The 55,443-nt window shown below is 69.5% G+C and carries 56 protein-coding genes and 1 rRNA gene (1 of these 57 only partly in view); 22 read left to right on the forward strand and 35 right to left on the reverse strand.

The annotated features are described in order from the left end of the window. A 5S ribosomal RNA gene (gene rrf, locus AB0I51_RS34770) occupies positions 1-92 on the forward strand; the annotation flags it as partial. Positions 93-163: 71 nt separating this feature from the next. Further along, positions 164-709, forward strand: a complete 546-nt coding sequence (locus AB0I51_RS34775) for a GNAT family N-acetyltransferase (protein ID WP_362982161.1) — start codon at positions 164-166, stop codon at positions 707-709. Positions 710-737: 28 nt separating this feature from the next. On the opposite strand, the gene AB0I51_RS34780 is transcribed toward AB0I51_RS34775, so the two are convergent. The 10 genes from AB0I51_RS34780 to AB0I51_RS34825 all read right to left on the reverse strand — a co-directional run bounded on the left by AB0I51_RS34780 (position 738) and on the right by AB0I51_RS34825 (position 13,425). After that, on the reverse strand, positions 738-1,508 hold the full coding sequence (locus AB0I51_RS34780) for an alpha/beta hydrolase (RefSeq protein ID WP_362982163.1): 771 nt from the start codon (positions 1,506-1,508) through the stop codon (positions 738-740). A gap of 84 nt (positions 1,509-1,592) precedes the next feature. Then, on the reverse strand, positions 1,593-3,029 hold the full coding sequence (locus AB0I51_RS34785) for a type IV secretory system conjugative DNA transfer family protein (protein WP_362982165.1): 1,437 nt from the start codon (positions 3,027-3,029) through the stop codon (positions 1,593-1,595). A 16-nt stretch (positions 3,030-3,045) separates the two neighbouring features. Further along, complete coding sequence (locus AB0I51_RS34790; RefSeq protein ID WP_362982167.1) at positions 3,046-4,479, reverse strand: ATP-binding protein; 1,434 nt, start codon at positions 4,477-4,479, stop codon at positions 3,046-3,048. 7 nt (positions 4,480-4,486) lie between these two features. Further along, the gene (locus AB0I51_RS34795) at positions 4,487-6,046 is read right to left on the reverse strand and encodes an SCO6880 family protein (protein WP_362982169.1); all 1,560 of its coding nucleotides are present in this window, start codon (positions 6,044-6,046) and stop codon (positions 4,487-4,489) included. Next, the gene (locus AB0I51_RS34800) at positions 6,043-7,362 is read right to left on the reverse strand and encodes a hypothetical protein (RefSeq protein WP_362982171.1); all 1,320 of its coding nucleotides are present in this window, start codon (positions 7,360-7,362) and stop codon (positions 6,043-6,045) included. Before AB0I51_RS34800 ends, AB0I51_RS34795 begins: the two co-directional genes overlap by 4 nt. Continuing rightward, the gene (locus AB0I51_RS34805) at positions 7,352-8,194 is read right to left on the reverse strand and encodes a hypothetical protein (RefSeq protein ID WP_362982173.1); all 843 of its coding nucleotides are present in this window, start codon (positions 8,192-8,194) and stop codon (positions 7,352-7,354) included. Before AB0I51_RS34805 ends, AB0I51_RS34800 begins: the two co-directional genes overlap by 11 nt. A 169-nt stretch (positions 8,195-8,363) precedes the next feature. After that, positions 8,364-8,672 carry a hypothetical protein gene (locus AB0I51_RS34810; RefSeq protein WP_014673544.1) on the reverse strand — a complete coding sequence of 103 codons (309 nt, stop codon included), beginning with the start codon at positions 8,670-8,672 and terminating at the stop codon, positions 8,364-8,366. A gap of 380 nt (positions 8,673-9,052) precedes the next feature. Continuing rightward, complete coding sequence (locus tag AB0I51_RS34815; RefSeq protein ID WP_362982175.1) at positions 9,053-10,366, reverse strand: S53 family peptidase; 1,314 nt, start codon at positions 10,364-10,366, stop codon at positions 9,053-9,055. 340 nt (positions 10,367-10,706) lie between these two features. Next, positions 10,707-12,065, reverse strand: a complete 1,359-nt coding sequence (locus tag AB0I51_RS34820; protein ID WP_362982177.1) for a S53 family peptidase — start codon at positions 12,063-12,065, stop codon at positions 10,707-10,709. 760 nt (positions 12,066-12,825) lie between these two features. Then, a complete protein-coding gene (locus tag AB0I51_RS34825; RefSeq protein WP_362982179.1) occupies positions 12,826-13,425 on the reverse strand; it encodes a TetR/AcrR family transcriptional regulator in 600 nt (199 codons plus the stop codon). A gap of 99 nt (positions 13,426-13,524) precedes the next feature. Here AB0I51_RS34825 and AB0I51_RS34830 point away from each other — a divergent pair, with 99 nt between their 5' ends. Continuing rightward, positions 13,525-14,463: an oxidoreductase gene (locus tag AB0I51_RS34830; RefSeq protein ID WP_362982181.1), complete on the forward strand. Its 939-nt coding sequence runs from the start codon at positions 13,525-13,527 to the stop codon at positions 14,461-14,463. Positions 14,464-14,487: 24 nt separating this feature from the next. Here the strand turns inward: AB0I51_RS34830 and AB0I51_RS34835 are convergent, their stop codons facing one another. After that, positions 14,488-14,871, reverse strand: coding sequence for a VOC family protein (locus tag AB0I51_RS34835; RefSeq protein ID WP_362982183.1), 384 nt, complete (start codon positions 14,869-14,871; stop codon positions 14,488-14,490). Further along, entirely contained in the window at positions 14,864-15,151 is a 288-nt protein-coding gene (locus AB0I51_RS34840) for a DUF397 domain-containing protein (protein ID WP_362982185.1), read from the reverse strand. Before AB0I51_RS34840 ends, AB0I51_RS34835 begins: the two co-directional genes overlap by 8 nt. A 189-nt stretch (positions 15,152-15,340) precedes the next feature. On the opposite strand from AB0I51_RS34840, the gene AB0I51_RS34845 reads away from it, so the two are divergent. The 3 genes from AB0I51_RS34845 to AB0I51_RS34855 all read left to right on the forward strand — a co-directional run bounded on the left by AB0I51_RS34845 (position 15,341) and on the right by AB0I51_RS34855 (position 18,128). After that, positions 15,341-16,129, forward strand: a complete 789-nt coding sequence (locus tag AB0I51_RS34845; protein WP_362982187.1) for a trypsin-like peptidase domain-containing protein — start codon at positions 15,341-15,343, stop codon at positions 16,127-16,129. Between the two features lie 180 nt (positions 16,130-16,309). Beyond that, positions 16,310-17,254 carry a bifunctional lytic transglycosylase/C40 family peptidase gene (locus AB0I51_RS34850; protein ID WP_362982374.1) on the forward strand — a complete coding sequence of 315 codons (945 nt, stop codon included), beginning with the start codon at positions 16,310-16,312 and terminating at the stop codon, positions 17,252-17,254. Between the two features lie 166 nt (positions 17,255-17,420). Next, a complete protein-coding gene (locus AB0I51_RS34855; protein WP_362982189.1) occupies positions 17,421-18,128 on the forward strand; it encodes a phosphatase PAP2 family protein in 708 nt (235 codons plus the stop codon). 96 nt (positions 18,129-18,224) lie between these two features. Here AB0I51_RS34855 and AB0I51_RS34860 read toward each other — a convergent pair whose 3' ends face one another. After that, positions 18,225-19,784: an FAD-binding oxidoreductase gene (locus AB0I51_RS34860; protein WP_362982191.1), complete on the reverse strand. Its 1,560-nt coding sequence runs from the start codon at positions 19,782-19,784 to the stop codon at positions 18,225-18,227. 66 nt (positions 19,785-19,850) lie between these two features. Then, complete coding sequence (locus tag AB0I51_RS34865) at positions 19,851-20,030, reverse strand: hypothetical protein (RefSeq protein ID WP_362982193.1); 180 nt, start codon at positions 20,028-20,030, stop codon at positions 19,851-19,853. 150 nt (positions 20,031-20,180) lie between these two features. Here AB0I51_RS34865 and AB0I51_RS34870 point away from each other — a divergent pair, with 150 nt between their 5' ends. Together AB0I51_RS34870 and AB0I51_RS34875 are read left to right on the forward strand one after the other, a co-directional pair. Next, positions 20,181-21,026: a hypothetical protein gene (locus tag AB0I51_RS34870; protein WP_362982195.1), complete on the forward strand. Its 846-nt coding sequence runs from the start codon at positions 20,181-20,183 to the stop codon at positions 21,024-21,026. 105 nt (positions 21,027-21,131) lie between these two features. After that, on the forward strand, positions 21,132-21,314 hold the full coding sequence (locus AB0I51_RS34875) for a hypothetical protein (protein ID WP_362982197.1): 183 nt from the start codon (positions 21,132-21,134) through the stop codon (positions 21,312-21,314). Here AB0I51_RS34875 and AB0I51_RS34880 read toward each other — a convergent pair. Continuing rightward, positions 21,311-21,664: a metal-sensitive transcriptional regulator gene (locus AB0I51_RS34880; protein ID WP_362982376.1), complete on the reverse strand. Its 354-nt coding sequence runs from the start codon at positions 21,662-21,664 to the stop codon at positions 21,311-21,313. The genes AB0I51_RS34875 and AB0I51_RS34880 overlap by 4 nt on opposite strands. Before the next feature lie 197 nt (positions 21,665-21,861). Between AB0I51_RS34880 and AB0I51_RS34885 the strand changes: the two genes are divergently transcribed. The 3 genes from AB0I51_RS34885 (at position 21,862) to AB0I51_RS34895 (ending at position 24,069) form a co-directional block, all read left to right on the forward strand. Then, a complete protein-coding gene (locus AB0I51_RS34885) occupies positions 21,862-22,482 on the forward strand; it encodes a DUF47 family protein (protein WP_026151758.1) in 621 nt (206 codons plus the stop codon). 7 nt (positions 22,483-22,489) lie between these two features. Beyond that, positions 22,490-23,488: an inorganic phosphate transporter gene (locus tag AB0I51_RS34890; protein WP_362982199.1), complete on the forward strand. Its 999-nt coding sequence runs from the start codon at positions 22,490-22,492 to the stop codon at positions 23,486-23,488. Between the two features lie 164 nt (positions 23,489-23,652). Further along, positions 23,653-24,069, forward strand: coding sequence for a hypothetical protein (locus AB0I51_RS34895; RefSeq protein ID WP_362982201.1), 417 nt, complete (start codon positions 23,653-23,655; stop codon positions 24,067-24,069). A 121-nt stretch (positions 24,070-24,190) separates the two neighbouring features. On the opposite strand, the gene pstB is transcribed toward AB0I51_RS34895, so the two are convergent. The 11 genes from pstB to AB0I51_RS34950 form a co-directional block, all read right to left on the reverse strand. Then, positions 24,191-24,967, reverse strand: coding sequence for a phosphate ABC transporter ATP-binding protein PstB (gene pstB, locus AB0I51_RS34900; RefSeq protein WP_362982203.1), 777 nt, complete (start codon positions 24,965-24,967; stop codon positions 24,191-24,193). 48 nt (positions 24,968-25,015) lie between these two features. Next, on the reverse strand, positions 25,016-26,077 hold the full coding sequence (gene pstA / locus AB0I51_RS34905) for a phosphate ABC transporter permease PstA (RefSeq protein WP_362982205.1): 1,062 nt from the start codon (positions 26,075-26,077) through the stop codon (positions 25,016-25,018). After that, on the reverse strand, positions 26,074-27,084 hold the full coding sequence (pstC, locus tag AB0I51_RS34910) for a phosphate ABC transporter permease subunit PstC (protein WP_362982207.1): 1,011 nt from the start codon (positions 27,082-27,084) through the stop codon (positions 26,074-26,076). The genes pstA and pstC overlap by 4 nt, the downstream gene beginning before the upstream one ends. 107 nt (positions 27,085-27,191) lie before the next feature. Beyond that, the gene (gene pstS / locus AB0I51_RS34915) at positions 27,192-28,322 is read right to left on the reverse strand and encodes a phosphate ABC transporter substrate-binding protein PstS (protein ID WP_362982209.1); all 1,131 of its coding nucleotides are present in this window, start codon (positions 28,320-28,322) and stop codon (positions 27,192-27,194) included. Positions 28,323-28,678: 356 nt separating this feature from the next. Then, entirely contained in the window at positions 28,679-29,119 is a 441-nt protein-coding gene (locus AB0I51_RS34920) for an NUDIX hydrolase (RefSeq protein ID WP_362982211.1), read from the reverse strand. Positions 29,120-29,160: 41 nt separating this feature from the next. Further along, the gene (locus AB0I51_RS34925; RefSeq protein WP_362982213.1) at positions 29,161-30,273 is read right to left on the reverse strand and encodes a CHAD domain-containing protein; all 1,113 of its coding nucleotides are present in this window, start codon (positions 30,271-30,273) and stop codon (positions 29,161-29,163) included. Continuing rightward, positions 30,254-32,614, reverse strand: coding sequence for an RNA degradosome polyphosphate kinase (locus tag AB0I51_RS34930; protein WP_362982215.1), 2,361 nt, complete (start codon positions 32,612-32,614; stop codon positions 30,254-30,256). The genes AB0I51_RS34925 and AB0I51_RS34930 overlap by 20 nt, the downstream gene beginning before the upstream one ends. A gap of 139 nt (positions 32,615-32,753) precedes the next feature. Next, the gene (locus AB0I51_RS34935; protein ID WP_362982217.1) at positions 32,754-33,698 is read right to left on the reverse strand and encodes a hypothetical protein; all 945 of its coding nucleotides are present in this window, start codon (positions 33,696-33,698) and stop codon (positions 32,754-32,756) included. After that, positions 33,695-34,717 (reverse strand): ABC transporter permease, encoded by a 1,023-nt coding sequence (locus AB0I51_RS34940; protein ID WP_362982219.1) that lies wholly within the window; start codon positions 34,715-34,717, stop codon positions 33,695-33,697. The genes AB0I51_RS34935 and AB0I51_RS34940 overlap by 4 nt, the downstream gene beginning before the upstream one ends. Then, positions 34,714-35,595 (reverse strand): ABC transporter ATP-binding protein, encoded by an 882-nt coding sequence (locus AB0I51_RS34945; RefSeq protein ID WP_362982221.1) that lies wholly within the window; start codon positions 35,593-35,595, stop codon positions 34,714-34,716. The genes AB0I51_RS34940 and AB0I51_RS34945 overlap by 4 nt, the downstream gene beginning before the upstream one ends. Next, on the reverse strand, positions 35,592-35,978 hold the full coding sequence (locus AB0I51_RS34950) for a GntR family transcriptional regulator (protein ID WP_362982223.1): 387 nt from the start codon (positions 35,976-35,978) through the stop codon (positions 35,592-35,594). The genes AB0I51_RS34945 and AB0I51_RS34950 overlap by 4 nt, the downstream gene beginning before the upstream one ends. 124 nt (positions 35,979-36,102) lie before the next feature. Here AB0I51_RS34950 and AB0I51_RS34955 point away from each other — a divergent pair, with 124 nt between their 5' ends. The 5 genes from AB0I51_RS34955 (at position 36,103) to AB0I51_RS34975 (ending at position 40,768) form a co-directional block, all read left to right on the forward strand. After that, positions 36,103-36,645, forward strand: a complete 543-nt coding sequence (locus AB0I51_RS34955; RefSeq protein ID WP_019064514.1) for an RNA polymerase sigma factor — start codon at positions 36,103-36,105, stop codon at positions 36,643-36,645. Next, a complete protein-coding gene (locus AB0I51_RS34960) occupies positions 36,642-37,478 on the forward strand; it encodes a zf-HC2 domain-containing protein (protein ID WP_362982225.1) in 837 nt (278 codons plus the stop codon). The genes AB0I51_RS34955 and AB0I51_RS34960 overlap by 4 nt, the downstream gene beginning before the upstream one ends. Before the next feature lie 232 nt (positions 37,479-37,710). Next, a complete protein-coding gene (locus AB0I51_RS34965) occupies positions 37,711-38,571 on the forward strand; it encodes an ABC transporter ATP-binding protein (RefSeq protein WP_362982227.1) in 861 nt (286 codons plus the stop codon). Further along, the gene (locus tag AB0I51_RS34970; protein ID WP_362982229.1) at positions 38,568-40,094 is read left to right on the forward strand and encodes an ABC transporter permease; all 1,527 of its coding nucleotides are present in this window, start codon (positions 38,568-38,570) and stop codon (positions 40,092-40,094) included. The genes AB0I51_RS34965 and AB0I51_RS34970 overlap by 4 nt, the downstream gene beginning before the upstream one ends. Continuing rightward, positions 40,085-40,768, forward strand: coding sequence for an ABC transporter (locus tag AB0I51_RS34975; RefSeq protein ID WP_362982230.1), 684 nt, complete (start codon positions 40,085-40,087; stop codon positions 40,766-40,768). Before AB0I51_RS34970 ends, AB0I51_RS34975 begins: the two co-directional genes overlap by 10 nt. 16 nt (positions 40,769-40,784) lie before the next feature. Here the strand turns inward: AB0I51_RS34975 and mshD are convergent, their stop codons facing one another. Next, positions 40,785-41,714, reverse strand: a complete 930-nt coding sequence (mshD, locus tag AB0I51_RS34980) for a mycothiol synthase (protein ID WP_362982232.1) — start codon at positions 41,712-41,714, stop codon at positions 40,785-40,787. A 144-nt stretch (positions 41,715-41,858) separates the two neighbouring features. Here mshD and AB0I51_RS34985 point away from each other — a divergent pair, with 144 nt between their 5' ends. Next, on the forward strand, positions 41,859-43,667 hold the full coding sequence (locus tag AB0I51_RS34985; protein WP_362982234.1) for a bifunctional metallophosphatase/5'-nucleotidase: 1,809 nt from the start codon (positions 41,859-41,861) through the stop codon (positions 43,665-43,667). A gap of 1,043 nt (positions 43,668-44,710) precedes the next feature. Then, a complete protein-coding gene (locus tag AB0I51_RS34990) occupies positions 44,711-46,558 on the forward strand; it encodes an ABC transporter ATP-binding protein (protein ID WP_362982236.1) in 1,848 nt (615 codons plus the stop codon). Here the strand turns inward: AB0I51_RS34990 and AB0I51_RS34995 are convergent. Genes AB0I51_RS34995 through AB0I51_RS35010 form a run of 4 tightly spaced genes read right to left on the reverse strand, consistent with a single transcriptional unit; the run spans position 46,551 to position 48,372 of the window. After that, on the reverse strand, positions 46,551-47,282 hold the full coding sequence (locus tag AB0I51_RS34995) for a response regulator transcription factor (RefSeq protein WP_362982238.1): 732 nt from the start codon (positions 47,280-47,282) through the stop codon (positions 46,551-46,553). The genes AB0I51_RS34990 and AB0I51_RS34995 overlap by 8 nt on opposite strands. 44 nt (positions 47,283-47,326) lie before the next feature. Next, entirely contained in the window at positions 47,327-47,848 is a 522-nt protein-coding gene (locus AB0I51_RS35000) for a PH domain-containing protein (protein WP_362982240.1), read from the reverse strand. Positions 47,849-47,902: 54 nt separating this feature from the next. Then, positions 47,903-48,226: a hypothetical protein gene (locus AB0I51_RS35005; protein ID WP_362982242.1), complete on the reverse strand. Its 324-nt coding sequence runs from the start codon at positions 48,224-48,226 to the stop codon at positions 47,903-47,905. Next, positions 48,223-48,372 (reverse strand): hypothetical protein, encoded by a 150-nt coding sequence (locus AB0I51_RS35010; RefSeq protein WP_362982244.1) that lies wholly within the window; start codon positions 48,370-48,372, stop codon positions 48,223-48,225. Before AB0I51_RS35010 ends, AB0I51_RS35005 begins: the two co-directional genes overlap by 4 nt. A 175-nt stretch (positions 48,373-48,547) precedes the next feature. On the opposite strand from AB0I51_RS35010, the gene AB0I51_RS35015 reads away from it, so the two are divergent. The 3 genes from AB0I51_RS35015 (at position 48,548) to AB0I51_RS35025 (ending at position 50,089) form a co-directional block, all read left to right on the forward strand. Next, positions 48,548-49,372 carry a helix-turn-helix transcriptional regulator gene (locus AB0I51_RS35015; protein ID WP_362982246.1) on the forward strand — a complete coding sequence of 275 codons (825 nt, stop codon included), beginning with the start codon at positions 48,548-48,550 and terminating at the stop codon, positions 49,370-49,372. Beyond that, positions 49,369-49,590, forward strand: coding sequence for a DUF397 domain-containing protein (locus AB0I51_RS35020; protein WP_362982248.1), 222 nt, complete (start codon positions 49,369-49,371; stop codon positions 49,588-49,590). The genes AB0I51_RS35015 and AB0I51_RS35020 overlap by 4 nt, the downstream gene beginning before the upstream one ends. Positions 49,591-49,738: 148 nt before the next feature. Further along, positions 49,739-50,089 carry a hypothetical protein gene (locus AB0I51_RS35025; RefSeq protein WP_362982250.1) on the forward strand — a complete coding sequence of 117 codons (351 nt, stop codon included), beginning with the start codon at positions 49,739-49,741 and terminating at the stop codon, positions 50,087-50,089. 541 nt (positions 50,090-50,630) lie between these two features. Here AB0I51_RS35025 and AB0I51_RS35030 read toward each other — a convergent pair. The 4 genes from AB0I51_RS35030 to AB0I51_RS35045 form a co-directional block, all read right to left on the reverse strand. Beyond that, positions 50,631-52,079 carry a HAMP domain-containing sensor histidine kinase gene (locus AB0I51_RS35030; protein ID WP_362982378.1) on the reverse strand — a complete coding sequence of 483 codons (1,449 nt, stop codon included), beginning with the start codon at positions 52,077-52,079 and terminating at the stop codon, positions 50,631-50,633. 62 nt (positions 52,080-52,141) lie between these two features. Further along, positions 52,142-52,879 carry a response regulator gene (locus AB0I51_RS35035; RefSeq protein ID WP_019073726.1) on the reverse strand — a complete coding sequence of 246 codons (738 nt, stop codon included), beginning with the start codon at positions 52,877-52,879 and terminating at the stop codon, positions 52,142-52,144. 138 nt (positions 52,880-53,017) lie between these two features. Next, positions 53,018-53,224: a hypothetical protein gene (locus AB0I51_RS35040; protein WP_362982252.1), complete on the reverse strand. Its 207-nt coding sequence runs from the start codon at positions 53,222-53,224 to the stop codon at positions 53,018-53,020. A 56-nt stretch (positions 53,225-53,280) separates the two neighbouring features. Beyond that, the gene (locus tag AB0I51_RS35045) at positions 53,281-54,543 is read right to left on the reverse strand and encodes a trypsin-like peptidase domain-containing protein (protein ID WP_362982254.1); all 1,263 of its coding nucleotides are present in this window, start codon (positions 54,541-54,543) and stop codon (positions 53,281-53,283) included. 355 nt (positions 54,544-54,898) lie between these two features. On the opposite strand from AB0I51_RS35045, the gene AB0I51_RS35050 reads away from it, so the two are divergent. Then, positions 54,899-55,443 carry the beginning of a trypsin-like serine protease gene (locus tag AB0I51_RS35050; RefSeq protein ID WP_362982256.1) on the forward strand. The gene runs 1,210 nt beyond the window's last position, so 545 of the gene's 1,755 nt are visible here — the first part of the coding sequence; the start codon lies at positions 54,899-54,901; the stop codon falls past the right edge of the window.

Genomic DNA, 55,443 nt, shown 5'->3' on the forward strand with positions numbered 1-55,443 from the left:
CGCCCGGTTACATTCCGAACCCGGAAGCTAAGCCTTACAGCGCCGATGGTACTGCAGGGGGGACCCTGTGGGAGAGTAGGACGCCGCCGAACAAATATTGCGAAAACCCCTGTACCGTTTATTCGGTACAGGGGTTTTCTGCGTTTGGGCTACCGTTGCTGCCATGAACTACAAGATCCGTTCGATACGCGCCGACGAGTGGGCCGCAGCGAAGGAACTGCGGCTGGTCGCCCTGCAGGATCCCGTCGCGCATCTCGCCTTCATGGAGACCTACGAGGCGGCGAAGGCCCAGCCGGACTCCTTCTACCAGGAGCGGGCCGTAGGGGCTGCCGAAGGTGCTGAAAGCGCTCAGCAGATCATTGCCGAGGGGCCGGACGGCGACTGGGTCGGGACGTTGACCGTGCTTCTTGAGGAGGCCGGGACCGTCGACTGGGCCGGCTTCGCGGTCGAGCGGAAGCAGGGGCACATCGTCGGGGTGTTCGTGCGCCCGGAGGTCCGGGGCATCGGGCTCACGGAGGTGCTCTTCGACGCGGCCCTGGAGTGGGCCTGGGGGCGCGGTGTCGAGCGGGTGCGGCTCATCGTGCACGAGGACAACGAACGGGCCCGGCGGTTCTACGGCAAGGTCGGCTTCGCGCCCACGGGGGTCGTCGTGCCGTTGCCCGGGCACGCGGACGAGCGCGAGCTGGAGATGGCGTTCGAGCGGCCGTAGGCGCCGTAGGCCCGGCTGTCTGGCCGGCTCAGTCCGTGGCGGGGACCGTCTCGTGCAGGAAGTCGGTCAGCAGGGCTGTCACCGCGGCGGGGCGCTCCAGGTTGGGGAGGTGGCCGGCCCAGGGGAGTTCGAGGTGGCGGGTCTGGGGGAGCAGGCTCGGCAGGTGGGCCGCGATGTGCTGGAAGTCGGGCAGGTCGTGGCCGCCCGAGATCGCGAGGCCGGGGGCCTTGATCGCGGCGAGGTCGAAGTCCACCTTGTGCCGTCCGGCGCCGTCTGGGGCGGCCAGTTGGATGTCGAAGGCCTGCCGCTGCATTCCGCGCACCTTTCCCCGTGTCGATTCGTCGGCGTCCGGGCCCAGCCAGGTGTTCACGTTCAGTTCTACGGCTCCGCCGACATCGCCCGCCTCAAGGAGTTCGTCCTCCCGCTCGCCGAACGCGCGCAGTGCGTCGGTGGGTTGGTGGCCCGGCAGGCCGGAGCAGAGCAGTGCCAGCGCGGATACGCGGTCCGGTTGGCGGGCGGCCAGCTCCAGGGCGACCTGGCCGCCGTAGGAGGAGGCGATGAGGGTTGCCTGTTCGATGCCGAGTGTGTCCAGGAGGTCGAGTACGTCGTCGGCGTCGTTGTGGCGGTGGTCCGGCAGAGAGGTCTGGCCGAAGCCGCGGAAGTCGCAGCGCACCAACCGGTATCCGGCGTCGGCCAGGGCCGGCCACTGTGGGTCCCACATGCGTCGGTCGCAGACCGCGGAGTGGAGCAGGACGAGGGCGGGACCGTCGTCCCCGGTCGTGTCGTGAGAAAGAGTCATGCGGCAGACCCTACGGGGGCCTCAAGCGGGTGGTCACCCAAGTATTTCGGCGCCCACCTGCTCGTACGGGAAGAACTGCGGTTGCTAGACCGGGAGTTCGTGGTGGGGCCAGCGGGCTCTGGCCTGTTCCTGAGAGCGGAGCAGGGCCAGGGTGGGGAGGCCCCGGTCTGCTCCGGTGGACAGGAGCTCGGGGAGTTGGGGAAGCGGGGCGACCGCGGCGATGTCGTCCAGGACGAGTGTCATTGGTGGGTCGAGGCGACCGGCCGATGACCGTTCGGCCATGTGCCGGCCGCGCTCGACCACGCTTGATGCGAGGGCGGTGAGGAGAGGCATCGCACCCGGGTTTGTACGGGGGTCCTCGATGGATTCACCTACCAGATAAAGCGTGCCCCCTTCGTTCGCGAAGGAATCCAAGGAGAGCGCGTCAGTTCTGTTGGGTGTGCAGGCTTCGCGGATGTTGACCGTGAAGAGGGAGGACAGTGCGCGGCTCGTCAACTCCTGCGCGATGTCCCGGCGTTCGGGGTGGGAGGTGAGTGCGGCTTCGAGTTCGCCTGCCGCGCCGGGGGCCGCCTTGGGGTTCGTACGGAGGGTTCGTACGGCGTCCTGGACCTGGGTGCCCTGGGACCAGCGGTGGACGTGGCGGATGGTGCGGCCGTCGATCGCGGCTGCGTGCAGATAGCTGCGGAGGAGTGTTTCGGCCGTGTCCGCCACCGCCTGGTCGATCTTCGCGGTGGGCTTTACGGGGGCGAGGAGGGAGGCGGCTCGTCTTACCGCGGTCTGTTTGTCCTCGCAGCCGGTGGTGGGGGACCAGTGGAGGCGGGCCGGGGTGTCGCAGAGGTGGGCGGGGTCGTAGAGGAGGACCGGGCCCAGTTTGGCTCTGGCGTCCTTGGTGTCCTGCCAGATGGTGGGGTTTGACGTGACCACGAGGGCTGGGCCTTCCGCGTCCCGTACTGCTTGGGTTGCGGTTGCCTGGCGGCTGTCCGGCGGTGCCACGAAGATCTTTTCCCACCCACCCGCCCGTTCACCGTTCATCGGAGAAGTTGAGGTAGAGGCGAGCGGCGGTGCGCTCGGCGGTTGTTCGAAGACGGCCGATGGCTGCGGCTGCGGCTCCGGTCTCTGGGCCGGTACCTCGTGAACTTCCGGTGCCGGCTGATCTGTTCGCCTCCGGGCCCGTACCGCCCGCCATCTCGCCACCGTGCCCATCGTGAACACGGTCAGGACGAACAGGACCATCAACTGGCCGATGAACAGGCCCCAGAAGAGGCCGTAGCCGGACAGCTGGGCCGGTGGGGTGTCGGGCCAGGCGCCGGCCAGGTCGTGGGGTTGGCCGATCAGGTGGCGCATGGCCAGCGGGGTGCGGGCGAAGGTCACGCCGTCGGGCCAGGTGCCGTGGGAGAACCAGGCCGCCAGGCCCGCGGCCGTCCACACCAGCAGGGTCATGCCGAGGAGGAAGGCGAGCAGGCCGATCAACAGGCCGTCGGGGATGCCTCCTCGGCGATCCCGTTCGTCGTTCGGTCTCATCTCGCCTCTTCGCCTCTCACGCCACCGTGGACTCGGAGGAGCCGTCGAGATCGCTCAAGTGCGCTTCCATGAAGGCCGCCGCGCGTTCCTCAGCCTCCAACTCGGCGGCGCGCAGGGCGTCGTCGGTCAGTTCGCGGTCGTGGTCGCGGGAGGACTGGGTCATCGCGCGGTCGGTGAAGACGAGCGGGCGTTCCGTCTCGGTGATCAGGTGTTTGACCACCTGGACGTTGCCGTTGACGTCCCAGACCGCGATGCCGGGGGTGAGGGTCGGGATGATCTCCACCGCCCAGCGCGGTAGCCCCAACACCCGCCCTGTTGCTCGGGCTTCGTCCGCCTTTTGGGCGTAGATCGTTCGCGTCGACGCCATTTTGAGGATCGCCGCCGCCTCCTTCGCCGCCGCTCCGTCGACCACGTCCGACAGGTGGTGGACCACCGCCACGAACGACAGACCCAGCCGTCGGCCGAACTTCAGCAGGCGCTGGAAGAGTTGGGCCACGAAGGGGCTGTTGATGATGTGCCAGGCCTCCTCGACCAGGAAGATGCGCTTCTTCCGGTCGGGGCGGATCCAGGTGTGCTCCAGCCAGACGCCGACGATGGCCATCAGGATGGGCATGGCGATGGAATTGCGGTCGATGTGGGACAGGTCGAAGACGATGAGCGGGGCGTCGAGGTCGATGCCGACCGTCGTCGGGCCGTCGAACATGCCTCGGAGGTCACCGTCGACCAGGCGGTCGATGACGAGGGCCACGTCCAGGCCCCAGGCCCGTACGTCGTCTATGGCGACGTTCATCGCCTCGGCCGACTCCGGTTCGGGGTGCCGTAGTTGCTCGACGATGTCCATGAGGACGGGCTGGCGGTCGACGATCGTCTCGTTGACGTAGGCGTGCGCCACCTTCAGCGCGAAGCCCGAGCGTTCGTCGAGGCCGTGGCCCATCGCCACCTCGATGATCGTGCGAAGCAGGGCCAGTTGGCCCGTGGTGGTGATCGCCGGGTCGAGCGGGTTGAGGCGAATCCCCATGTCCAGGGCGGCGGTTGGGTCAAGGCGGATAGGAGTTATCCCCAACTCCTCCGCGATCAGGTTCCATTCACCGACGCCGTCCTCGCCCTGGGCGTCCAGGACGACGACCTGGCGGTCGCGGAAGCGGAGCTGTCGTAGGACGTACGTCTTCTCCAGGGCCGACTTGCCGTTGCCGGACTCGCCGAGCACCAGCCAGTGGGGGGCGGGGAGTTGCTGGCCGTAGAGCTGGAAGGGGTCGTAGATGTAGCCCTTGCCGGAGTAGACCTCGCGGCCGATGATGACACCCGAGTCGCCCAACCCGGGGGCGGCCGTGGGCAGGTAGACCGCCTGGGCCTGGCCGGTCGAGGTGCGGACCGGGAGGCGGGTGGACTCGATCTTTCCGAAGAGGAAGGACGTGAAGGCGTCGGTGAGGACGGACAGCGGATCCCGCATCTGAGCCCTACCTCCGGATGCCGGTGGCGAACGGCAGTGTGTTCACAAACGCGCGGTGGTGCTCACGGTCGCACCACTCCAGCTTCAGATACGACTTGCCGGCGGACGCCCTTATCGTGCGCTTGTCGCGCGCGAGGGCCTCGGGGTTGCGGGAGGAGACGGTGATGTAGCCGACCAGGTTGACCCCGGCCGCGCCGCTCGCCAGGTCCTCGCCGCGCTGGTCCATGCGGCCGTGGGCGGCGACGTCGCGGGGGTCGACGGTGCGGTTCATCTTGGCGGCGCGGGAGGCGTCGGCCTCGTCGTTGGTCTTCTCGGTCAGCATGCGCTCGATGGCGATCTCGGTGGGTTCGAGGTCCATCGTGACGGCGACCGTGCGGATCACGTCCGGGGTGTGGACGAGGAGCGGGGCGAGGAAGTTGACGCCCACCGGGGTCATCGGCCACTCCTTCACCCAGGCCGTGGCGTGGCACCACGGTTCGCGGGTGGACGACTCGCGGGTCTTCGCCTGGAGGAACGTCGGCTCCATGGCGTCGAGTTCGGCCGGCCAGGCGTTGCGCTTCGTCATCGCCTGGATGTGGTCGATGGGGTGGTCCGGGTCGTACATGGAGTGGATGAGCGAGGCGAGCCTGCCCTGCCCGAGCGGCTGCCGTACGCGGATGTCCGCCTCCTGCAACCGCGAGCAGATGTCGGTGAGTTCACGCGCCATGACGACCGCGAGCCCCGCGTCGCGGTCGAGCTTGCGGCCCGCCTGCGGGCGGGCGGCGCGGGCCATCGCGTTGGCCTCGGAGGAGAGTTCGCGGGTGAAGTGCATGCACGCGACGAGATAGGCGCGGTGCTGCTCGCTGCTGGTGGACACCATCGACTGCAGTTGGTCGTACGACTGCTGGAGCCACGTCAGGGACTTCTCGTCGCCGCGCTGGGCGACGTCCTTGGCATGGGCGTCCGGGTCGGCGGGCAGGGTGCGGGCGAGCATCTGGAGGCGGGTGACGAAGCCGTCGCCGTTGGCCACATGCTTGAGGAGGGTGCCGAAGCGGTCGACGAGGGCCTCCTGGTCCTCGCTGTCGCGCAGGCCGACGCCCGGGCCCTCGATCTCGATCGCGGCGGTGACCGTACGGCGGTCGGCGTGCAGGAGTACGGCGATCTCGTCCGGCCCGAAGGGGGCTGCCAGCCAGTTGATGCGGCCGATCCCGGGCGGCGGGCCGATCTCGACCTCACGCCCGTCGAGGTGGACGCCGGCCTCCATGACGGAGGAGCGGTACGTCGTGCCGTTGCGCAGGGTCCGCTTGTAACTGCGGTTGATCTCGAACCACTTGTAGAACGTGCGGCGCTTGTACGGCACGTAGACCGCCATCAGCGCCAGCATCGGGAAGCCCGTCAGCAGCACGATCCGCAGGGACAGGACCGGGACGAGGAGCCCGCACATCATGCCGAGGAACGCGCCCACGATGATGAGCGCGATCTCGCCGGTCTCACGATTCTTGCCGACGATCGCGTTCGGCCGGGCCCGGCCGATCAGATATGTCCGGCGGGGCGTGATCGGATGGGACAGGTGGGACTCTGTCGTCAACGCCCTTCACCTCCCGTGCGGTTGTTGCGGGCGTTGCTGGCGTGCGGGGTGTTCGCCGGGCTCTGCCGGGGCGGGGGCGCGGAAGCGGGGACTGCTCCGCCGCCGCCCGAGGAGGGGCGGGTGCTGTGGGCGGCGACGCCGCCGGAGACCGGGTTGGACGGGCGGGCGCCGCCGGAGGACTGGCCGCCTCCGCCGTCGTTCGTGCGGGCGCTGTGCGTCTTGATGCCCTGGGCGACCATGGTGGCCGGGGAGCTGATGACCGCGGCGGCCTTGCCCTCGGCGCCCTGCATGATGCGGTTGTTGCGGCCGTTGGCGATCTCGTCGCCGAAGCCGGGGACGAAGCGGTAGATCATCGCGCTGGCGAAGATGGCGAGCAGGATGATGGCGAGGCCGGAGACGACGGCGGAGAACGAGTCCGGGCCGTCGGCGGAGGACAGCGCGCCGGCCAGGCCGAGCACGATGACGATGACCGGTTTCACCAGGATCACCGCGATCATGATGCCCGCCCAGCGGCGGACGTGGCCCCACAGGTTCTTGTCGACGAGGCCCGCGTAGACGACGGTGCCGAGGAGGGCGCCGACGTAGAGGAGGGCGGCGCGGATGACGAGCTCCAGCCAGAGGACGCCGGCGGCGAGGATGCTGACCAGGGAGACGACGATCAGCATGATCGGGCCGCCGCCGATGTTGTTGCCCTTGGCGAGGGCGTTGGAGAAGTTGCCGAAGAAGGTGTCCTGGTTGCCGGTCGTCTTCGCGAGGACGTCCGTGATGCCGTCCGTGGCGGAGACGACTGTGTACAGGATCAGCGGTGTGAACGCGGAGGCGATGACGGTGAGCCAGAGGAAGCCGACGGCCTCGGAGATCGCGGTGGTGAGGGGGACACCTCGGACCGCGCGCTTGGCGACCGCGAGGAGCCACAGGAGAAGGGTGAGGATCGTCGAGGCGGCGAAGACGACGGCGTACTGCTGAAGGAACTTGGAGTTCGTGAAGTCGACGTTCGCGGTGTCCTTGACGGCCTCGCTGAGCTTGTCGACGGTCCACGAGGCGGCTTCGGCGCACCCCTTGGCGAGGGAGGAGAGGGGGTCGAGGGTGTCGGTGGTGCTGGGGGTGGTGGAGCCCGAGCCTTTCTTGCCGTTCTCGCAGATGTTCTTGGCCTCGCCGACCAGGAGCTTGCACTCCTGAGCCGTCGACGACGACCCGGTCGGCGTCGGGGTGGGCGAGGGGGCCGCGACGGCATGGGTGGCCAGCAGCACGGCAGTGGTCTGCACGGCGGTGAAGGCGGCCGTGGCCTTGAGTACGAGACGTGAGCTACCGGGCATAGGTGAACCCTCCGTACTCCTGGACGGCCTTGGCCATCTCGTCGGCAGTCGATGCCTTGTTGTCGCCGGGGACAGGGGCCGGGCCGTCCTTCTGGGAGAAGCTGTCGGCCTTCCAGTCGCTGTCCGCCCAGCGCAGGTGGAGCGTCAGGGTGAACCAGTCGCTGGTCACCGGGTTGGTCGAGACCGTGCCGGCCGTGCCGTACAGACCGGTGCACCAGACTTCCACCGTCGCCGCGGTGTTCGAGTAGCTCGTGACCTTGGTGCCGATGGGCACGGTGCGGGAGACGTAGGTGTTGCCCGCGCTCGCGTTGCCGTTCGCGTCCAGGCCGAGCTTGCTCAGGAAGTCCTTGGAGTAGGCCTGGTCGAGGCTGTTCTCCAGCGCGGTCTGCCGGCCGGCGACGAACACCTGCCGCACGATCTCGGTCCGCCTGGTCGGCTTGAGGATGTCGGCCGAGACGAGCACCGTCGCGTAGTTGGTCGCCGCGCTCTCTGTACCCTGCTGGTCGTGCGCGAACCCGGCGGGAATCCCGGCCGCCTTCGTCTCCACCGGCTTCGTCCCGCTCGCCGCAGTCGACGTGCTGTCCGGCTTCGAACCGCCGGACGTGGCCGCCTCGTTGGAGGCGGTGTCGTTGCCGCCGCGGTTCGCGAAGGCGATGGCGCCGATGAGGAGGACGACTACTCCGACGACCGTGACCAGGCTTCTGGAGGAGGACCGGGTGCCTCTGCGGGCGCCGCCGTACACGTCGCCGCCGCCGCCCTGGGGGTAGCGGGTTCGGGTCTGGCCGGTGCCGCCGTAACCGCCGGAGGTCTCGTGCTCGTCTCCGGAACTCATGCCGGGTACGCCCCTTCGCCGTCGTCCAGAAACATCTGGAAGTACGACGGTAGCCGTGCTGGTTCCCGCGCGGGCGCGGTGTGGTGACTCGACATCAGGGAAACGCAACCTCAGCCGGTGGGCGCGACGGGCGGGTGGGGTGGGGAGAGAGGGCGGTCGAGTCCGGCGGCTATACGGCCATGCCGTACACGATCGTGAAGAGGGTGCCTAGGGAGCCGATGATGAAAACCCCGGTCAGCCCGGCGATGATGAGGCCCTTGCCCTGTTCCGCGCTGAACGTGTCGCGGAGCGCCGTCGCGCCGATGCGCTGTTTGGCCGCACCCCATACGGCGATTCCGAGGCAGAGCAGGATGGCGACCGCCATCACGACCTCGATCATCACCTTGGCCTCGTTGCCCAGGCTGCCGAAGGGGCCCCAGTCCGGAGCGATCCCGCCGATGATGGTGTTGATGTCTCCCTTGTCGGCCGCAAAGAGCATGTAAGTCACCGCCCCTGGTGGGTAGTTCCGCATCCCCTGCAGGTGCGCAGAGGTCAGGCATCATTGTCGCCGACAATGGCGCCTTCGTATGTCGACTTGGCGTCATTGGTTGGCGAGTTTCGTACGAATACTACGTACGGTCACTCTGTGTATCACGGTAGGTAACGCCGGGCAATGAGGCCTGGGCGGAACCTGTGCGTGGTTCGGTCGTTAGCCCCTGATTATCTGGTTGCTCGTGCTGATGTTCTCATGATGAACGGGCCGCGGCTGGATGCCGCGGCCCGTTCTCTCATGCCACGTGTGGCCCCCACGACCCACGGTGGCATGACATGTGACTGTTGATCAGATCTGAGTGGAGCGGGGTGGGGGCTCGTCGGCCGTTAGTTCGCGAAGGCCGAGATGCCCTCCGGGGTGCCCCAGCCGGTCGGGCCGTCGTAGCCGGTCTCGGCGGTGCAGAAGTACGCCGTGGTGCAGGAGCCGTTGTTGCCGCTCGTCACGTCGTTGAGGGACGAGGTGCCCGCGTAGTCGTACGGGTACTGCGCCGGGTAGGTGCCGCTGGCCGGGGTGCCGGCGAGGGCGTAGACACCGGCGATGATCGGCGCGGAGACGCTGGTGCCGCCGAAGGTGTACCAGCCGGCGGTGACGCCGTAGGAGTCGTAGACGGAGACTCCGGTGGCGGGGTCGGCGACGGCGGAGACGTCGGACTCCATGCGCTTGGTGCAGCCGGTGTCGGTCTGCCAGGAAGGCTTGGCGTCGTAGGAGGAGCAGCCGGAGCCGGTGCCCTCGGTGCTGGACGTCTTCCAGACGGTCTCGGTCCAGCCGCGGGTGGTGGAGGAGGTGGAGAGCTTGGTGCCGCCGACCGCGGTGACGTACCGGGAGGTCGCCGGGTACTCGGCTCCGTAGGCGCTGTCACCGGAGGAGACGGTGATGGCCACGCCCGGGTGGTTGTAGTACGAGGTGTCGTACGTCGTCTGCGAGGAGGACTCGGAGCCGCCGTAGGAGTTGGAGACGAACTTGGCGCCGAGGGCCACGGCCTCGTTCTCGGCGGTGCCGAGGTTGGCGTAGCTGGCGCTGGTGGCCTCGACGAGGGTGATGTTGCAGAGCGGGCAGATCGCGCTCGCCATGTCGAGGTCGAGGGAGATCTCCTCGGACCAGCCGGCGTCACTGGTGGGCAGGGACGTCGTGGAGCCGGTCTGGCTGACCTTCTTGAAGCAGCCGTTGGCCGTGGTGCATGCGGAGAGGCCGTAGTACGAGCGGTAGGTCGCGAGGTCGGCCTCGGCATTGGGGTCGTTGTACGCGTCGACGATCGCGATGGTCTCGCCGGAGCCGTTGGAGGCGGCGGCGGAGGTCAGGCCGTAGGCCGAGCGGAGGTTGGTCGGGCTGTAGCCGGAGGGGGTCGACGCGTCGGCGGCCTTCGGGGTGATGCCGGTCTTCGCGGCCTGCATCTTCTGGAAGGCGGTGAGGCCGCCGGTGACGCGGTAGGACTTGCAGGTGAGGTCGCCGGCGTGCTTGGGGGTTGCACAGGGGGCGGCGGCGTAGGTCACCGCGGTGGAGGTGGTGGCGCTCTGCACGGCGTCGGCCTGTGCGGCGGTGCCGAGGCCGGTGAAGACGAGTGCGGCCGTGGCTACGGCCGCGGAACCTATGCGGCGCCATCTACCGTGCGTGTGGGGGGAGTTGGGGGTCGTGGTACGCAAGGTGCAGCCTCCTGAGTCGGTGGAACAGGGGCGGTGCGGGTGCGTCTCGCCGGTGCGGTTTCCCCGGCGGTGGGGGGCGGCCCGCGATGACCATCTCTTGTTGAGTACGCGACAACAAGAGGCTGCTGGAATCCTGACTTCCGGCTTACCGAACAGGGTCTGGCTCTTTACCAAACTCACAGGTTTTTCATGGGGGTTGGGCCCGTCAGGGGCTCAGGAAGCGGCGAACGGGCCGCGGCTGGTTGCCGCGGCCCGTTGCCATTTGCTCCGCCGAGGGGACCCCACGCCCCCTCTGCCGGCGGCTCCCCGTGACCCGACGGGGAGGTTCTGCGGGAGTACCTCAGCCGGTGAAGGCCGAGATGCCCTCCGGGGTGCCCCAGCCGGTCGGGCCGTCGTAGCCCGACTTCGCGGTGCAGTAGTACGACGTGGAGCAGGTGCCGTTGTTGCCGCTGGTCACGTCGTTCAGGGCGGAGGTGCCGGCCGCCGCGTAGGGGTAGGAGGCCGGGTAGTCGCTGCTGCCGGGAGTGCCGGCGAGGGCGTAGACCGAGGCGATGATCGGGGACGAGGCGCTGGTGCCGCCGTAGGTGCCCCAGCCGGTGCCGTCGGCGCCGTAGGTGTCGTAGACCGAGACGCCCGTGGCCGGGTCGGCGACCGCGGAGACGTCGGCGATCATGCGCTTGGTGCAGGTGGCGTCGGTCTGCCAGGAAGGCTTGGCGTCGTAGGAGGAGCAGCCGGAGCCGGTGCCCTCGGTGCTGGACGTCTTCCAGACGGTCTCGGTCCAGCCGCGGGAGTTGGAGGAGGTGGAGAGCTTGGTGCCGCCGACGGCGGTGACGTAGCGGGAACCGGCCGGGTACTCGGCACCGTAGCCCTCGTCGCCCGCGCTCGCGGTGATGGCGACGCCCGCGTGCTTGTAGTACGAGGTGTCGTACGTCGTGTCGGAGGAGGACTCCGAGCCGCCATACGAGTTGGAGACGAACTTCGCGCCCAGCTTGACGGCCTCGTTCACCGCGGTGCCCAGGTTGGCGTCGCTCGCCGACTTGGCCTCGACCAGGAGGATGTTGCAGTTCGGGCAGGTCGCGCTGACCATGTCGAGGTCGAGGGACTCCTCGCCCGCCCAGCCGCTGTCGGCGGAGGGGAGAGAGGTCGTCGAGCCGGTCTGGCTGACCTTGGTGAAGCAGCCGTTGTCCGTGGTGCAGTCCGAGAGGCCGTAGTACGACCGGTACGTCGCGAGGTCGGCCTCGGCGTTCGGGTCGTCGTAGGCGTCGACGATCGCGACCGTCTCGCCGGAGCCGTTGGCGTCGGCCGCGTCGGCGAGGCCGTAGGCGGACTGGATGTCCGAGGGGCCGTAGCCGGTCGGGTCGTCGGTGGCGGCCTTCGGGGAGATGGTCTTGGGCGCGATGCCCTTCAGCGCGGCCTGCTTCTCCATGAAGGCGGTGGTGCCGCCGGTGACGCGGAGGGCGTTACACGCGGCGAACCCCTTCTTCGGGGTGGCGCCGCAGGCGGCCTTCTCGTACTGCACATGGGCCTTGGCGACCTGTGCGGCGATCGCCTTGGCGGTCACCTTGTGGGGAGTGGTGGCGCTCGCGTCGGCCGCGGTGCCGAGGCCGGCGATCAGGAGCGCGGCGGTCGCGGCGGCGGCAGAACCGATTCTGCGCCAGTTGCCGCGTATGTGGGGGGAGTTGGGGGGTGACGTACGCAACGTACAGCCTCCAGAGAGAGGTGGGCAGAGGCCTGCGGGTGGGGGATCCACCGGTGAGGTTCCCGGTGGGGGCGGCGGCCCGTGACGACCTTCTCTTGTTGAGTACGTGACAACAAGAAGGGTTCCGGAGTTCTGACTTCCGCGTTACTCAAGGGGGTTGGGGGATTGCTGATCAATGGCGCCGGGATGGCGTGGCAATGGCCCGGGCTTGACTCTCTTCATGGAAAGTCCACAGCGTGACGCGCGTTGACAACGGCTGCGGGAGACGGTCGCGGGAGGGGGAACCGGTTCGCCGTGGCCTTGCTGGAAGCGCGAGAGGATCTGGCGCAGCGGATGCCGCAGTGCGGCTGTGACGGAGGCCAGTTCCTCCTCGGTCAGCCACGCCCGGTTCGGATACAGGACCTCGATCCTGAAGCTCGCGAAGCCCGTCGGCCAGTCGTACGCGAGCTCGTTGAGCGATGTTCGGCACCGCAGCAGGGGACCGCGACCAGGAGTGTGGAAAAGCCGTCGTCGTACCACCCCTGAACGGCTTGCCCCCACCAGTCGCCGAATTCCGCGCCGCAGTGCGGGCAGCCCACCTTCGCCAGGCTGCTGAGGCAGAGGACGACCTCGACGATGTCGTGCCATCTGGTTGCCAGGCCGCGACGGGCGTCGTCGTCGGGCAGCGGTCCGGACAGTACGGCCGCTGCCCGATCCGCGGCGTCCCGGTCGGGCTGCCAGTACGGATCGGTCGCAATCACGGTCAGGCGGGTGTCGCTCATCACTGGCCCTCGCGGGGCTTGAGGCCGTTCAGCAGATGGTGGATCAGGGTCGGGATGCCGGCGACCGCGGCCTCCGGGGTGAGCGTGCCCTGGGCCGCGAAGGAGGCCGTGCCGTGCAGCGCGGCGCCGACCACCAGGCTGACGGTCCAGGAGTCGCCCGCGACGATCTCGCCGCGCTCCTGGGCGTCGGAGATGATCCGCACGAACGGGACCGTGGTGCTCTCCACGGCCGCGCTCAACTGCTCGGAGATGTCCGGGTCGTGCTTGCGGGTGTACATGACTTCGAGCAGTTCGGCGTTGGACGCCGCGAAGTGCACATAGGCCTTCGCCAGCGCGATGAGGCGCTCCTCCAGCGGTGCCTGCGCGTCGTCGGCGCCGTTCAGGACCTGGGCCATGCGCTCGAAGCCGGACAGGGCCAGCGCGTCCACGAGGGCCTGCTTGTCCTTGAAGTGGCGGCCGGGGGCGGCATGGCTGACCCCGATGTCCCGGGCGAGCTCACGCAGGGACAGGGCCGCGACGCCCTTCTCCAGCAGGGTGCGCTCCGCGCTCGCGAGCAGGGCGGAGCGCAGGTCTCCGTGGTGATAGGGGCGTACAGGCATGCGAACCATCGTATCCGGATGTAGACGACGGCAGCATTGTTGCCGCCGACATCATTGTTGTCATTGACAGCATTGTAGTCGTTGCCTACATTGGGGGGCATGGACAAGACGGACAAGACCATCAGTGACAAGAGCAGCGGCAGGGCGCCCAAGTGGGACGCGAGCCGGATCCCCGACCTCTCCGGGCGGACGGCGGTCGTCACCGGCGCCAACAGCGGTATCGGTTTCGCCGCCGCCGCCGAGCTGGCGCGCGCGGGTGCGCACGTCGTGTTCGCCGTACGGGACCCGGAGCGCGGGCGGGCCGCGGCGGCGAGGGCCGGCGGCAGCACCGAGGTGCGGCGGCTGGACCTCGCGGACCTGGCGTCCGTGCGGGAGTTCGCCGAAGGCTGGGACGGCCCGCTGGACCTGCTCATCAACAACGCGGGTGTGATGATGCTCCCCGAGGGGCGCACCCGGGACGGCTTCGAGACGCAGTTCGGCACCAACCACCTCGGCCACTTCGCCCTCACGAACCTGCTGCTCCCGCACATCACCGACCGCGTGGTGACCGTCTCCTCCGGCGCGCACAGGATGGGCGACGGCTACATCCACTTCGAGAACCTGAACCTGGACGGCATCTACGGCCCCCAGCGCGCCTACTCCCAGTCCAAGCTGGCCAACCTGCTGTTCACGCTCGAACTCCAGCGCAGGCTGGCCGAGTCGGGCTCGCGCGTCCGCGCGCTGGCGGCCCACCCGGGCTGGGCCGCGACCAACCTCCAGAGCCACACGGCGAACCCGGTCGGCCGCGCCCTGATGGCCGTCGGCAACAGGGTCCTGGCCCAGGACGACAAGGGCGGCGCCCTGCCGACGCTGTACGCGGCGACGCAGGACCTGCCGGGCGCGAGTTACGTCGGCCCGAACGGGCTGGGCGAGATGCGCGGGGCGCCGACGCTGGTGGGGCGCAGCGCCGAGGCGAGTGACGTGGTGGCGGCCGGACGGCTGTGGACGGCTTCCGAGGAGCTCACCGGGGTGCGGTTCTCGGTGGGGGTGGTGGCGTAGGGGGCGGGATAGATCAGCAGGGGCTCAACTCCAGCTGCGCGCCTGGGCGTCGAAGACGTCGGCGTCGCTGTGCACCGGCAGGACGCACAGCAGATGGCCGCCGGGGGCGCGCAGGGTGCGGCACTCCAGCCAGCGGGAGACCGGGGTCGCGCCCAGGGCGAGCAGGCGGGCGGTCTCCGCCTCCACGTCGTCGGTCTCGATGTCGATGTGGAAGCGCGGGTCGGCATCGTCGATCGACTGAACCGCCGTGACCAGACCGGGGATTGCCTGGTGGAGTGTGGTGAACTGCTCCTCCGAGGGGGCCGGTGCGGCGGGGGCGCCGAGGGCCGCGGACCAGAAGGCCGCAGCGGCGGCGGCCTCGGGCCCGGGGGTGTCGATCAGGAGGGCGAAGACGCGGCTTCTATGCATGTGGCCCATCTTCCGGGGCTGTTGGGTCCGCCCCGTCCGCCGCGCCTTCCACGCCCTCCACGAAGTGGTCGAACTCGCCTGCCTGTACGCCCAGTACGAAGGCGTCCCACTTGCGGCGGTTGGTGGTGACCACGACCGAAGGGTCGCTGGTCTCGCGGATGTAGACCGGGGCCTCGCCGTCGTCCCCTTCGCCGAAGGCGATCTCTATCCAGGGGCCCGGGCCCGTCGCGTCCGGCGGGGCGGCGCGCTCCCAGGTGAGGCCGGCGGGGATGTCGGACACGGGGATTTACCTCTTTCTGGTGCCGGGACGGCATCGAGTATCGCTCAGGGGGCAGAAGAGGCGGGAGGACAGTACCGTGGACTGACCGCCGAACGAAGCGCCGAACGAGTCAATGCACGAGCCGTTCACAGCGAAATCTCAGCAAACGTCGACGTCCTTTCTCACCTTCGTGGGACAAAGTGGGGGCCGATGAAGCGCAGCTCACGCATCTCCCGTTCCGCTCGCCTCGCGGGCAACCGCCGGTACGCGCTGTTCGTCACCGTGGTGACGCTGGCCCTGACCTCGGCTTCTGTGGCGACCGCCGACGACGGCCCGGGGCCCTTCGGCGTGACGACCGTGACCGAGGTGAACAAACAGAGCGTGCGCGTCGGAGCCCTGTTCGGGTCGGACCACGCCACCAGCCTGGCCGGCGGCCACCACTGCACCGCGTCCGTGGTGCACAGCGCGGGGCACGACCTCATCGTCAGTGCGGCCCACTGCCTGGACGGCGATCCCGGCGACGTGTTCGTGCCCGGTTACCGGGACGGCAAGGCGCCGTATGGAGTGTGGAGGGTCGTGCAGCGGTACCTGCCGGACGGGTGGAACCAAGGGCAGGCAGAGGACAGCGACATCGGCTTCGCCACGGTCGCCGAAGTGGACGGTAAGAACATCGAGGACGTGGTCGGCGCCTACCGGTTCACCGCCGGGACGGCCACCGGGGCCACCGCCGTGACCATCACCGGCTACCCCTCCGCCACCGACCAGCCCATCAGCTGCACCAACAAGCCCATCCAGCACAGCGCCACCCAGCAGCGCATCGACTGCCCGGGCTTCACCGGCGGCACCAGCGGCAGCCCCTGGGTGAACGGGGACCAGCAGGTCGTGGGTGTCATCGGCGGACACGAACAGGGCGGACTGACGCCCGATATCTCCTACAGTGTCGTGCTCGGGAAAGAAGCTGCCGAGTTGTACAAGGACGCGACGAGCGACCCGGAATAAGGGTCGCCGCGCTGCCCGGTCCACTCGCTGAATACGCGTCACATCTGGCGGAAACACAGCGAAATGCCGCCACCCTGCCCCGAAATGGCCTTGAACAGGGCTGACATGGGGGAGGGTTGAGCCGTGCGAAAAGTATGGGTGATCGGTGGGGTCGCGGCCGGGCTCGGGCTCAGCTTCGTGATGCTGCTCGTCGTCGGCGTGTACCTCGTCGCCGGGAACCTCGTCAACGGAGCCGGCGGAGGCAGCGTCTCGCTCGCCAAGGGCGCGGTGCCGGCGGCCTACTCGTCACTCGTGCAGAAGTGGGGCAACCTCTGCTCCGCCCTCAACCCCGCACTGCTCGCCGCCCAGCTCTACCAGGAGAGCGGCTTCAACCCGAACGCGAAGAGCCCCGCGAAGGCCGAGGGGATAGCGCAGTTCATCCCCGGGACCTGGGCCACGCACGGGATCGACGGCAACGGCGACGGCGTGCGCAACGTATGGGACCCGAACGACGCGATTCCGTCGGCCGCGACCTACGACTGCCAGCTCGCCTCGTATGTGAAGGACGTGCCGGGCAATCAGAGCGAGAACATGCTCGCCTCGTACAACGCGGGCGCGTACGCGGTCATCAAGTACCAGGGTGTGCCGCCGTACGCCGAGACCAAGAACTACGTGAAGACGATCACGTCCCTGGAGCAGAGCTTCGCCGCGCCCGTCAGCCGGGTCGACCCCTCCCAGCAGGCCGCCACCGCCATCACCTACGCCCAGAGCAAGCTCGGCACCCCCTATCTGTGGGGCGGGAACGGCACCGCCGACCAGGGCGGGCGCTTCGACTGCTCGGGGCTGACCAAGGCCGCGTTCGAGAGTGCGGGGATCACGCTGCCGCGCGTTGCGAACGACCAGTACAACGCGGGACCGCATCCGCAGCGGGCCGAATTGCTGCCGGGAGATCTGGTGTTCTTCTCGGACGACCTCACCAATTCCCGCGCCATCCGGCATGTGGGGATTTATGTCGGCGGCGGATACATGATCGACGCGCCCCGGACGGGTGCTGTGATCCGGTTCGACCCCATTGACACCCCTGATTACTTCGGCGCCACCCGGGTTACCGAAGATGGCGCGAAAGCGCTCCCCACGACGGTGTGAACCGAGCGTGAACCCACCCCCTGAGCTGCGGCGATGAGTCTCTCTTCGATAACGTCTGCGTGATCATTCGGTGGAGTGTGGAACGTACAAAGAGGGGCCGTGCGTTCCTGTTGAGTAACGCGCACGCGAGGTGCGCCCGGAACAACGACGAAGGAGCCGCAGCATCATGGCTGTACTCGCCGAATCCGGGTCGAACCCCGACGTCGATCTGCTCTACGACATCAATGGCCTCGCCAAGGACGCGCCGCACTGGTTCGACCGGGTCATGGAGTTCGTCGGTGAGTACGGGCTGCTGGTCGCCATGGTGCTGCTGGTGGTGTGGTGCTGGTGGTCCGTGCGGCGGCGCGCGGACGAGGACGCCGCCCAGTCCGTCGCCGCGCTCGTCTGGACTCCGCTGGCCGCGGCGATCGCCATCCTCGTGAACGTGCCCATCCGCGGGTTCGTGGAGCGGCCCCGTCCCTTCGTCGACCACACCGGTATCGACGTCCTCGTCTCCGGGAAGACCGACTACTCCTTCGTGAGCGATCACGCCACGATCACCATGGCGATGGGCGTCGCGCTGTTCGTCGCGAACCGGCGGTTCGGGCTGCTGGGGATCGGGCTCGCCCTGCTGGAGGGGTTCTGCCGGGTCTACATGGGCGTGCACTATCCGACCGACGTGATCGGCGGGTTCGCGCTCGGTACGGCTGTCGCTCTCCTTCTGTCTCCGCTTGCGATGGCTGTGCTCACGCCGGTGCTGAGGGCTGTCGAGACCTCGCGGTGGGGTGCTTGGCTGGTCCGCTCCGGTGATGCCCGTCGGCTGGCCCGGGACGCGGTGATCCCGGGGGCTCGGACGGAGGCTTCGGGGACTGAGGAACGGGACTTGGCGGCGTAGGCGGTACTTCGTCTGCGGATCCGTGGGGGCTGGGCGCCCGCACGCGGCGGAGCCGTAAATGGACACAGCCCCGCGCCCCTACCAGGTACCGCCTGCTTACAAGCCCTGCGGGTAGCTGAAGAACCGATTCGGGTCGTACTGCTTCTTCAAGGTCGTCAGGCGGGTCGCCGCGTCGCCGTAGTACGCCCTGCGCCAGTCCGTGAGGGTCGGGTCCGTGTAGTTCTGGTAGGCCGCGCCCGAGGCGTACGGCTTCATCGCGGTGTGGAACCTGGTCAGCCAGGACTGGGCGGCGGCGCCCGTGGTGCCGGCCGGCCAGGAGACGAGGTACTGGGCCAGCATGCGGGAGCGGCGGTGCACGAAGGCCGTCGCCGTGGGGGAGACCCGGTTGACCGCGCCGCCGAGGGCCGTCAGCGCGATGTCGCCGTTGCCGCTGACCGACCGCATCTGGGCGAGCATCGTCTGGATGCCCGCGTCCGAGATCGAGCGGTCGAAGAAGTCGGAGCGGCCGGTGTAGGTCTCCCTGGCCAGCGCGCCCTGCGGGGAGCGGCCCGGGGTGGAGCCCGGCAGGTGGCACTGGGCGTCGGTGGAGAAGGAGGAGCAGCCCGCGTAGGCCTCCATCGACTCCTTGTACGTGTGCCGCCTGAGCGAGACGCTCGACGCGTTGCCGCCGACCAGGTGGGCCAGCCTGTCGACCGCGTTCTGGAGTTCGTTGTAGGTGCCCAGGGAGAAGGCGGCGACGGAGACCCTGGGGGTGCCGCCGGGTGTGTTCGACAGATGGCAGGACGACCAGATCTCGTCGGGCTGGTCCGGGCCCCACTCCTGCCAGGCCTTCACCACGGCCGCGGCCATCGACGACGGCCAGGTCAGGTACCCCGACACGGCCTGGGGCGCGGGGTGTGTCTTGAACTGCAGCTCCGTGACGACGCCGAAGTTGCCGTTGCCCGCGCCGCGCAGCGCCCAGAACAGCTCCTTGTTCTCGCTCGCGTTGGCGATCAGCTGCTTGCCGTCGGCGGTGATCAGCGTGGCCTGGGTGAGGCTGTCGCAGGTCAGGCCGTAGGCCCGGGAGACCACGCCGTGGCCGCCGCCGAGGGTGAGGCCGGAGACGCCGACCGTGGGGCAGGAGCCGGCGGGTATGGTCACGCCCTTCGCGGCGAGGCCCCGGTAGACGTCGATCAGTTTCGCGCCGGCGCCGACGACCGCGCTGGAACCGCTCGCCCGGATCTTGTTCAGCTTCGACACGTCGACGATCAGCCGGTTGTCGCCGGAGGACCAGCCCGCGTAGGAGTGGCCGCCGTTGCGGATCGCGACCTTGATGCTGTGGGCGCGGGCGTAGGAGAGGACGGAGCGGATGTCGTCGGCGTTCGCGACATAGGCCACCGCGGCCGGCTTCAGGTTGTCGAAGCGGGTGTTGTAGAGCTGGTGGGCCGTCTTCCAGGAGGCGTCACCGGGGCGCACCAGGGTGCCGTCGAGATCCCGGGCCAGGGCTGCCCAGTTGGCCGCGGCGGCGGGCAGTCTGCCCGTGCCGGTCGTCTTGGCGGCGTTGGCCACGGTGGACGTGTCACCACTGCCGATGCCCAGGCTGCCGCCGCTGCACGCGGACGTGGCAACCGCCGCTATCGCGGCCGCGCCGCCGCCTATGAACGTACGCCGTTCCATTTCGCCTCCTGTGGGGATTCCGTGAGGTGAGATACGTCCGGTGCCCCACAAGTTCTCGCGTCCATGTCACGGGTTCGGAACAGACAGATGCCCCGCGGCGTCCGTTCTGGCCTGGCTTCTCGCCCGTCTCGCAGGTCCGCGCCAGCCGCACACGCACCGGCCGAAGCAGAAGGGCCCCTGCTCGACGAGTGTCGTGTGGTGTTCCTGATGTTCGGGGAGAGCCTCCAGGCCGTCCTGCTGCGCCATTCCGACAACGTTACCGAGGTTCCGTAAAGGGTTCGTACGGCGGCCATCTGTCCGTGTACCCGGCCCGGATACGCGTGACGGGGCCACCTGCCCGCTCGTTGGGCGGAACGACAGGGGGGCCCGCGACGACGTACCGGGGGTACGGCAGCGATGGAGGAGCGGCAGCGCAGGCGCACCGGTGGGGCGGTCGTCGCGGCGGGGCTCGTGGTCGGGGTCTGTGCCGGGGCCGGTGGGTGCGGTGGTGGCGACGGGGCGGCCACGGCGGACGCCCGCGGTGGCGGGGACGCGGTCGCGGTGGTGCGGCGCGCGGCCGACACCCTTGTCGCGGCGGGGAGTTCGCAGGCCCGTACGTCGATGGAGATGGCCACCGGCGGCACCCGGGTGACCATCCGCGGCGCGGGCGGCTACGACTTCCGGCGACAGCTCGGCCGACTCACCGTGCAGTTGCCGCAGGATCCGGCCGGTGCCAGTGAGCACCGGCCGATCACCGAACTCCTCGCGCCGGGCGCCCTGTTCATGAAGAACCGGGGTGCCGGGGTGCCCGCCGACAAGTGGGTACGGGTCGACACCGGGACGCTGTCCGACGGCAACCTCGTGACCGGCGGGGCCACCGACCCCTATGCCGCCGTCGAGGTGCTGCGCGGGGCGACCGGGGCGACGTATCTGGGGAAGACGGAGGTGGCCGGGGCCCGGGTGCGTCACTATCAGGGGGTCGCCGATCTCTCCGTCGCCGCGAGGAGTGCTTCGGCGGGGAACGAGGCTGCCCTGAGGTCGGCGGCGAAAGGGTTCGCCACCGCCCGGGTGCCCTTCGACGTCTACCTCGACGACCAGGGGCGCGTCCGCAAGGTCCGGCAGCGGTTCAGCTTCGTCAACGGGCAGCGCCGCAGCACCGTGGCGGTCGCCTCGACCACGCTGCTGTACGACTTCGGGGCCCCCGTGGACGTACGACTTCCGGCGTCGAAGGACATCTACGCCGGGCAGATCGCCGAGAAGTGACCTGAACCGATCGGTGACGAGTCTGTGTGAGAACTAGCCCGTCCGTGCCATGCGCGGTGTGTAGACCGCTCCCTACTCTAGGAAGTCGGTGACGGCAGAGAAGAGGTGACGCACGTGGCTCCGGTCGGCGGTACGGCAGTTCAGGACCACGTGGCACTCGCCGAGATCGAGCTGTGCGGAGACCTGATCATCGCGGCCTCGGCCGCCCAGGACCGGCTCAGCCTGGAGAGCATCGACGAGGTGCTGAAAGTGGCCGAGGAGCGTGACACCTCCGGCGGGCCCGGTTAGGTACGGAGCAGCCGGGCGATCGCCTTCGTCGCCTCTTCGACCTTCGCGTCGATCTCCGTGCCGCCCTTGACGGCGGCGTCGGCGACGCAGTGCCGCAGGTGTTCCTCCAGGAGCTGCAGCGCGAACGACTGCAGGGCCTTCGTGGAAGCGGAAACCTGGGTGAGTATGTCGATGCAGTAGACGTCCTCGTCGACCATGCGCTGCAGTCCGCGGATCTGGCCCTCGATCCGGCGCAGGCGCTTGAGGTGTTCGTCCTTCTGCTTGTGGTAACCGTACGTAACCGGTTCCTGAACCGGTTCCTGGGCCGCTTCGGAGGGCGCTGCCGCCGCGCCGGCCTCGGTGGTCGTCATCGCGTCCATCGCGTCCTCCAGACATATACCCCTAGTGGGTATATCGTAACGAACTTTGCTGGGTATAGGGCCCTTGGTACGCCCCCGTGCGGATCACTGTGCCCGATGGGCGACACTGGGGGACGGCCCATTAGCCGTGGCCGGATGATGCACTTAGCATCAGCCTGACCGAAACCGATGCATCCCGAGGACCCCTTGTGCGCTTTCGTCTGACCCCCAGGGAGACGAGCTTCTACGACATGTTCGCCGCGTCCGCGGACAACATCGTCACGGGCTCGAAACTCCTCATGGAACTGCTCGGGGCGGACACCGCCGGCCGGGCCGAGATCGCAGAGCGTATGCGGGCCGCTGAACACGCCGGTGACGATGCCACGCACGCGATCTTCCACCAGTTGAACTCCTCCTTCATCACGCCCTTCGACCGCGAGGACATCTACAACCTCGCTTCCTGCCTCGACGACATCATGGACTTCATGGAGGAGGCCGTCGACCTGGTCGTCCTCTACAACGTGGAGGAACTGCCCAAGGGCGTCGAGCAGCAGATCGAGGTACTGGCGCGGGCGGCGGAGCTCACTGCCGAGGCCATGCCCAACCTGCGCACGATGGACAACCTCACCGAGTACTGGATCGAGGTCAACCGGCTGGAGAACCAGGCCGACCAGATCCACCGCAAGCTGCTGGCCATGCTCTTCAACGGCAAGTACGAGGCCATCGAGGTGCTCAAGCTCAAGCAGATCGTGGATGTGCTGGAGGAGGCGGCGGACGCGTTCGAGCACGTGGCGAACACGGTGGAGACCATCGCCGTCAAGGAGTCCTGACCTCTTCATGGACACCTTCGCTCTGGTCGTGACCGTTCTGGTCGCGCTCTTCTTCACGTACACGAACGGTTTTCACGACTCCGCCAACGCCATTGCCACGTCCGTCTCGACGCGGGCGCTGACTCCGCGCGCGGCGCTGGCGATGGCCGCGGTCATGAATCTCGCCGGTGCGTTTCTCGGTTCCGGGGTCGCCAAGACCGTCAGCGAGGGGCTGATCGAGACGCCCGAGGGCTCGAAGGGGATGGGGATCCTCTTCGCGGCACTGATCGGTGCGATCACCTGGAACCTGGTCACCTGGTACTTCGGGCTGCCGTCGTCCTCGTCCCACGCGCTGTTCGGCGGAATGGTGGGGGCGGCGCTCGCCGGCGGTACGCAGGTGTACTGGCACGGGGTCGTCGACAAGATCGTCGTCCCGATGTTCGTGTCGCCGGTGGTCGGTCTGGTCGGCGGCTATCTGGTGATGACGGCGATCATGTGGATCTTCCGGAAGGCCAATCCGCACAAGGCCAAGCGCGGTTTCCGTATCGCGCAGACCGTCTCCGCGGCGGGGATGGCGCTCGGGCACGGCCTTCAGGACGCGCAGAAGACCATGGGCGTCGTGGTGATGGCACTGGTCATCTCCGGGAACCGGACGTTCGAGGATCCGATCCCGGTGTGGGTGAAGCTCGTCTGTGCGGTGATGCTGTCGCTGGGTACGTACGCGGGCGGCTGGCGCATCATGCGGACGCTGGGCCGGAAGATCATCGAACTCGACCCGCCGCAGGGATTCGCCGCGGAGACGACGGGCGCGTCGATCATGTTCATCTCGGCGTACATCTTCAAGGCGCCCATCTCCACGACCCATGTCATCACGTCCGCGATCATGGGCGTGGGTGCGACCAAGCGGGTCAAGGCCGTGCGGTGGGGGATCGCCAAGAACATCGTGCTGGGGTGGTTCATCACCATGCCGGCGGCGGCGTTGGTGGCGGCCTGCGGGTTCTGGATCGTGAACCTGGCGTTCCTGTAGGTCGCCCTTCACTCTGGTCAGTGGCCCGTTCCGGCTTCCGGAACGGGCCATTCCTGTGAAGGTGCAACCGCTTTCCCGAAAGCTGGGTGCGGCGCCGGGACCGCTGCTAACTTCTGGGGCTCAAGCGTTCGAATAGAACGCGTCATGCGAGGGTGGGGGTCCCCATGTCCAAACTTCGTCGTCACCTCATGTCCGGGGCGGGGGTGGCGTCGGCTCTCACGGGCCTGCTCCTCTACGCGGCCTCTCCCGCGTCGGCGGCGAGGGCCGAGGCCGAGACCGTCGCGTCGGGCTCGTACGTCGACTGGGCCGGATCCATGTACTTCGAGAGCTACGGCGACCACTTCGGGGTCTGCGACAACAAGGCGGACGGCGCCGGTGTCATCGGCTACTGGAAGGTCGGTGCCAGCGGCACCGAGCACTCGATCTACGACGGCAACGGCTCCGGCAACTGCGAGTACGAGAGCCACAACGTCTCCGAGACCTCGTACGTGTACATCCAGGTCTGTCTCCGGGACGACGGTGACGTGAAGGAGAGCACGTGCAGCGCCTGGGAAAGGCAGTACGCCGGTAGCCCCCTCTAGGGACTGCTCGGCCGGACACACGAACGGGCCCGCCCCCGGGAGCCAGGGGCGGGCCCTTTTCGTCCTCGCGGTGGCACCGCCATGCAGCACCGCGAGGGGTTCCAGGAGAGGAACTCTCGGTCTAGCCGAAGCGGCCCGAGATGTAGTCCTCCGTGGCCTGGACCGACGGGTTGGAGAAGATGCGCTCCGTGTCGTCGATCTCGATGAGCTTGCCGGGCTGGCCGACCGCCGCGAGGTTGAAGAAGGCCGTGCGGTCCGAGACGCGGGCCGCCTGCTGCATGTTGTGCGTCACGATGACGATCGTGAAGCGTTCCTTCAGCTCGCCGATCAGGTCCTCGATCGCGAGGGTGGAGATGGGGTCGAGGGCCGAGCAGGGCTCGTCCATCAGCAGGACCTTCGGTTCCACCGCGATCGCCCGGGCGATGCACAGGCGCTGCTGCTGACCACCGGACAGGCCCGAACCGGGCTTGTTCAGGCGGTCCTTGACCTCGTTCCAGAGGTTCGCGCCCTTCAGCGACTTCTCCACGACGTCGCTCAGTTCGCTCTTCTTGTACGAGCCGTTCAGACGCAGGCCCGCCGCCACGTTGTCGAAGATCGACATGGTGGGGAAGGGGTTCGGGCGCTGGAAGACCATGCCGATCTCGCGACGCACGGACACCGGGTCGATGCCGTTGCCGTAGAGGTCCTCGTCGTCCAGGAGCACCTTGCCCTCGACCCGGCCGCCGGTCGTCACCTCGTGCATACGGTTGAGCGTGCGCAGGAACGTCGACTTGCCGCAGCCGGAGGGGCCGATGAAGGCCGTCACCGAGCGCGGCTCGACCGTCATCGAGATGTCTTCGATCGCCTTGTGGGAGCCGTAGAAGGCGGTGAGCCCGCTTACGTCGATTCGCTTGGACATGACTGCTTCACTTCCAGGGGGTTCAGAACGGTCGCTGGGTAGGTCGCGTCAGCGACCGGTCTTGGGGGCCTTCCAGCGGGCGATGCCGCGAGCCACCAGGTTGAGGATCATCACGAAGGCGATCAGCGTCAGGGACGCGGCCCAGGCACGGTCGTAGGCCGCACCGGAGCCCGAGCTGTTCGCGAACTGCTGATAGATGTACAGCGGCAGCGACGCCTGCGCACCCTGGAACGGGTTGTTGTTGATGAACGGGTTGCCGAACACCAGCAGCAGTACGGGCGCGGTCTCACCGGCGATACGGGCCACCGCCAGCATGATGCCGGTGGTGATGCCGCCGATCGCGGTCGGCAGGACCACCTTCAGGATAGTGCGCCACTTCGGGATGCCCAGGGCGAGGGACGCCTCGCGCAGCTCGTTCGGTACGAGCTTCAGCATCTCCTCGGTGGAGCGGACCACGACGGGCATCATCAGGATGGCCAGGGCGCAGGAGCCGGCGAACCCGAAGGGCTCCATGTCCCACATCAGCATGATGCTGAGGATGAACAGACCGGCGACGATCGACGGGATACCCGTCATGACGTCGACGAAGAAGGTGACCGACTTGGAGAGGGCGCCCTGCCCGTACTCGACCAGGTAGATCGCGGTGAGCACACCGATCGGCGCACCGATCAGAGTGGCCAGAGCGACCTGCTCCAGGCTGCCGATGATGGCGTGGTAGATACCGCCACCGGGCTCGGTGTCGGTGACGACACCCATCGAGTGGGTCAGGAAGTAGATGTTGAGGACCTTCACGCCGCGCACGATCGTCGTCCAGAGGAGCGAGACGAGCGGGACGACGGCGAGCAGGAAGGCGACCCAGACGAGGCTGGTCGCGATGCGGTCCTTGGCCTGGCGGGTGCCCTCGATGCGCGCGGCGATGACGTACGTGCCGCCGACGAAGAGGATCGCCGCGATCAGACCCCACTGGATCTTGCTGTCGAGGCTGCCGACCAGGCCGATGAGGACGGCCAGGACGATGGAGCCGCCGGCGATCGCGTACGGCGACCACTTGGGGAGCGTCGCGCCCTGGAGGGTGCTCGCGGGCTTCTCGGCTGCGACTGCGTTGCTCATGCGTTGGCCCCCGAGTACTCCGCGCGGCGGGCGATGATGAGCCGGGCCGCGCCGTTGACCAGCAAGGTGATGACGAACAGGACCAGACCGGAGGCGATGAGCGCGTCACGGCCGTCCGGCGTGGCCTCGCTGAACTTGCTGGCGATGTTCTGGGCGAAGGTGCCGCCGCCCGGGTTGAGCAGGCTGCCGTGGATGAGGAAGTCCGGGGAGAGCACGGTGGCGACGGCCATCGTCTCGCCGAGTGCGCGGCCGAGGCCGAGCATCGAGGCGGAGATCACGCCGGAGCGGCCGAAGGGAATGACCGCCATGCGGATCACCTCCCAGCGCGTGGCGCCGAGGGCGAGGGCCGCTTCCTCGATCATCTGCGGGGCCTGGCGGAAGACCTCGCGGCTCACGTTGGTGATGATCGGCAGGATCATGATCGCGAGCAGGATGCCTACGGTGAGCATCGAGCGGGGGGCGCCGCCGGCCCAGGAGAAGATCCCCGTCCAGCCGAAGTAGTCGTTCAGCCAGCCGAAGAGGCCGACCATGTGCGGCACGAGGATCAGGGCGCCCCACAGGCCGTACACGATGGACGGTACGGCGGCCAGCAGGTCGATGACGTAGGCGACCGGGCCGCGCAGCTTGCGCGGGGCGTAGTGCGTGGTGAAGAGGGCGATGGCGACCGCGACCGGGACCGCGATGACCATGGCGATGATCGAGGACACCACTGTGCCGAACGCCAGGACGGCGATGCCGAACTTCGGCGGGATCAGGTTGGTGTTCCACTCGAAGGTGGTGAGGAAGTTCGCGTGGTCCTTGCTGATCGCGAGGGAGGCGCGGTAGGTGAGGAAGACCGCGATCGCGGCCATGATCACCAACAGGAAGATGCCCGACCCGCGGGAGAGACCGAGGAAGATCCGGTCACCGGGTCGGGTGGCGCCGCGGGCTGTGCGCTTCTGCTCGCCCGCGGAAGGCTGGGAGGTGGGGGGTGGTGCTTCTTCAGGGTTCTTTGTCGATATATCCATCGGGTTTCTCCGGTCTGCGGGTCCACACGTGCGGTGTGGGGTCCGTGGCGGCGGTGCACCGGACGGTGCGGCCGGGTCCCTGGGCGGGACCCGGCCGCACACTCGGACTAGCTGATGCTCGCGATGGTGCTGCGAACCTTGGTGATGATCGCGTCGGGGATCGGCGCGTAGTCGATGCCGCTGAGGATCTTCTGGCCTTCCTCGCTGGCGATGTAGGCGAGGAACGCCTTGGTGGCGGGCAGGGTGTCGGCCTTGTTGCCCTTGTCGCAGACGATCTCGTACGTGACCAGGGTGATCGGGTACGCGCCCTCGGCCTTGGTGTTGTAGTCCAGCTTCAGCGCCAGGTCGGAGCCGGTGCCGACGACCTGGGCGGCGGCGATGTCCTTGGTGGCGCTGTCGGTGCTCGGCGCGACCGGGGCCGAGGCGCCGGTGTTGATGCTGACCGCCTTCATGCCGTCCGTGACGTACGACAGCTCGAAGTAGCCGATGGCACCGGAGGTCGCCTTGACCTGCTGGGCGACACCCGAGGACTGCGGAGCGGACTGGCCGCCCTTGGCCTGCCAGGCCTTGCCGCCGGAGTACTTCCAGTTGTCCGGGGTGGTGGCGATCAGGTACTTGGTGAAGTTGTCCGTGGTGCCGGACTCGTCCGAGCGGTGGAACGCCTGGATCTTGAGGTCCGGCAGCTTGGCGGACGGGTTGAGCTTGGCGATCGCCGCGTCGTTCCAGTTGGTGATCTTGCTGTCGAAGATCTTGGCGAGCGTCGGGGCGTCCAGGACCAGGTTGTCGACACCCGGGACGTTGTAGCCGAGGGCGATCGGGCCGCCGACCATCGGGAGGTCGATGCCCTGGCCGCCGGAGCAGACCTTCTTGGAGGCGGTGACCTCTTCGGGCTTCAGCGCGGAGTCGGAACCGGCCCACGGGATCTGGCCCTGCGTGAACGCGGTGACACCGGCGCCGGAGCCGCCGGCCTTGTAGTTGATCTGGACGCCACAGGTCTGCGTGAAGTTCTTCACCCAGGCGCTGATCGCGTTCTTCTGCGCGGAGGAGCCGTCGGACAGCAGCTGCTGACCCTTCTTGGCGTCGCCGCACTTGACCGCGCTGGCGCTGGTCGAAGAGGAGCTGCTGCTGCTCGCCGAGCCGCCGTTGTCGTCCGAGCCGCACGCCGTGAGGGCCAGGGCGCCGGAGACGGCGAGAGCACCGAGGGTGAGGGCCCGCCGGTTCATGCGCTGAAGCTTCACTTGAGGGAGTTCCTTCCAGGAGCCGCCGTCCTGAAATCCGGCGGCGTGCGAAGACGTGGGTGACGCGGGTAGCGACCCCCAGGTCGCGGCTCGCATCGTGTAAGGCCGAAATTAGGCAGAACAGGTGAAGGCGCCTATGGGCATAAGTGAACGGAGGGTGAACCCCTGTGGGCGGTGCGGTTAGGTCACGGAACGCTCACGTCGAGGACACGAGCCGATTCCGGACTATGCCAGGTACGACGGGCCCGGAAACGCGTCCACGAGCGGGCGTTCCCTCGGTCGGGCGACGGCCCCGCTTCGGTCGCCCCCTTGCAACGTAACGCGAGGCGGGCGGCACGGCAGCCCAGGAGCCGGGGTCAGCCGAGAGGGTCCTCGTCGGTGCCCACGGCGATGAGCACGAGGGAGATCAGGTCCCGGTCCCGCTCATGGGTGAGCCGCCCGTGGGCCTCGTCCGGCCTGACCCAGACGAGCGTGTCTACTTCGTCGTTGGGCTCGAAGGCTCCGCCGGTCGCCTCCGCCGCCCAGTAGCGGACCTCCTTGGGTCGCCCGTGGTGGTCGACGTACCGGGCCGAGGGGAGCCTCGTCCCCAGCCGGCAGGTGTGGCCGGTCTCTTCCAGCACCTCGCGGCGGGCCGCCTCCTCGAACGTCTCGCCCCGCTTCAGCTTGCCCTTGGGCCAGGACCAGTCGTCCCACTTGGGCCGGTGGACCAGTGCCAGTTCGAGATCCCCGGCGGACCGGTGCCGCCACAGGACGCAGCCGGCCGCCTGGACGCTGGTGTCGTTCGTCGAGGAAGTCACTGAGGGTTCACCGTCTCCTCCGCGCGGGTTGGTGCAGGGCGTCAGGGGGTGCCCACCGCCCGTTTCTGCCACGACTGCTGGAACGCGAAGCGGGCCGCCTCCACCTCGTGGCGCTGGTCGGCGTGCAGTACTCCGAGCGCGTACGCGGTCGCCGGGGCGATCCGCGGGGTCCGGGCCGCCGAAGCCGCCGCGGCGGCGGCCTCCGAGGCGTCCCGGTGCAGATTGAGGGCCTGGCCGGCCGCCAGCAGGCGTACGTCGAGCGGCGGGTCGTCCGCGTGCAGGACCTCGCCGGCGTAGCGGTGCAGGCGCAGCAGCAGGCGGACCTGGTGCCAGGGGCCGTCCTGGGGGTGCGGGGCCGGGTCGGGGGAGAGGCCGTGGATCAGGGCCTCCGCGTTGTACGGGTGCCCGGCGGTGACCAGGGGCAGCGCGGTGACCGCGTCGTTCAGGCGCTCCCCGGCCGCGGCGGCCAGCGGGCGCAGGTCGGCGTCGGCGGCGGCCGGAGTCAGGGGGACCTCGCTGGCCAGTACGGCGACCTTGTCGGCGACCGCGTGGAAGCGGGAGGAGCCGAGGGCCTGGAGGGCGCTGGAGTGTGCCCGGGTCCGGGCCAGGGTGAGCTGGCGCTCCAGCAGGGCGCCCGCCTTGGCCGCGCCCACGGTGAGGTTGCCGCGTTCGGCGGTGGCGGTGGCCGGTGCGGCCGGTCCGGTGCCCCGGCCGCCCGCGGGTGCCGGGACGCCCCGGCCCGCGCCGGTGACCCGGCCGCCCACGGCCGAGGCAGCCGACTGCGCGGGCAGCGCGGCCGAGCCCGAGAGCCGGTGCAGGGCGAGCAGCAGCCGCTCCAGCCGGGCCGCACACGCGTGCTCCAGCGCCAACGTGCCCGACAGCCACGCCAGTTCGGGGCGCATCGCCTCGGACCAGTCGGCGTCCAGGAGCGGCCGGAAGGTGTGCAGGCTGCCGCTGATCCGGCGGGCCGAGCGGCGCAGGGCGCGCGCCGCGTCGACGGACTCCTCCGTGCCGTTCTGGCCGCCGCCGGTCTCCCGGTGCAGTCGCAGTGCCCGGAGGAACTCCGTGGCCTGGCCGCGCAGGTAGCCCGCGAGGGCGTCACCCGTCACGGGCCTGGCCGTGGGATCCGTCGGGTCAAGGTGTTGCTGTGCCACGCCGGCGCCTCCGGGCGTCTATGAGCATCTCCTGGACGTTGCGCAGGGGCTGGCCTTCCGCGTCGGTCGCGTGCCGGGTCCACTCGCCGTCCGGGCCCAGGTGCCAGGAGGAGGTGGTGTCCGACATGCCGGTCTCCAGGAGCCGGCTGATCGTGGCGCGGTGGGCCGGGTCGGTGACCCTGACGAGGGCCTCGATCCGTCGGTCGAGGTTGCGGTGCATCATGTCGGCGCTGCCGATCCAGACCTCGGGTTCGCCTCCGTTGCCGAAGCCGAAGATGCGGGAGTGTTCGAGGAAGCGGCCGAGGATGGACCGTACGCGGATGTTCTCGGACAGGCCGGGGACGCCGGGGCGCACCGCGCAGATGCCGCGTACCCACACGTCGACCGGGACGCCCGCCTGGGACGCGCGGTAGAGCGCGTCGATGATCGCCTCGTCCACCATCGAGTTGACCTTGATGCGGATGAACGCGGGGCGTCCGGCACGGTGGTGCTGGACCTCCTTGTTGATCCGGGCGATCAGACCGTCGCGCAGCGACTTGGGGGCGACCAGCAGCCGGCGGTAGGTCTCGCGGCGCGAGTATCCGGACAGCCGGTTGAAGAGGTCCGAGAGGTCGGCGCCGACCTGGGGGTCCGCGGTCAGCAGGCCGAGGTCCTCGTAGAGGCGGGCCGTCTTCGGGTGGTAGTTGCCGGTGCCGACATGGCTGTAGCGGCGGAGCGTGTCGCCCTCCTGGCGGACCACGAGCGACAGCTTGCAGTGGGTCTTCAGGCCGACCAGGCCGTAGACGACATGGCAGCCCGCCTCCTCCAGCTTGCGCGCCCACTTGATGTTGGCGTGCTCGTCGAATCGGGCCTTGATCTCGACCAGGACGAGGACCTGCTTGCCGGCCTCGGCGGCCTCTATCAGCGCGTCCACGATCGGGGAGTCGCCCGAGGTGCGGTACAGGGTCTGCTTGATCGCGAGGACGTCGTCGTCGTTCGCCGCCTGTTCCAGGAAGCGCTGCACGGATGTGGAGAACGAGTCGTACGGGTGGTGGAGCAGCACGTCCCGGTTGCGCAGGGCGCCGAAGATGTCCGGCGCGGACGCGGTTTCGACCTCGGCGAGGTCGCGCTGGGTGCCCGCGATGAACTTCGGGTACTTCAGCTCGGGCCGGTCCAGCGAGCCGATGCGGAAGAGACCGGTGAGGTCGAGCGGACCCGGCAGCGGGTACACCTCGGCCTCGCTGATCTTCAGCTCGCGCACCAGCAGGTCGAGCACCTCGCGGTCGATGGACTCCTCGACCTCCAGGCGCACCGGCGGCCCGAAGCGGCGCCTCATGAGTTCCTTCTCCAGCGCCTGGAGGAGGTTCTCGGCGTCGTCCTCCTCGACCTCCAGGTCCTCGTTCCTGGTCAGCCGGAACGCGTGGTGCTCCAGGATCTCCATGCCCGGGAAGAGCTCTTCCAGGTGGGCGGCGATGACGTCCTCCAGCGGGACGTACCGGCCCGGGGAGGCCTCCAGGAAGCGGGAGAGCAGCGGCGGCACCTTGACGCGCGCGAAGTGGCGGTGCCCGGTGACGGGGTTGCGGACGACGACCGCGAGGTTCAGCGAGAGACCCGAGATGTACGGGAAGGGGTGCGCGGGGTCGACGGCCAGCGGGGTCAGCACGGGGAAGATCTGGTGCCGGAAGAGTGTGAAGAGGCGGGCCTGCTCCTTCTCGGTCAGCTCGTTCCAGCGGACCAGGTGGATGCCCTCCTCCGCCAGCGCGGGGGCGATGTCCTCGTGGTAGCAGGCGGCGTGCCGGGCCATGAGCTCGCGCGAGCGGGCCCAGATCATCTCCAGCACCTCCCGCGGCTGGAGGCCGGACGCGGAGCGGGTGGCGACACCGGTGGCGATACGGCGCTTGAGGCCGGCCACCCGGACCATGAAGAACTCGTCCAGGTTGCTGGCGAAGATCGCGAGGAAGTTCGCCCGCTCCAGAAGAGGGGTGTTCGGGTCCTCGGCGAGCTCCAGGACTCTCTCGTTGAACGCGAGCCAGCTCCGCTCCCGGTCCAGGAAGCGGCCCTGCGGGAGCTGGGGCCCGTCGTACGGCGATTCCTCGTACTCGTCGAGGTCGGCGTCGATGTCGGGTTCCAGATCGGAGACCGCCGCCGACACGGTGTGCGGGCGGTGGGCGGCTATGGAGCCCACGGAGGGCTGCGCGTGCTGGACCTGTGCCTGGGCGTTGGGCTGGCTGCTCATGTGCCCATTGTTCCGCGCCACCGGCGATACGGGCGCGTCGGACAGCGCCGGAAGGAGCGGGAGGACGGTCCCGTTGCTCCCGTTCACCTCGGGAGGCGGCGAAGGCTCTGGCACGACGGGCTTCATTCGCCGAGCCTCGCAAGCCCGTCTGAACCGTTGGTTACGGCGACATGGCGTGCGGGATATCGGGGGGCGGCTCCCGGACGTCTACGGCACGGAAACGAACGTAACGGATGGCTGGGAGCCGAGGGGAGGGGGGATCCGGTCAGGCCGTGCGGCGGCGCAGCAGGGTGAAGGCGGCGGCGGTGGCCAGGGCCGCGACGGTGAGGATCAGGGCGGTCTGGGTCAGCTGGAGGGGCCAGAACTGGGAGGAGGGGTGGTACTCGCTGTAGTAGCCGACGATGTCGTGGGCGGCCGGGCAGGCCTTTCCGGCGCCGACGCACGGGTCGGGGATGTGGGCGCCGGTGGAGGTGACAGCCCCTTCGCCGCCGTGGATGACGCCGGACGGTGCCGCGTACCCGTCCTTCAGGTCGCCGACGCTGATCTTCCACGGCACGAGGTGCGGGCCCGCCAGGCCGATGAGGGTGGTCGCGGTCGCCGTGGCCAGGATGCCGCCGATGAGACCGGGCAGGGCCCGGCCCGCGATCAGGCCCGCGAGGGCGCCGAGGGCGAGGGCGAGCAGCGGGTACGCGATGGCGATCGGCCCGTTGGCCTCGAAGGTGCCGCTGTCGGACCAGTTCCAGCCCTTCGGTACCTGGTGCGCGTCGAACAGCAGCCGGTGCAGCAGGCCGAGCAGGGTGGTGCCCGCGGTGAGCAGTGCGGCCGGCACGGCGAGCTTGGCCGCCAGCCAGCGGGTCGGGCTGACGGACTGGGTCCAGGCGAGTTCCGCGGTGCCGTGCTCCAGTTCGCGGCCGATCAGCATGCCGCCCGCCCAGAGGGCGACGAGGACGGGCAGGAAATCGACCGCGGCCTCGCTGAACCGGTACGCGAGGTGGTAGATGTCGATCGCGTAGCCCACGTCACAGAGGTCGGGGGTGCACTTCCGCTGCCAGGCGGCGCCGGCCGCGTTGCCTCCCGGGCCGTACGCCCACAGCAGCACCGCCGAGACGGCGGCGACGAAGACCCCCCAGAGGATCAGGGCGGGCCGGTGCAGCCGCAGTACGGCGCGGCGTGGTCGGGCGGTGGTGGGGCTCATGGCCAGGGCGGTCATACGGCGGCTGCCTTACGCGCGGGCGCCGAACCGGTGCGGCGCTTGAGGAGGTGGAAGGCGGCCACGGTGAGGGCGGCGGTGACGGCGAGGATGATCGCGGTCGCGGTCAACTGGAGTGGCCAGTAGTGGGATTGGGGGTGGTAGTCGTTGTAGTAGCCGACCGCGTCGAGCCTGGCGTAGGCGGTCCGGCAGGGCTGGTAGGTGGTGCTGCCGCACAGGTGGCCGGAGAGGTGCCTGCCGGTGGAGGTCAGCAGGCCCTGGTCGACGACGATGCCGGAGCCCGCCGGAACGCTGTGCCTGAGGCTGCTGACCGTGGAGACGGTGGGCCACAGGTGGGGTGTCGCGATGGCGACGACGCTCCACAGGAAGCCGGTGCTCGCCAGTGAACCGACCAGCGCGCCGAGGGAGTTGCGCTTGTACAGGCCCCAGAAGGCGCCGCTCGCCAGACCGGCCAGGGCCATCGCGGCGGTGGCCGTGCCGTTGGCGGCGTAGGTGCCGAGGTCGTGCCAGCCCTTGGCGGTGTCGATCCGGCCCTGCCCGGTCGACCAGGCCCAGTGGTGCAGTGCCGCGAGGAGGCCGGACCCCGCGGCGATCAGCACCGCCGGGACGGCGAGTTTCGCGGCCAGCCAGCGGGCCGGGGAGACCGCCTGCGTCCAGGCCAACTGCGCGGTGCCGCTTTCCAGTTCGCGGCTGACGAGCGCGGCACCGGACCAGGCGGTGACCAGGAACGGGGCGGCGGCGACGGCGATGGTCGTGTAGTTGTACCAGTCCTTGTACCGGCCGATCGCGCTCGCGTCGTACGCGCAGCTGTCCGTCCCGCAGGCGCGGTACTGCTTCCAGGCCTCGGCCGAGGCGTCGGTGAGCGGGCCGCCCACCCACAGCAGCAGGCCGCCGACGACGAGGACGAAGGCGATCCAGGAGAGCAGGGCCGGCCGGTGCAGCCGGATCAGCCAGCGCAGCAGACGCGGTGACCGGGCCGGGCGCGAGGTGAGCGCCGGCGGTGTGGCGAGGGCGGTCATACGGCGGTCTCCGGGGTCTTGGTGGTGGGGGACTGGGGGTTGCGGAGGTAGGAGAGGACCAGCTCCTCCAGGGTGGGCGTGCCGGTCCGCCAGTCGGCGGCGAGCGGGGCCGCAGGGCGGATCAGGGCGGTGAGTTGGCGGCCGGTGGTGCGGGACTCGACGACCGTGTGCGCGTCGAGGACGGTGTCGGCGGGCGCGGACACGCGCCGGTGCGCGGCCAGCAGCTCGTCGATCTCGCCGGCGATCCGGACCTGGCCGCCGTCGATCAGCAGCAGGTGGTCGCAGGAGTCCTCCAGCTCGGCCAGCACGTGCGAGGACATCACGATCGTGGTGCTGGACTCGGCGGCCTGCGCCATGAGGAGGCCCATCATCCGGTGCCGGGCCAGTGGGTCCAGGTCCGCCATCGGCTCGTCCAGGAGCAGCAGTTCGGGCCGCTTGGCCAGTGCGAGGGCGAGCGCGACGCGGGTGCGCTGGCCGCCGGAGAGGGCCCGGATGCCCGACTTCGGGTTCAGGTCGCCGTCCGCGACGATCCGCTCGGCGACGGAGGCGTCCCAGCGGTCGGTGTTGAGGTCGGCGCCCATGCGCAGCGTCTCGGCGACCGTGAGCTGTGGATAGAGGGGCTTGTCCTGGGCGACGTAGGAGACCCGCTCGCGGGCGGCGCCCGGACGTGCGCCGAGGACGGTGATCTCGCCCTCGCTGGGGGCCAGCAGTCCGGCGGCCAGGGCGAGGAGCGTGGACTTGCCCGCGCCGTTGGGGCCGACGACCGCGCAGACGCGCCCGGCGGGCAGCCGGAATGCGCAGTCCCGCAACGCCCAGCCTCCCCGCCGGCCGAACCGCTTGCCGAGCGCGGCGGCCTCTATCGCGGCGGTGCCTGTCATGAAGGTTCTCCTTGGAAGTGCTTTTCGAGTACGGCGGTGAAGAGCGCGGCGATGTCGTCCCGGCCGAGGCCGGCGGCCCGGGCCCGCTCGGCCCAGTCGTCGAGCTCCAGACGGAGGGGCGAGTCGGCGGGTGTGGTGCTCAGCCCCTTGCGGACGAAGGTGCCGAGGCCGCGGCGGGCCTCGACCAGTCCCTCGCGCTCCAGCTCGCGGTAGGCCTTGAGGACGGTGTTCGGGTTGATGGCGGTGGCCTCGACGACCTCGCGGGCCGTGGGCAGCTTGTCGCCGGGCTCCAGCATGCCCAGGCGCAGCGCCTGCTTGGTCTGCTGGACGATCTGGACATAGGTGGCCACGCCGCTGTGCCGGTCGATGCGGTACTCGACCACTGGGGTTCCACCACCCTTTCACTAATTGAGTAGTGAAAGGGTGGTGTAGAAGAGCTGAGAAAGTCAAGAGAGATCTGTGCGCCGATCCGTGAACCGGTCGGCGGGGCTCGTGCGATGAGGAGATGTGAGCGATACGGGAAGCGACGGGGAGCTGCTGCGGGCCATCGCGGCGGACGGCGACCGGCGCGCGTTCGAGGAGCTGTACCGGCGGTACGCGCCATGGCTGACCGCGCGGCTGCGCGGCCGGTGCGCCGACGCCGGCATGGTCGACGACGTCGTACAGGAGACGTTTCTCGCGGTGTGGCGGGGCAGTGCCCGCTACCGGGAGGACGGCGATGTGGCCGGGTGGCTGTGGCGGATCGGGTCGCGGCGGCTGATCGACGTGCTGCGCGGCGACGGGGCGCGCGGCCGGATGCGGCAGGCGCTGGCGCGGCTGCGGCACCGGGACGAGGCGTCGGCGGAGGAGCGCGTGCTCGCGGGGGTGGAGCACGGGGACCTCGCCGGCGCCCTGGTCCGGCTCTCGCCGGAGCTGCGGGCGGTCCTCCAGGCCACCGTGATCGACGGGCTGACCACCCGGGAGGCGGCCGTCCTGCTGGGCATTCCGGCCGGCACGGTCAAGACACGGGCCATGCGGGCCCGTAAGCAACTGCGGGAGGAGCTGGCATGACCTGGCATGTGGCCGAAGACGATGTACGCGCCTATGCGCGGGGCGAGTTGGCACCGCCCATGCTCTGGTCCGCCGACACCCACATCGCCAAGTGCGCCGAGTGCCGGGCCCTGTTGGCGTCCGTCACCGACCCCGTCGCGCTCGACGCCGGCTGGGAGCGTCTCGACGCCGAACTCGACGCCCCCAAAAGGGGGTTGGTGGAGTCGCTGCTCGTGCGGATCGGAGTCGCCGACCACACGGCACGGCTGCTGGCGGCGACGCCGGTGTTGCGCCGCTCGTGGCTCGTGGCGGTGGTCGCGCTGCTCGTGATGACCGTCCTGGTCACCAACGCGCTGAAGACCGCCCAGTCCCCGACCCTCTTCCTCGGCCTCGCCCCGCTGCTGCCGCTCGCGGGCGTCGCGCTGTCGTTCGGGCCGAAGTTCGACCCGACGTACGAGATGACCGTCGTCGCCCCGCTGCACGGCTTCCGCCTCCTGATGATCCGCACGGTCGCCGTCCTGACCGTCGGCCTCGGCCTCAACCTCCTGGCGTCCCTGGCCCTGCCCGGCTACGGCCTGGCCGCCCTGGGCTGGCTGCTGCCCGCACTCGCCCTGACCACGACGGGCCTGGCCCTCACACCCCGGCTGGGACCGGTCCTCGCGCCGTCCCTGGTCGGCGGCGGATGGGTGCTGTTCCTGCTGGCCGCCCACGAACGGCACTCCGGAACGCTCGCCCCCTTCACCCCGGCCGGACAGGGGGTGGCCGCGGCGGTGGCCGCCCTGGCGGCCGGGCTCCTGTATCTCCTCCGGGACCGCTTCGACACGCGCCCGACCGCCTTTGGCGACCTCGTCTGATTCCGGATTCCGGCTTGCCCAACTCGCCGTCCCGGCCCGTCCGATGGCCGTGTCGCGGCCGGTGGTGGGGCGGCCGGACGGGTGGCCGGGCCGGCCGCCGGGCCCTCCGGCGCGGTTGCGACCGCCTCGACGGCCCGCCCGTCGCCTTCGGGCCCCTCGTCCGAATCCCACATGTTCCGTGGCCCTCGGGCCCCTCAGCCGAACCTCTCGAACCCTGACTGGAGTTCCGTACATGACCACCACCGTCTCCGCGGCCGGGCTCAGCCTGCGCTACGGCTCGACGCACGCCCTCGACGACGTGTCGCTGCGGCTCGGCGAGGGCGTCACCGGCCTGCTCGGCCCCAACGGGGCAGGAAAGACCACCCTGTTGAGGGTGCTGGCCACGGCGCTGCCCGCCGACTCGGGCACGTTCACCGTGCTCGACCACGACCCGGGCAGCACCGCCGGACGCCAGCAGGTGCGGCGCGTCCTCGGCTATCTGCCGCAGACGCCCGGCTTCCACCCGGACTTCACCGCCTTCGAGTTCGTCGACTACGTCGCGATCCTCAAGGAACTCACCGACCGCGAGGGACGCCACCGCGAGGTGCGGCGGGTGCTCGCGGAGGTCGACCTCTCCGACGTACGCGGCAAGCGCATCAAGAAGCTGTCCGGCGGTATGCGGCAGCGCGTCGCGCTCGCGGCGGCCCTCGTGGGCGACCCGGGCTTCCTGGTCCTCGACGAACCGACCGTCGGCCTGGACCCCGAACAGCGCATGCGCTTCCGGGAGTTGATCGCGAGGGCAGGCGAGGGCCGCACGGTCCTCCTCTCCACCCACCAGACCGAGGACGTCGCGATGCTCTGCAACCGCGTCGTCGTCATGGCCGGCGGCACCGTCCGCTTCGAGGGCACCCCGGCCGAACTCACCGCACGGGCCGCCGGCCGGGTGTGGAGCGGCACGGAACGCGACCCGGCCGCGATGGCCGGCTGGCGCACCGGCCTCGGCGCCTTCCGCAACGTCGGCGACCCGCCTCCCGGCGCGGAACTCGTCGAACCGACCCTGGAGGACGGCTACTTGATCACCCTCGACGGCATGGCCGCGGAGGTGGCGGCATGAGCGCCGTACTGGAGAAGGCACCGCCGGCCGAACGCGCCGACGAGCAACGACGGTCCTGGGCAGCGGTGTTGGCGCTGGCCCTCTTCGAGGCCCGCAAACTCCTGCTCCGCCTGCCCGTGTTGCTGATGTTCGTCCTCTACGCCGCCTGGATCGGCTGGACCATGCGCGACGCCTGGACCGGCTACCCGGCCCTCCAGGACGTCGACCGCGCCACCCAGAACGGCCCGCTGCTGCCCGCCCTGGCCGTCCTGCTCTGCGCCAACCAGGCCGTGCTGCGCTCCCGACGCCAGGACACCGACCGGCACTTCGACGTGCTCGTCCTCGAACCCTGGCGCCGTACGGTCGCGTTCGCGCTGTCCGTCGTACCGGCCGCCGCGCTCACCGCGCTGCTGGTGGCCGCGCAGTTCACCTGGGGCGTGCTCGCGCCCGGCTCGGTCGGCCACGGCTCGATGGGCGAACTCCTCGTCGGACCGCTCACGGTGCTGCTTGCCGGAACGGCGGGAGTACTGCTGGCCCGGGTCGTGAAGTCGCCGTTCGCGGCACCGATGCTCCTGGTGCTGGCGTTCTTCTCGACCCTCTTCCTCGGGGCGGTCCCGGGCGACTCCGACAGCAGCGCGACGAGGTGGCTGGTACCGGTCATCGGCGACGCGAGCAGCAAGACGCTCCCCTCCGACCTGCTGGGCCGCCCTGCCGCCTGGCACGCCCTCTACCTGGTCGGGCTCGCGCTGACCCTGGCTCTCGCGGCGGTGCTGGTCAACGGTGGCCGTACGAAGACCGTCGCCGCCGCGCTGGTCGTGACCGTCGGTCTCGGCGCATGGGGCGCGGTGGGCCAGGCCGGCAAGGTGTCCAGGGCGACCACCGACGCACGCGTGCTGGCCACCCTCAACCCGGCCAAGGTCCAGTCCTGCGCCAGGCACGGCAACTCCACGTACTGTGCGTTCCCCGAGTGGATGCCCCGCACCGGCACCTGGGCGAAGGTCGCCGACAGCGTCCAGTCCCTGGCCGGCGGCACCGCAGCCCAGGAGAAGCTGCTCGTACGGCAGCGCGTCGAGGCCCGCTACGGCATGGACGGCGACGGAGCCATCGAACCGTCCACCGTGCCCTACCAGGTGACCGTCGGCACCCGCTGGGGCGGCCCCCGGGTACCGGAGTTCGCCGCGGCGGTCTCCTCCGTGCTGGTCACGGGCAGCGAGAAGGCGACCAGTTCGCTCTGCGACGGCCGTATGGTCACCATCATGTGGCTGGCGCTCGGCTGGCAGTCCGACCCGCTGACCCAGCTGCGTGCGGTCCGGCTCGACGACAGCGTGAGCGGCTCCGCGATCGTGCTCTCGCCGACCGACCCGATGTCGATGACGGCCGGACAGACCACGGTCGTAAGGGAGTTGCTCACGGCCGGCCAGGCCACGATCGCCCCCAAGGTGAAGGCGCACTGGGCGGAGCTGACGGCGCCCAAGGTGACCACCGCGAAGGTGGCCCAGCTGCTCGGCGTCAAGGCACCGACGGGAGCGGACAAGTGCGAGTGACCACAGGGGTGTTGGGGCAGCTGGTACGACCGGTGCTGCGCGCCCTGCCCCGGCGGGCGCTCGGTGCGGGCGCCGCAGCGGGACTGCTGCTGGCCGCGCTCCCGCGACTGCTCTCTGACGAACCCGACCCGTGGACGGCGCTGCTCGTGCTGCGCGGCGCCGCGCTCGCCCTCGCCCTGGGCCTGACGTTCCTCCTGGACGACCCGGCCCGCGAGGCCACGGTGGCGGTACCGACCCGCCGTATGCTCCGGGCCGCCCTGCGCACCGCACTGGTCGCACCCCTGGCCGCCCTGTGGTGGACAGCGGTCGTCCTGCTGATCCCGGCGCAGGTACGGCCCCCGGTCGGCGGCCTCACCCTGGAGGCGGGCGCCGCCGCGGTGGTCGCCCTCGCCGCGTCGGCCGCCGCCGTCCGCCTCACCGAAGAGGCGGAACCGGGCCAGCGTGTGGCCATCGCCCTGCTCGCCGCGTCCATGGCGGCGGCCCTGCTGCTGCCGACGGAGTGGGGCCTGTTCGCCACACCGAAGCAGAAGTGGTGGGCACCGGGGCACGAGCACTGGGCGTTCGTGCTGGCGGGCGCGGCGCTGGTGTGGGCGGCGTGCGGACCGGAACCGGTGCGGCGGCGGCTCGGCGGGTTCGCCCTGCCGCGCAGGCTGCGGTCGACTCCCGCTCACTGAAGGGGAGTTGAGGCACTCACGACTCCGACCGGTACATCAGATCCGTCTCGTACGTCGTGAACCCCAGCCGCTCGTACACCGACACAGCCGCCTTGTTGTCCGCGTCGACGTACAGCATCGCCGTCGGCAGCCCCTGCGCGGCCAGGTGCCGCAGGCCGATCGTCGTCAGGGCCTTGCCCAGCCCGCCGCCCTGCGCGCCGGGCAGGACCCCGACGACGTAGACCTCGCCCCGCTGCTCCTCCGCGTGGACCTTGGTCCAGTGGAATCCGATGAGTTCGCCGTCGCGTTCGGCCAGGAAGAAGCCCTCGGGGTCGAACCACGCCTCGCCCTTGCGGTCGTCCAGGTCCCGCTGGGTGAGGGAGCCCTGCTCGGGGTGGTGGGCGAAGGCGGCGGCGTTGACCGCGAGCCAGGCCGCGTCGTCGGTGCCGGGCACGAAGGTCCGTACGGTCACGCCCTCCGGGAGCACCGGCTCGGGCAGCTCCAGATCCGCCAACGTCCGCCGCAGCTGGCGCAGTTCGCGGAAGAGGGCGAGCCCGAGGACCTGGGCCAGATGGCGCGCGGCGGGATGCCCGCCGTGCGCCCACACCCGCAGCCGCTTGCCCGAAGCGGCCAGCAGCGCGGCGCCGAGCGCCCGCCCGTGCCCGTGCCCCCGCTCCGAGGGGCGGACAACGAGCTCGGCGGCCGGTGCCTCCACCGGGTCGGTGTCCTCCAACTGCCCGTAGCCGACGAGCTCTTCGCCCAGGGTGAGCAGCAGATGCGAGACCCCGGGCCGCGCCCCGCCGCGCAGCTGCAGCCGCCCCTGCTCGGACACGGCCGGCTGCCCGTCCGTCCTGGCGGCCTCGGCGATCAGCGCGAGGACGGCCCCGGCCTGGTCCGGGGTGAGCTCGGAATAGGTCTCGATGGAGCGGGAGATGGGCGCGGGCCGTGCGGTGTCGTCGCTGGTCATGGCCTCAGAGTAAGCGGACCCAGCAGCAAAGTGGCGGCAAAGAAGAAACCAGGATGTAACCAAGAACCCCCTGTCACGCTACGCGCGTTGACCCTAGGCTGCGCCGGAACGTGGTGACTTCTCAGCCGACTCACAGGGGGGCTCATGCCAGCCACTTCCCAGCCGAACCGCCCGCGCAGACGCCGTGTCGCAGGCCTGCTCGCCGCCGCCGCGAGCCTGGCCACCGTCGGTGCGCTGGCCGCCGCGCTGCCCGCCGACGCGCACGGAAACCCGAGCGGCGGTCATGGGCACAAGCCCAGCCGCTACCAGGACGTGCAGCTGCTGTCCTTCAACGACCTGCACGGCAACCTCGAGCCCCCGTCCGGTTCCTCCGGCCGGGTCACCGAACTCCAGGCGGACGGCACGACGAAGACGATCGACGCGGGCGGTGTCGAGTACCTCGCGACGCATCTGCGCGAGGCCCGCAAGGGCAACCCCTACTCGATCACCGCGGCCGGCGGCGACATGGTCGGCGCCTCCCCGCTGATCTCGGGTCTGTTCCACGACGAGCCGACCATCGAGGCCCTCAACAAGCTCGACCTGGACGTCACTTCGGTCGGCAACCACGAGTTCGACGAGGGCGCCAAGGAGCTGGCCCGCCTGCAGAACGGCGGCTGTCACCCCACCGAGGGCTGCTACACGGACAAGAAGTTCGAGGGCGCCGACTTCCCCTACCTCGCGGCCAACGTCCTCGACGAGAAGACGAAGAAGCCGATCCTCAAGCCGTACTGGGTGTGGAAGAAGAACGGCGTCAAGGTCGGCTTCATCGGCGTCACGCTGGAGGGCACCCCGGGCATCGTCTCCGCGGACGGCGTCAAGGGCCTGCAGTTCAAGGACGAGGTCGAGACGATCGACAAGTACGCCAAGGTGCTGCAGAAGCAGGGCGTCAAGTCGATCGTCGCGCTGATCCACGAGGGCGGCTTCCCCGCCTCCGCGGCCTACAACTACGACTGCGACGCCTCCGGCGGCGGCTCCGGCATCTCCGGCCCGATCGTCGACATCGCGAAGAACGTCACCCCGGCCGTCGACGCCCTCGTCACCGGCCACACCCACAACGCGTACGTCTGCACGATCGACGACCCAAGTGGCAAGCCCCGTATGGTCACTTCGGCGGCCTCCTTCGGCCGCCTCTACACGGACACCACGCTGACGTACGACCGTGTCACCGGCGACATCGCCCGTACGGCGGTCAAGTCCGCGAACCACGTGGTCACCCGGACCGTGCCCAAGGCCGCCGACATGACCGCCCTGATCGGCAAGTGGAACACCCTCGCCGCCCCCATCGGCAACCGCGCCATCGGCTACATCTCCGCCGACGTCAACAACACCGGCACCGAGTCCCCGATGGGCGACCTCATCGCCGACGCCCAGCTCGCCTACGGCAAGGAACTGGACCCGGGGACCGACCTCGCGCTGATGAACCCGGGCGGCGTGCGGGCGGGCCTGACCTACAAGGCGTCCGGTGCCGAGGGTGACGGTGTGGTGACGTACGCCGAGGGCTTCACGGTGCAGCCGTTCGCGAACACCGTGAACCTCCAGGACTTCACCGGCGCGCAACTGGTCCAGGTGCTCAAGGAACAGGTGAGCGGCACGAACGCGGCGGCGCCGAAGGTGCTCCAGCCCTCGTCCGGACTGACGTACACGCTGGACCTGACGAAGAGCGGCGCCGATCGCGTGGTCACCGACTCCATCCGCCTCGACGGCGCGGCGATCGACCCGGCGGCCACCTACCGTGTCGCGACGAACAGCTTCCTCGCGGGCGGCGGTGACGGCTTCCCGACGCTGGGGCAGGGCACCGGTGACCTGGTCGGTACGGACGACCTGAGCGCTCTGGCGCAGTACCTGACGGCCCACTCGTCGGCGGCGAGCCCGCTCACGCCTCCGGCGGCGAACCGGATCACCGTCGTGCAGTGATCACCGTCGTGCAGTAACGGCCGACCCCTCGGGGGCCCGGCGCCGCAGGTCGGCGCCGGGCCCCTTCCGTTTTCCCGTTCTAAATTCTGTGTAAGGGCGGGTTCAGTTCCGCGAATTCCATAAGAATCATCCACAGCAATCGCTCAGCAAGGTCTAAGCGAAAATCGCTTTTCCTGCGTCGGAAGTCCAGTAGTGTTTTCCATGTCGAAAGCGAACGGCGCAAACGACAGAAGACGAAGGAGAACGCGATGAGCTTCCACAAGATCGCCCCGGTCAAGAAGCACCACAAGCCCGCCCCGGCCCCCAAGAAGGCCCCGAAGAAGCCTGCTCCGGCCCCGAAGCGCCGCCCGGTCGGCCACAAGTAAACAGCCCATAAGACGTCGTAACAGGGAGGGAATTAATCATGAGTTTCAACAAGATCCACCCCGTCAAGAAGTCCTGCAAGCCCGCTCCGGGAGCCAAGAAGCCGGCCCCGAAGAAGCCGGCCCCGAAGCGTCGCCCGGTCGCCGACAAGGGCTGACAAAGAATTCACAGGCGTAATTCAAAGGCAGTTGCAGCAGATCGGTAGAGGAACTGTTGCAGAACCGCAGCAGACACCGCGAAAGCCGTACCAGAGAGGGAAACCGTCATGAGCTTCCACAAGATCGTCCCCGTCAAGAAGCACCGCAAGCCCGCCCCGGCCCCCAAGAAGCCCGCGCCGAAGAAGCCGGCGCCGAAGCGCCCCGTCGGGCACAAGTAAGCAGTCCCACGAGCCGCAGAAGAAGACCCGCACCACCCCCCACCCGGCCGCAGAGCCGAACCCCCAGAGAGGGAACCCACCATGAGCTTCCACAAGATCGTCCCGGTCAAGAAGCACCGCAAGCCCGCCCCGGCCCCGAAGAAGCCCGCGCCGAAGAAGCCTGCGCCGAAGCGCCCCGTCGGGCACAAGGGCTGAGCCAGTACCCAGTGAGGCGGGGCCGCCGGTTAGCGAGTTCGCTCGCTCCGGTGGCCCCGCCTCGGCCACGTCCAGGCCGCAATCCGTAGTCCGAAGGGAGTTGTTGACCATGAGGGAAGCCCGTGAGGCCTTCCGCCGTTTCTGGCCGCTGACCCGCGGTGACCGCAAGTGGCTCGCGGTGATCATCGCGTGCGTCATCGTGTCGGCGCTCGCCGAGACCGCCGCGATCCTGCTCTTCGCGGAGCTCACCGACAACGCCCTCAAGGCCGGTTCGCTGTCCGCGTTCTGGGGCCCGGCCGCCGCCTGGCTGGGCGTCGCCGTACTCGGCGCGCTCGTCGGCTACTTCGGCAACTCCCTCGCCACCTGGACCGCTGAACGCTTCGTCCTGCGCCTGCGCGCGAACGTCTTCCGTCACGTCCAGGACCTCCCGCCCCACTTCTTCCAGAAGCACCGCCGGGGCGACCTGGTCGAACGCCTCACCGGAGACGTCGAGGCCATCGAGCAGATGGTCGTGTCCGGCGTGGTCGGCACCATCTCGGCCGCGTTCTCCGCGGTCTTCTACGCGTGCGCGGCCCTGTACCTCCGCTGGGACCTGGCCCTGGCCACCTTCGTCCTGGCCCCCCTCTTCCTCCTGGCCGCCCGCCGCTTCTCCGGCCGCATCAAGCAGGCCTCGCAGGACGAGCGGGTCGCGGACGGCGCGATCACCTCGGTGGTCGAGGAGTCCCTCGGCAACGTCGTCCTCACCCAGGCCTACAACCGCCGCCGGGACGAGGAGAAGCGCCTCGACATCGAGGCCCGCGCCTGGATGAAGGCGTCCGTCCGCGGCGCCCGCCTCAGCGAGATGTACGAGCAGTTCGTGGAGGTGGTCGAGACCCTCTGCGTCCTCGCCGTCATCGGCCTGGGCGTGTGGGAGATCTCCGCCGACCGCATGACCCTCGGCGCCCTCCTCGCCTTCGCCGCCTTCATCGGCTACCTCTACCCCCCGGTCCGCAACCTCGGCCAACTCGGCCTCACCCTCACGGCAGCGACCGCGGGCGCCGCCCGCATCAACGAGATCCTGGACGCCACCCCGTCCGTCGGCGACCCCCGCGAACCCGTCCCCGCCTGGCCCGTCCACGGCTGGGTCAGCTTCCACGGCGTGACCTTCCGCTACCCCGGCGCGGCCCGCGACACGGTCGACAACGTCACGTTCAGGGCGGACCCGGGAGAGCTGGTGATTGTCACGGGCGAGAGCGGAGCGGGCAAGTCGACCCTGTCGAAGTTGCTGACCCGCTTCTACGACCCCTCCGAGGGCGTGATCTGCCTGGACGGCGTCCCCCTCCGTGACGTACCGCTCGAATTCCTGCGCGAGAACGTGGCGTTGCTGCCCCAGCAGACCCTGATCCTCAACGGCACGATCCGCGAGAACATCGAGTGCGGCCGGCCGGGCGCGACGGACGAGGAGATCGAGCGGGCGGCACGGGCGGCGGCGGCCCACGACTTCATCGCGGCCCTTCCCCAGGCCTACGACACGGAGATCGCCCCCGGCACGGCGGCACTCTCGGGCGGGCAGCTCCAGCGGATCGCGATCGCTCGTGCGATGCTGCGCCAGGCTCCCGTCCTGGTCCTGGACGAACCGACGGCCGGCCTCGACTCGGTGGCCGCCCGCCAGGTGATCCAGCCCCTGCGCCGCCTGATGTCCGGCCGTACGACCATCATGATCACCCACGACCTGAGCCTCGCCCCCGACGCCGACCGTATCCTGGTCGTGGAGGGCGGACGCCTGGTGGAGACGGGAACGCACGCGGAGTTGGTGTCAAGGGGCGGCGCGTACACGCGACTTGCGGGCCCGCTGCCGGAGATGGCGATCACGGGAACGGGAACGGGACGGCACCGCGCGGACGACACGATGATCCTCCGTCCGCTCCCGCCGCAGGCGCCGGACGAGACGATGATCCTGAGGCTTCCCCTCAGGTAGGGGACGCGGCCCGGAGGGTGTACCCGAGCCCCCGCACGGTGTGGATGAGCCGCGGTTCGCCGCGGCTCTCCAGTTTCCGGCGCAGATACATGACGTAGACGTCGAGGGTGTTGGACGCGGGCTCGAAGTCGAAGCCCCAGACGTGCCGGTGGAGCCGGGACCGGGTGAGCACGGTCGCCGGATGCCTCAACAGGTACTCCAGCAACAGGAATTCGGTCCGGGTGAGTTCGAGCGGCCGACCGCCGCGGGTGACGGTACGGGTGCGCGGGTCCATGACGAGATCATGGAAGACGAGCTGTTCGAGCTGGGGAGCCGCCAGCGGCTCATCGCCCGCCCGCCGCCCACTCCTCCGCAGCAACGCCCGTACCCGGGCGAGCAGTTCATCCACCGCGAACGGTTTGCTGAGGTAGTCGTCGGCGCCGTTGTCGAGGGCGACGATACGGTCGCCGACGGCGGTCCGCCCGGTGAGCATCAGGATCGGCACGGTGGACCCGGAGGCCCGGATACGGCGGGTCGCGGCCAGCCCGTCCAACTCGGGCATGGTGACGTCCATCAGCACGAGGTCGGGCGCGGCGGCGTCGTCCGGTACACCGAGGAGATCGAGGGCGGTACGCCCGTCTCCCACGAGGACGGTCTCGTACCCCTCGAATCTGAGCACCCGGCCGAGCCCTTCGCGTACGTCCGCGTCGTCGTCGGCCAGCAGGATCTTCCGCGCCAGCGCCATTCGAACACGGTGTGACGGGTGGCTGTGGCGGGGCTGGCAGGGGGCTATGCGTGGGCTGGGGCTCGTCGGGACGCGAGCCGTCGGAAGAACGGGAGGAGGAGGGCGTAGGCGGCGAGGGCACGCAACTCGTCGATCTCGGACCGGAGATCCGGGAGTTGCCAGTCGTCGACGTTGGGGAGAAGCAACCTGCGGCCGTCGTTGGCGTAGAGCCAGGTCCACCACCGGACGTCCGCGCGGGCCTGCTTCGGACGTTCCTCGACGCGCAGATCGTAGATGTCGTGCCAGGCCCGCCTGCGCACGCGGAAGGCACCGCGGACGGTGACGCCGTCGGCGCTCACGGAGGTGAGACCTCGCCGCGTGGCGAGAACGGCCCAGACCGCCAGCGCCGCGATGAGCGCCAGCACCAGCAGTTTGTACCGGACCGGAATGCTGTCGGGCCGCGTCATCTGAAACACGCCGTTCCCCGCGATGGTCCACGCGAAGACGATTCGCGCCCGGGACGCCTTCCTCCACCGGCGGTAGCCCCGCTCGATGCCGCGCTCGTTCCCGTCCGCGTCCCCGTGCATGGACCCTCCCCCGGTCAGCGGGAGAGAGGAGCGTAAGGCAGGAGGCTGTGTGCGTCAGGAGCGGGGTCGGGGTCCCGCATCCGGGATGCGCTCGCCTCGGCTGACGGCGATACGGATCACGTCCTCCAGTGACTCGGACGCCCTGGTGAGCGCGAAACGTACGGCACGTTCGCCGGCTTTCGGGTCGGCGAGTACGGCCCTGGATCCGGCCAACACCTGTTCCCCGGAATCGAGTTGGGCAGCTTCGATGTCGTCGGCGAGAAGGGAGAGGCGACTGCCGTCGTGATCGGTGCTGAGGTAACAGGGCTTGCCGTCAGGGGTGTTCCAGGGCAGCAGCCGCAACTGCTGTTCGCTGCTTGTGCTGTTGGGGGTGTTCATGCGCGCACCACCACTCCGTGGATACGACGGGGACCGACGTCGATGCCGTGCACGGCGAGCCAGAGGGCGCGTCGCCGTCGGCGTTGCAGTCGCCGTTTGCGGCGGGCGCTGCGCTGCGAGGGGAGCAGGGCGTGCACGAGTGCCATGAGGAGTAACTCCAAGATTCCTACGACGCGTTCACTCATTCCGCCGCGCTCCTCTGTCCTGCCGGGGTTCTGACGAGCGGTGATTACCGTTCGTGCCTCGATGGTCACTGGTGCGGCGTACGCTGCGGAAGAGGGTTGGCGTTGTCTGCAAGCCTGGGCAACGGGGAGGGGTGACGTGACCGAACAGGTTGACGCGGAGGGCGAGTCGGGGCGGGTGGTGCTGGGGCGGACGCTTCGATATCTGCGGGAGAAGGCGGGGAAGTCTCTCGGGCAACTCGCGGAGGACACCGGCTACGACAAGAGCTACCTGAGCCGACTGGAGTCGGGGGAGCGGCTGTCCAAGGTGACGGTGATGGAGGACCTGGACGTTTATTACGAGGCCGGTGACCTGCTCGTCAGTCACTGGAGGGTGGCGAGACTGGACGCGTTCACGGACCCGTACAAGCGGTTCATGGCGTTGGAAGCCACGGCTCGGGTCATGTGGAAGTTCACGCCGGCGGTGCCTGGGCTTGTGCAGACCGAGGACTTTGCACGGGAGGTGTTGTCTGGAGCCCAGACAACACCTGACGGCGCCGAGTTGGTCGAGGAACTGGTAGCGGCGAGGGCCGGACGGCAGTACCTGCTGCGGCAGAAGCCGGAGCCCGACGTCCGAATCGTCGTCGACGAGAGCGCGTTCCGACGCCCGGCCAGTCGAGCCAAGACGTGGAGTGACCAGTTGATTCACCTTGAGACCGTTGCGATGTGGCCCAACGTGACGATCCAAGTGTTGCCATTTTCTTCGGGAGTTCACCACCACATGACGGGATCGCTGACGCTGCTCTGGCAGAAGGACGGAAGCGCTGTTGCCTACAAGGAGGGCAACGAGTGCAGCGAGCTGACTGAGGATCCGGACGACATCCTGCGATACCGACTGTCCTACGATCGGCTTCGCGACCTGGCGCTGTCCCCGTCGGACTCGCTCACGTTCATCAGGGGCGTACTGGAGGATCACAGATCATGACGCACACCCCCGACCTCAGCACCGCTGCCTGGCGCAAGTCGAGCTACAGCGCAGGTGGGGACAACGACTGCGTCGAGGTCGCCGACGGCTACACCGGTGTGGTCCCCGTCCGGGACAGCAAGACCCCGACGAGCCGCCCGCTGGTTCTCGCCGCTGCGGCCTGGTCCGGGTTCGTGGACGGGGTCAAGGCTGCGGCAGGCGTGCGCACGTTCGGGTGACGTGGGGCGGAAGGGCTGACGTTCGCCGCCGCGCCTCCCTCATCGTTGATCTTCCGGTCGAATGCACGGCCGGGAGACCAACCACTGAGAGGGAACGGGCGAGCCGGTTATGGTCGTAGACACGACGCGTCGAAGGAGGGCACCGGCCATGACTGCTCACGCTGCTGAACCCGAGCCGTCCGTCCCGCCGATGCCCGAGCGGACGCCGAAGGCGCTGCGCAGGGCCATCGCGCAGCACACTCCCGAACTCCTCCCGGACTTCGACGCCCATTGGAAGTGGGCGATCGCCGACGCGTACGACGTAGGTCCCGTGCCGGCGTTCATGGCTCGCTGGTGGGGTGAGTACGCCTTCGCCCGCGACCCCAGGCTGGACGCGCATGTCCGCGATCTCGAACACCGTGCCGCGTACGAGTGCACCGACATCGCCGAGGCCAAGGCCCTCCTCGAAGAGGCGGCGAAGATTCACTACCGGGTCCGAGACCTGGAGCCCGGCGAGTGACCGATGGGTTCATGGGGCCGCCTTGGCAGGCGGACTGGCGAACCGATGCTCTCGCCACCATCGAGGCACTGCCCGACCACGCTCGTGACATCGTCCTAGCGGCGCGAGCCGAACTGGTCACCGCGAAGGATCCGTACTTCCGTGGCATCAATGCCGACGCCGGGTTACCCGAGGCCACAGCGTCATGCCAGGCCGGTCCACCGAACCGAAGGGCCGCCACCTCTGCTTCTTCGACCGTGGAAACGGCTGGCTGAAGTACACCTTCGTCCGCCGAACCGAAGATCCCCAGATCGTGGTCGAGGAGGTCTTCTGGCAAGAACCTGAGCCCCTTGTTCTGCCTTCGGCGGAGGAGTAGCCGAGCAAGTGGCCGTCGTGTACAGGGTGTTGTGGCCAACCAGTCCCAGTTCGGTGAAACCAGGGTGCCCCGACACGGATCGGTCGGTTAGCGTCCCCGCCATGTCGAGCCCCGAGTCGGACACGTCGGGGCTTTCCGTTAACCGGAGCACCGCCGGGGCGCCCCGATGACGCATTGGTGCGACCGTTACGACATGTCCGGCGGCGGAGCCGTGGGCGCCCCCGGCAGTCGCACCGTCGCCACCGTCCCGCCCCCCGCTGCGCGGGACAACGTCACCTCGCCGCCCGCCTGTTGGACCGTGCGGGCCACGATCGAAAGGCCCAGGCCGGAACCGGGGAGGGCGCGGGCCGACGGGGAGCGCCAGAAGCGGTCGAAGACGTGCGGGAGTTCATCGGCGGGGATGCCGGGGCCGTGGTCGCGGACGGTGAGGACGCCGCGCGTGAGCTGGACCTCGATCGTGCCGCCTTCGGGGCTGAACTTCACCGCGTTGTCAAGGATGTTGACGATCGCGCGTTCCAGGGCGGAGGGCTCCGATTGGACGAACCACGGCTGTACGTCCGCCGTGATCGTCAACTCCGGGCCGCGCAGGCGTGCTCGGCGCAACGCCGCTTCGACCGTGTCCTGGAGCGAGACCACCTGGACGCGTTCGCCACGCTGGCCCTCCGAGCGGGACAACTCCTGCAAGTCGCCGATCAGGGACGCCAGTTCGGTCATCTGCGCCTTCACCGAGGCGAGGAGCGCCTTGCGGTCGGCCGGGGGGATCGGGCGGCCGGTCTCCTCGCTGCGGGTGAGGAGTTCGACGTTGGTGCGGAGGGAGGTGAGGGGGGTGCGGAGTTCGTGGCCGGCGTCCGCGATGAGTTGTTGTTGCAGTTCGCGGGAGTTGGCGAGGGAGGTCGTCATCGAGTTGAAGGAGCGGGAGAGGCGGGCGACTTCGTCCTCGCTGTCCTCGTCCACGGGGATGCGGATGGCCAGGTCCTCGGTACGGGCCACGTGCTCGACGGCCTCGGTGAGCTTGTCGATGGGACGGAGGCCTGCGCGGGCCACCGCGAGACCGGCCGCACCGGCGCCGACGACTCCGATGCCGGAGACGAGGAGGAGGATGAGGGCGAGGTCGTTGAGCGTGTTCTGCGTGCTCTTCAGGGAGATGCCGATCGTGAGCGCGGAGTCGGCGTACAGCTGGTTCGGCCCCATGGCCTGCCTGACGATCAGCGGTGTGGTCAGCACGCGTACGGCATTGCCGTCCGTGTCGACGCCGGTGCGGAAGACCCCGCTGATGCTGGTGGGCCCGCCCGCGAGGCCGTTCGTCTGCTTGACCACGTTCTTGTCGGAGCTGGTGACCTTGATGGTCCCCGCCGAGTTCGAGGAGACGCAGGGCTTGCCGTCCGACCCGATCAGCTGGAGGTAAGTGGTCTGGGTTCCGAGGCCGCCGTTGAAGTCGTCGTCGTTGGACGGCGCGGCGTCGGGCGTCTGAGGGCAGGTCTTGAGGAGCACCGCGACCTGGTCGGCCCGTTGCGGCACCTGCGCGATCTTCCTGAGGTCGCCGTCGACCTGACCGTACAACTTCCCCTGCACGATGAACCAACAGGTCACCGAAACCGCCGCCACCCCGAACGCCACCGCCGCCGCGACCAGCATCGCCAGCCGGGACCGGATCGGCAGGGTCCGGAACCGGTGCAGGAACCGGTTGAGGACGTTCTTCACTCCGCCCCACCCTGTCGCAGCACATAGCCCACGCCCCGAACCGTGTGGACGAGCCGCGGCTCGCCGCCCGCCTCCGTCTTCCGGCGCAGGTACATCACATATACATCGAGGGAGTTGGAGGACGGCTCGAAGTCGAAGCCCCAGACGGCCTTCAGGATCTGCTCACGGGTGAGGACCTGGCGGGGGTGGGCGAGGAACATCTCAAGGAGCGTGAATTCCGTGCGGGTCAGTTCGACCTGGCGGCCGTTCCGCGTCACCTCACGCGTCGCGAGGTCCATACGGAGGTCGGCGAAGGTCAGGGAGTCGTCCTCGGGGGCCGTGCCGGCCGCCGCTGCCGCCGCGTACGAGCTGCGGCGCAGCAACGCCCTTACCCGTGCGAAGAGTTCGTCGAGTTCGAAGGGCTTGACGAGGTAGTCGTCGGCGCCCGCGTCGAGGCCGGTCACGCGGTCGCCCACCGTGTCGCGGGCCGTGAGCATGAGGATCGGGGTCGTCGTGCCCGCCCCGCGCATGCGGCGGGCGGCCGTGAGGCCGTCCATGCGCGGCATCTGGATGTCGAGGACGACCAGGTCGGGCTGGTAGGCGGTCGCCTTCTCCAGCGCGTCCGCGCCGTCGACGGCGACCTCGGTGTCGTACCCCTCGAAGGCCAGACTGCGCTGGAGTGCTTCACGCACCGCCGGCTCGTCGTCGACGATCAGGATGCGCTGGGTGTCACGGTCGCCTTCGGCGGGGCTCATGGGCTGGATTCCTCGGGTGCGGTGGGACAGGGAGACAACGATCGGCTGGTCGCAATCAGCCTCGCATGTTTCCCGGCTGGCGCGTAAAGAGGAGGGGAGGGGAGAAACCGGCTGAGATCAGCCTCGTACGGTGGCAGATCAGGCTCGCATCGCGGCGAGCCGGTTCAGCGGCACCTTCCGGTGGTGCGGGTGGGCCGCGCTGGTGCGGAGCCCCATCAGCTCCGGGGCGGGCGCCACTTCCGGTGCCCGTGCCGCCGGCGCGTGCAGTTCGTACGCCACCCCGAGGGCCAGGCCGAGACCGGCCGCTCCGGTGTCGGTCACCGTGTGCGAAACCTGCTTGATCATGACGTACTCCCTACTGATCGCTGATCGACCACGGACTTGGCTGATCGGCCGCGGACTTACTTGTCGGAACCGCCCGCCCGCAGCGAAGCCAGGTCCGCCTTGACGGTGTTGATCGGGATGGCGAAGCCGATGCCGATGCTTCCGGCGTCGGACGACGAGGACGAGGAGTCCGAACTCGACGAGTACATCGCGGAGTTGATGCCGATGATGTTGCCGTTCGCGTCGATCAGGGCACCGCCGGAGTTGCCGGGGTTGAGGGACGCGTCCGTCTGGATGGCCTTGTACGTCGTCGTGGACGAACCGGTGTCGCCGTTGAACTGCTGGCCGCCGAACTGGAACGGCCACTGGCCGTTGCCGCCGCCCGAACCCTGGCTCTGGCTCTCGTCGGTCGAGACGGTCACGTCCCGGTTGAGGGCGGAGACGATGCCGCTGGTGACCGTGCCGGTCAGGCCCTCGGGGGAGCCGATCGCGACGACCGTGTCGCCTACCTGGACGCCGGAGGAGTTGCCGAGGGTGGCCGCTGTCAGGCCGGAGGCGTTCTCCAGCTTGAGGAGCGCGAGGTCCTTCTTGCTGTCGGTGCCGACGACCTTCGCGGTGTACGACTTGCCGTTGCTCGTCTTGACCTTGACGGACGTGGCGCCGGAGACGACGTGGTTGTTGGTGATGATCTCGCCGTCGCTGGTGATGATCACGCCCGCGCCGGTGGAGGTGCCGTTGCTGAGGGTGGCCTCGACCTCGACCACGCTCGGGCTGACGGTCGCGGCGATGGTGGCCACGTCGCCCCGCTTGCTGGAGGGCACGACCGCCGTGGTGGTGCTGGTGGTGGCGACGGTGTCCTTGCCGGTCAGCTGCTGGAAGGCGTACGCCGTGCCGCCGCCGACGGCCGCGGCGACGATCGCCACGGCGGCGAGCAGCGCGATCGGACCGCGGGTCCGCTTCTTCGGCTTGGGTGCTTCCGCCTGGACGGGAGTGAGGAGAGCCGTATCGCCGCCGCCACCGGAACCGCCGTACGCTCCGCCGTAACCGTCCGCGCCGAACGCGGCCTGCGGGGCGGGCGAGGGGGCGGGCGAGGGGGCGGGCGTCTGACCGCCCGGCCATACCGTCGTACCCGGCTCGACGGTGACCGGCTCCTGCGCCGCCTCGGCGGGCTGCACCGGCTGGAAGGGCTGAGCCTGCTGCGCCGGCTGCGGCTGGTAGGCCGGCGGGGGCGGCCACTCCGGGTTCACGGGGGAAGAGGCGTGCTGCTGCTGGGGGTACGCCTGCGGCTGGTCGCCCTGGGGGGTCTCGTACTCGCCGCTGCGGCGGAAGCTCTCGGTCATGGAATAGAGACTGTCGCGCGATCATGAGAGGTACCTGAGTCCCCGCTGAGAAGCCCGACAGAACCTCGTATGCCCGATATAAAGACGCCCGGGGCCTGGAAACTCGGGGAAACGGGAGGTTGCGGGGGAGTTAGGGCACGGCACGGGCCGGACGAATACTTGTGTGACCCCTGTGCGGGACGTGTGTGAGGTGACAGGCGGGGCCTACGATCTCCGGGCCGGAGGGGGGCTCCGCGAACAGAGCCGGTACATGCGCCGTGACGGAAAGCACTACGGAAAGCATGTCGTCGGCCCTGCGTGGTCGCGTCGTACGCCCTTCTCGGGCCCACTACGACACCCACACCAGGAGTCCCGAGTGATACGTGCCCTGCGCGGCCGTCTGAGACGCCCCACCACGGCGTTCCCGGCCGCAGCCCTCGCGCTGGCGCTGAGCTGCGCCGGCGTTCTCGCGGCCCGGCCCGCCACCGCCGTCGACGGCCCGCCCGGACTGCCGTCCGCCGCCGCTGCCGCCCAGGCGGTGCTCCCGCAGCCCACCGCCTCCGACAAGGAACTGCGCTCCCGCGTCGTCGACGCCGCCCGCACCCAGGCGACCGCGAAGAAGGCGGCGACGAAGACGCCGTACATCATCGGCGGCACCGAGACCACGATCTCCAGCGCGCCGTGGATGGTCCAGCTCGCCTACTACGACGACACGACCGGCGACGGCTACTTCTGCGGCGGCACCCTGGTCGCCCCGAACAAGGTCCTCACCGCCGCGCACTGCGTCGCGGGCCTGGACTGGGTGAAGAACGGCGCGGTCCTGGCCGGCGCGACCGGTCTCTACGACGACACGTCCGGCACGGTCACGGGCGTCCTGCACCAGTGGAACCACCCGCGCTTCAACGCCACCACGGCCCAGAA

It is taken from the genome of Streptomyces sp. NPDC050549, from assembly GCF_040655035.1.
In the GTDB taxonomy this organism is placed as follows: Bacteria; Actinomycetota; Actinomycetes; order Streptomycetales; family Streptomycetaceae; genus Streptomyces.

Coding starts and splice junctions, on each gene's coding strand:
- AB0I51_RS34775 (WP_362982161.1), top strand. CDS start 164: ATGAACTACAAGATCCGTTCGATACGCGCCGACGAGTGGGCCGCAGCG.
- AB0I51_RS34780 (WP_362982163.1), bottom strand. CDS start 1,508: ATGACTCTTTCTCACGACACGACCGGGGACGACGGTCCCGCCCTCGTC.
- AB0I51_RS34785 (WP_362982165.1), bottom strand. CDS start 3,029: ATGAGACCGAACGACGAACGGGATCGCCGAGGAGGCATCCCCGACGGC.
- AB0I51_RS34790 (WP_362982167.1), bottom strand. CDS start 4,479: ATGCGGGATCCGCTGTCCGTCCTCACCGACGCCTTCACGTCCTTCCTC.
- AB0I51_RS34800 (WP_362982171.1), bottom strand. CDS start 7,362: ATGCCCGGTAGCTCACGTCTCGTACTCAAGGCCACGGCCGCCTTCACC.
- AB0I51_RS34805 (WP_362982173.1), bottom strand. CDS start 8,194: ATGAGTTCCGGAGACGAGCACGAGACCTCCGGCGGTTACGGCGGCACC.
- AB0I51_RS34810 (WP_014673544.1), bottom strand. CDS start 8,672: ATGCTCTTTGCGGCCGACAAGGGAGACATCAACACCATCATCGGCGGG.
- AB0I51_RS34825 (WP_362982179.1), bottom strand. CDS start 13,425: ATGCCTGTACGCCCCTATCACCACGGAGACCTGCGCTCCGCCCTGCTC.
- AB0I51_RS34830 (WP_362982181.1), top strand. CDS start 13,525: ATGGACAAGACGGACAAGACCATCAGTGACAAGAGCAGCGGCAGGGCG.
- AB0I51_RS34835 (WP_362982183.1), bottom strand. CDS start 14,871: ATGCATAGAAGCCGCGTCTTCGCCCTCCTGATCGACACCCCCGGGCCC.
- AB0I51_RS34845 (WP_362982187.1), top strand. CDS start 15,341: ATGAAGCGCAGCTCACGCATCTCCCGTTCCGCTCGCCTCGCGGGCAAC.
- AB0I51_RS34850 (WP_362982374.1), top strand. CDS start 16,310: ATGCTGCTCGTCGTCGGCGTGTACCTCGTCGCCGGGAACCTCGTCAAC.
- AB0I51_RS34855 (WP_362982189.1), top strand. CDS start 17,421: ATGGCTGTACTCGCCGAATCCGGGTCGAACCCCGACGTCGATCTGCTC.
- AB0I51_RS34860 (WP_362982191.1), bottom strand. CDS start 19,784: ATGGAACGGCGTACGTTCATAGGCGGCGGCGCGGCCGCGATAGCGGCG.
- AB0I51_RS34865 (WP_362982193.1), bottom strand. CDS start 20,030: ATGGCGCAGCAGGACGGCCTGGAGGCTCTCCCCGAACATCAGGAACAC.
- AB0I51_RS34870 (WP_362982195.1), top strand. CDS start 20,181: ATGGAGGAGCGGCAGCGCAGGCGCACCGGTGGGGCGGTCGTCGCGGCG.
- AB0I51_RS34880 (WP_362982376.1), bottom strand. CDS start 21,664: ATGACGACCACCGAGGCCGGCGCGGCGGCAGCGCCCTCCGAAGCGGCC.
- AB0I51_RS34890 (WP_362982199.1), top strand. CDS start 22,490: ATGGACACCTTCGCTCTGGTCGTGACCGTTCTGGTCGCGCTCTTCTTC.
- AB0I51_RS34895 (WP_362982201.1), top strand. CDS start 23,653: ATGTCCAAACTTCGTCGTCACCTCATGTCCGGGGCGGGGGTGGCGTCG.
- pstB (WP_362982203.1), bottom strand. CDS start 24,967: ATGTCCAAGCGAATCGACGTAAGCGGGCTCACCGCCTTCTACGGCTCC.
- pstA (WP_362982205.1), bottom strand. CDS start 26,077: ATGAGCAACGCAGTCGCAGCCGAGAAGCCCGCGAGCACCCTCCAGGGC.
- pstC (WP_362982207.1), bottom strand. CDS start 27,084: ATGGATATATCGACAAAGAACCCTGAAGAAGCACCACCCCCCACCTCC.
- AB0I51_RS34930 (WP_362982215.1), bottom strand. CDS start 32,614: ATGAAGCCCGTCGTGCCAGAGCCTTCGCCGCCTCCCGAGGTGAACGGG.
- AB0I51_RS34935 (WP_362982217.1), bottom strand. CDS start 33,698: ATGACCGCCCTGGCCATGAGCCCCACCACCGCCCGACCACGCCGCGCC.
- AB0I51_RS34940 (WP_362982219.1), bottom strand. CDS start 34,717: ATGACCGCCCTCGCCACACCGCCGGCGCTCACCTCGCGCCCGGCCCGG.
- AB0I51_RS34945 (WP_362982221.1), bottom strand. CDS start 35,595: ATGACAGGCACCGCCGCGATAGAGGCCGCCGCGCTCGGCAAGCGGTTC.
- AB0I51_RS34960 (WP_362982225.1), top strand. CDS start 36,642: ATGACCTGGCATGTGGCCGAAGACGATGTACGCGCCTATGCGCGGGGC.
- AB0I51_RS34965 (WP_362982227.1), top strand. CDS start 37,711: ATGACCACCACCGTCTCCGCGGCCGGGCTCAGCCTGCGCTACGGCTCG.
- AB0I51_RS34970 (WP_362982229.1), top strand. CDS start 38,568: ATGAGCGCCGTACTGGAGAAGGCACCGCCGGCCGAACGCGCCGACGAG.
- mshD (WP_362982232.1), bottom strand. CDS start 41,714: ATGACCAGCGACGACACCGCACGGCCCGCGCCCATCTCCCGCTCCATC.
- AB0I51_RS34985 (WP_362982234.1), top strand. CDS start 41,859: ATGCCAGCCACTTCCCAGCCGAACCGCCCGCGCAGACGCCGTGTCGCA.
- AB0I51_RS34990 (WP_362982236.1), top strand. CDS start 44,711: ATGAGGGAAGCCCGTGAGGCCTTCCGCCGTTTCTGGCCGCTGACCCGC.
- AB0I51_RS34995 (WP_362982238.1), bottom strand. CDS start 47,282: ATGGCGCTGGCGCGGAAGATCCTGCTGGCCGACGACGACGCGGACGTA.
- AB0I51_RS35000 (WP_362982240.1), bottom strand. CDS start 47,848: ATGCACGGGGACGCGGACGGGAACGAGCGCGGCATCGAGCGGGGCTAC.
- AB0I51_RS35005 (WP_362982242.1), bottom strand. CDS start 48,226: ATGAACACCCCCAACAGCACAAGCAGCGAACAGCAGTTGCGGCTGCTG.
- AB0I51_RS35010 (WP_362982244.1), bottom strand. CDS start 48,372: ATGGCACTCGTGCACGCCCTGCTCCCCTCGCAGCGCAGCGCCCGCCGC.
- AB0I51_RS35020 (WP_362982248.1), top strand. CDS start 49,369: ATGACGCACACCCCCGACCTCAGCACCGCTGCCTGGCGCAAGTCGAGC.
- AB0I51_RS35025 (WP_362982250.1), top strand. CDS start 49,739: ATGACTGCTCACGCTGCTGAACCCGAGCCGTCCGTCCCGCCGATGCCC.
- AB0I51_RS35030 (WP_362982378.1), bottom strand. CDS start 52,079: ATGCTGGTCGCGGCGGCGGTGGCGTTCGGGGTGGCGGCGGTTTCGGTG.
- AB0I51_RS35035 (WP_019073726.1), bottom strand. CDS start 52,879: ATGAGCCCCGCCGAAGGCGACCGTGACACCCAGCGCATCCTGATCGTC.
- AB0I51_RS35040 (WP_362982252.1), bottom strand. CDS start 53,224: ATGATCAAGCAGGTTTCGCACACGGTGACCGACACCGGAGCGGCCGGT.
- AB0I51_RS35045 (WP_362982254.1), bottom strand. CDS start 54,543: ATGACCGAGAGCTTCCGCCGCAGCGGCGAGTACGAGACCCCCCAGGGC.